Origin of the sequence: Pseudoalteromonas sp. MMG012, assembly GCF_018100875.1 — a bacterium.
GTDB lineage: Bacteria > Pseudomonadota > Gammaproteobacteria > Enterobacterales > Alteromonadaceae > Pseudoalteromonas > Pseudoalteromonas aurantia.
The window spans coordinates 57,672-115,342 of sequence record NZ_JAGJEF010000004.1; the positions used below are offsets into that span (position 1 = coordinate 57,672).

Genomic DNA, 57,671 nt, shown 5'->3' on the forward strand with positions numbered 1-57,671 from the left:
GAGCGTTGCGCGCACTTCAAATGACTGTGAACGAGGATCGGTTGTTGGAATTATACTGGTAATGATAGCCGTACTGGCCTGTGGGTTATCTAAGTTACCTGCTGTAAAAGGCAGTGATTCGCCTTTCTTTATATAGTTAAGGTACTTAACAGGGATGTACATTCTAATTTCTAAATTGGTAATATCTGTTAGTTGAAGTAACTCATCGGCACGATTAATATCTTTTCCAGAACGCATATAGCGGGCGCTGATCACGCCAGAAAATGGCGCAACTAATGTAGCCCGATGTAATTTATCTGCAATGACTTTTAATGCAATGTTCGCAAGTGCAATATCTGACTGAGCTAAATCATGTTTATTTTGAACTAAATCAACTTGGCTAGCAGCTGCACTACTAGACTGAGCGAGCTTTTTGAGGCGGCTGAGTTCTTGTTTATGGAATCGCAAGTTGATTTTCGCTCGGGTCAACATTTCTTGCTGCCTAGCTTGTTCAAACTCCAATGGGAGCGTATCTATTCTGGCGAGCACCTCACCTTTTTGAACAGTTGTTCCAGGTTCAATTACATGTGTAAGTAGACCATCAATACCGGCCGTTAATTTAACATCTTGTTTGCCATGCAAGGTGCCATGAAGTGCAAGTTGACTGGTTAATGGCGCCTGTTTAATACTTTCGACTGCGACAGGAACTGCAGCATAAACGCCATTGCACATCATTCCTGCGGCTAAGAGGACGAACTTACTAAAACATGTCAGTTTTAACACTACTTTTTGGTACATAACGCGTCCCTTTATTGATTCGCAACGAGATTAACAATTGAAGCTTTGTCTTTAATAATGTGTGTTTCTTTTGGTTTCTTTTGCTGGCCAAGTAATAATAAACTGGGCATTAATATCAAGGTGAATAAGGCACTAATAGCCATTCCTCCGACAATAACAGTGGCGAGACCTCGATAAATTTCAGATCCGACACCAGGCACAAGCATCAAAGGCAGCATGCCAAATAAGCTGGTCAATGTACTTAAATAGACCGGTCTGGCTCTGAGTAATACAGCTTGTCGAACTGCGTCTTTACGTACTATGCCTTGCTGCTCTGCAGTACGGGTTTGGTCCACAAGTAAAATGGCATTGTTGACGACTAACCCGAGCAAGATAATAAAGCCTATCATAGTGAGTAGGTCTAGGGACTGGAAAGTAAATAGGTTCAGTATATATAACGCAAGCACACCACCTGCAATTGCAAGAGGCATCACCAAAAGTACCAATAAGCTGTCTTTTGCAGATTTAAACAATGCAGTCATTAGCAAAAAGAGGATGAATAGTGCCAACATAAAGTTGAGAGTCATCTCTTCGATAGCTGAGTTCATCTTTTGTGCATTGCCAGCCAATATGACACTGGTATTTTTTGGAATATTTGCTCTGACTGTTGGCATAACCTTCTCAGCTAAAATACTTTGGGCTTCTTGCAAACTCATATTTTCTGGAGGAGTAACAACAACTGACACGGTACGCTTACCGTTAACTCTTCGCAGTTGACTCGGGCCGACAGTACGCTCTACAACTGCTAATTCACCTAACGTTTGTATTCCTGAGGAAGGAGTTACGATTGGTAGTGCTTTTAGTTCCTCGGGGGTTGACCATGGATTAGCTCTCAAAATAACGTTCATACGCTCATTCCCGTTGAAGTATTCATTAATGAATAGTCCCCCAGTAAATGCCTGCACAGCTTGAGCGACATCATGTCGAGTAAGTCCAGCTTGTGTTATCCTACGATCATTGGGGTGTAGCCTAAGCTCAGGCTCGGCCATATCAAGGCTTGGTTGAGGTTGCGCTGTTGCATCTGGAAATGCCGCTTTTACGGTTTCTAAAGTGACTCTTGCACCCGCTATGAGTTCATCCATATTAGGGCCAGTCAAATCTATATTGATAGCTCGGCCATCACCGCCATTGGAGACACTGATCATTGAGCCTCGAAATAGAAATACTTGGGTATCAGGCAGATCATGAAATATCTCTTTTTTGGCAACTTCCATTAACTCTTCAACACGTTTGGGGTCATCGGAATAGATGAATCCACCGGCATTGGCTCCAAAAATGTAAAAGTTGTAATCCTTTATTTTTGGAAGTTTTTCGCCATCATGGTATGGCTTAATACGTTGCTTGACCCGTTTTGCTAACTCTTCTTCCATAAAGCCGATATTGCCACCAGGCGGTGTATTCAAAGAATAAAAGAAGCCATCGGTTGGTGCGCGTGGCATGAAATCTGTTTGTGGCAATAAAGTGAAAGTAATGAACATTGAACCACCTAGTAATCCAGCCACCCAAGCAATTTGCTTTGTTTTAGTATTAGTTATTGTTGTAATAAAGGCGGTTAAATTGTGCCAATATTTCTTATATGGGTCGGTGGTTGGCGTTTTATCTGGCCAAAAGTGATTCGCAATTGGGATCAGAGTCAATGCACAGACCAATGATGTAATGACCGCAATTGACAGTGTTAGGGCAAGATCTGAGAAAAGCTGGCCTTCGATACCAGCCATAAACATGATGGGTAAAAAAATAGCTACGCTTGTCGCTGTTGAGGCAAATAAAGCACCAGCGACTTGTGTAGCACCAATCAGAGCAGATTTCTTTTGGTGTTTACTTTCACTAGATAGACGTGAGATGTTTTCTTGGACAATAATTGCAGCGTCAAGCACTAACCCCACAGCGAAAGCTAAGCCTGCAAGTGAGATCACATTGAGGCTACGTTCGAAAAGGTGAAGGGTGAAGAAGGCAACCATTAATGACACTGGGATAGTTGCAGCTATTATAAGCGTGGTTTTTATACCCCTAAAAAAGAGCCACAATATCCCGCAAGCAAGCAAAACCCCTAACCCTAGATTACTTTTGACCAGTGCTAAGGCGTTACGTATATGCACTGAAGAATCAAAACTAAGCTCAATAGCTAGGCCTGCTTCTTTTAATACTCCGGTGTTCAATTCACTTATTGCTTGGTTGATTTCATCAAGTACAGCCACTGTGTTTGCGTCATTATTTCTTGAAACAGTAATGTAATAAGCCGGTTTTCCATTTCTTAATGTCATTGAACGTCTGTCTGTAACGGTATCTTCAACAGTCGCAATGTCTTTTAGGTAAATTGCTCGGTCATCTGAATAGCCAACGCGCATCTGGCTAAGCGTATCGACATTGTATTTACCTGTAAACCGTACTGTATATTGTCGTCTCCCAACATCGGCGATGCCGCCTGAGGTATCTGTGGATGTTGAAATAGTGCGTTGAATAGAGGCTAAATCAATCCCTAGAGAAGCGGCTTTATATGGATCAAATGTCACTCGTAGCTCACGAGCGCGTTCACTGGCCATGTTTACATGTGATATGCCTGGAATTCGCGCTAATCTTGGCTCAATAAAATCTTCAATTTGCTTTTGGTATTGCGCCATATCGAGTGTTTCAGAGTCATAATTTAGGGGGACCACGAGTAAACTTGCTGCTGTTGGCCCACCAGAGCCTGGTCCACCACCGCCACCCGCTGTTACAACTGGGTCAATCGCATCTAATGGGAGTGGAGGTACCTGATTGAGACTCGTTAGTACGTCTAGCATTGCTTGTTGCATATTGGCATCGACAGCAAAGGTCAGAGTAATTGTGCCATTACCTTGATTGATTTGTGTATTAACTTCTAATGCTCCTGGGGTGTTCTTCACTGCGTTTTCAATTGGCTCTATGATCATGGACTCAATCTCTTCGGGTGCTGCTTGTCGCCAGCCAGAAAAGATAGAGATTTGAGGTTGCACAATCTCAGGAGTGAGTTGTAGAGGGAGTTTAAAAATACTGATAGTACCGAATAGTATAATTAGTACCAGTATCACTAATACACTCGCTGGGTTTTTTAGCGAACTGCGTGTTAAGTTCATAGCCATTTCCATTTCTCGACGACAGAGGAAGTATTAAACAAAACAAGGCGGCTTGCTAGTGTGAAAATAAGCAAGTAGCAGAGAATACGTTATCCATCGTAATTTATAGTTGCTTTAGCCCACATACGTTACGCTTTGTAACAATTTAATCGTCTTATCTGTTGTGCTTTTATTGTAATTAAAGCATTAAAAGTCATGCAGGTAATCAAATGTAATCTGATGATTATAAAATGTTTGGTAACTCGAAATCTAGTGGTCCTCTTTTTAAAACATAAAGAGGAGTAAGAGAAGGTATTTTCTAGTTCGACATTACCTTGTACCCTTAGACTTAACTGACGTTAAAGTACTAATAAAGGAATAGTTATGTTTATTGCATTAAAGTGGGATCATCAAATAGGCGCACATTTTGTTTCATGGTTAGTTGTTGAGTGTTCATCTGTCACTGAAAAGTTTGGGTTACCTCAAGCTATGCCGCCTAGGAGAGACGTGGCTTATTTTGTTGATGACAAAACCGCTGAGCAAGATGCAAAGGCGTTTGCTATTTATAAGAACAGTGCGAAAGAGGAACGGAAGCAGGATCATCACTATTCTGCTTATTTATCGGCGCACCATGGTTACAGTCATTATGAGTGGGATCATTCGTATTTCTCAGGGTTCATTAGGCATGCAGTACTGTATTGGGAGGATGGTGCACATATACAACCTAGCCCCGTCAGAGATGATGTTGCTTATTTTATATGCCCAAACAACTCAGAATTAGACAGCCGATTTTTTGCTCAATATAAATCAGACTATGAGACAATGTTTTGAATTTACTCAGAAAATTCATGACTATTGTTGCAAAAAATGATTTTTTTCATAAATTTCCACCTAAAATTTAAAAAGCAAACATATTAAATAACAAGTCGTATCGAAATTGAGATTTTCATTTTACAATGCCTTTATTACTCGTAAGTCCTTGATTTTTATTTTTTTAATTTCTCAGGTTGAGTTTTTTGATGGCGGTTTACTTTTATCAATATTTTTATAGCCGCTATTTGTTTTGTTTATTTTGTGTTTTATTATGTTTTTTTTGTTGCGTTATTTTTTATGTTATATTTACTTTGCTCCAAAAAGGGGGCTTGAAATGATAAATATAAAACACAAGAGAAAAAGGAAAACTCAGTGAATATGAAAAAGTTTTTAGTTGTTATTACTATGTTGGCATCTAGTGCAGCTGCGCCAGCTGCTACAGCAAGTGAAGTTGGTTTCTTTGCAAGTCTTCAAACTAGTTTTGCAGGTGTTTTTTATAATGGTGGTGGTAATTGTAATCTGCCATGGTGGGAAATCCCTTGCGAATTAAGATAACTATATTATTTTAATACTTTGAGAGTTATGTCTATATAACTCTCATTAACAATATCATATAGAATATATTTTTATATTAGGAGTATATTTTAATTAAAAATTTTGAGGAAAGCTCCTTTTCTATAATTGCTAATGTAACTGTGAACTACGTTATACCAATTTTTAAAAATTAAAAAATACAGAATAATTATTTAACAGTGGTGCACTTTTAACTTGAGTCTGCGGATGAATTCTGTAGGGCGCAACTTACTTTTATACTAGTCATTATTTAAATGCGGTATTATTAGTGCTGGATATCACTTTATCAAATTTAGCTTGATAGTCTGTTTTTACAATATCAAGAGCAGCAAGTACTTCACAGGCAGGTAAATCATGTTGCTCTAACAACATAATTAAATCGACGGCAAGTTTTATATGTGAGGGGGCTGATTCTAGAGGGCTGCTCATTCTGGCGTTGCTCTTTTTTTGGCGACTTGGCTCATTGCTACATCGATAGCGATATTGACACGCTTTTCCATTTGAATTCGTTCATGCTGAGGTAAATAAAATGCCATGTCAACATCGTAGCGTATATAACGCGCAGGGAGTTGATTTAGAATTGTACAACAAAAGTCAGCCATCACTTCATCGCTATACTGTGTACTCAGACCTCGTTCAATCAGCAGGTCTAGCATAATTTTTTCATAATAATTATGCACGTCGTCATGTAGTTTCATTATGTTTTCCTACTGTAATTGATATAGATAAGTTTATACTAAAATAAGGTGCTTATCGACCTAGACAATAAAAACCTAGGTAACAAAGTGTAGAGCAGAGATGGGGAACTGATTTGATGAATTTAGCGGTTTTGTTGTTTTTCTGCAAACTGGATTTTTTCTTCGGTCGCTGAAATTGCTTTTCGACATCGGCCAAGCCTGCCGTGCAATGTCAAAATCTCTTGGTTCAGTGCGCTTGATTGCGCGCTTGTTGCATTATTTAACTGGACTTTACGCAATTCAATCATTTCTACAAGTCTGCGTTCGAATTCATGGTTTTGAGAGAGCTCTTGATACAAATCATGAGAGCTTTGTACTATTTTTTTTACTGCACTACGGTAAACTTTCTTTTTCTTTGGATAGGAGATTTTATTTTCTTTAGCCCATACCGATGTGGACTTTAATACCTTTAATATCGCTTCAATTTGTGTGGCTACTTTACGCAGTGCAAAAGCATAAACGTGCCTTTTTTCTGCGGGGGGAAGGTGTTCAACCACCGATTTTATTTCATTGACATAGTCGATTAATTGTAGGCTTTTTGTGGTAAATACAGTGCGGTCAAATAAGCTTGGCTGTGATTGAATATAGCGATTCTTTGCAAACCATTTGGCATTATCGAATTGCTGAGCTTGTATCGCTAAATGCTCAATTTGGTTATGTAATTTCTGTAATGCTGTGTTCATGATAAATAGGCTTCAACAATGAGCTTAGCTGCAAGGATTATCACAATGGTATTGAAAAGTGGCTTTATCAGTTTGCTGCCAAACTTAATCGCTGAGTGCGCGCCTATCCATGCGCCAAGCATAAGAAACATTCCCATAGTGACACCGAGTATAAAGTTGACGTGTCCAAGTGCAACAAATGTAATGAGCGAAATAAAATTAGATACGAAGTTCATTGAACGGGCTAAGCCACAATTGAGCAATAAACTCATTTTATAAAGAAGGCTATTAGAAGCCGTCCAAAAAGTACCGGCTCCGGGCCCTGCCAAGCCATCGAAAAAGCCTAAAGATAAACCTTGAAGCCATTGCTTGATTTTTAACACATTACTTTTTACTGGTAGCGTGTGTGCTTCGGTTGGGCTCAATTTACCAAATAAACTATAGCAGGCAACTATGATGATGATAATGGGTAATAACTTATTTAAAAAGTCAGTACTTAATTTATCAACTAGCAGGGTACCAAGTATTGATCCAATGGCAGTTGCAAGCACTGAGGCAGCCCAAAATCGAGGGTTAAATAATTGTTTTTTATAATAGGTTACGCTTGCAGTAATGGAGCCAAAACTGGCCGCTAGTTTATTAGTTCCGAGCGTTAAGTGAGGCGGCAGCCCAGCAGTAAGTAATGCCGGAACGGTCAGCATTCCACCGCCACCAGCAACAGCATCAATAAACCCAGCGGCAAGGGCAACCAGGCATAATAACCCCCATGTCATTGGGTCAAGGGCAAGTTCAAACATGATTAATCAATTTGTCTCTTAAATGGTGGGAGAGTATCTAACATGGCTTTACCATATCGCTTAGAGACTAAACGCCTATCGAGCACTGTGATACGGCCAAAGTCCGATTCTTTTCGAAGCAGTCTACCACAGCTTTGCACTAATTTCTTGGCTGCATCGGGAACCGTAATGGTTAGGAATGGATTCCCGCCATTGCTTTGGACAAATTCGGCTTGAGCCTCCTCAATTGGGGAGGTAGGTACTGCGAATGGGATCTTAGTTATAACTAAATTTTCTAAATATTTACCAGGGAGGTCGAGTCCTTCGGATAAACTTTGGGTGCCAAATAAAATGCTGCCTTTGCCCGTATCAATTCTTTGTCGGTGCGTTTTCAACAAACTGTCTCTTGACTGCTCCCCTTGAACAAGGACTTGCCAATTATTAGCCCGTATAAGTTTCACGACATGGTCCATCTGCCAGTAAGAAGCAAACAATACAAGGTTGGCTTTTGTGTTATCGAGGTATGTAGGGAGTATATCAGCCAAGTAGTCACTAAATGCTTTGTCAGTAGGTTCTTTGGTTGTTGCCGGTAAATGAAGGGTTGCCTGTTTGGGATAATCAAACGGAGATGTCGCACGAATATATTTTACGCCAGGCTCGTTACGCAACCCACTTTCTTTTGCGAAGTGATCAAATGTACCAAGTGCACTGAGTGTTGCGGAGCAAAGTATGGCACCGGCACATTCTTGCCAAAGTTTATCTTTTAAGTAGTATCCAACTTCAATAGGGCAATCACACAGTAAATGGTCATGGTGATGTTTGTATTCTAGCCGTTTAATCCAGCGTGCATGCGGGACACTCTCTCCTTTACTTGCATAACTAAACCAAAGTTTATTTAACTGCTCTAAACGATTTATATAAAGACCGCTCTCAGCGAGTAAAGGGTCGGCTAAGTAAGGTTTAACATCTCCATCACTGACATCTACAGTCAATGCATCGTGCATTTTTGATAGCGAACGAAGTGCATCTAACGTGGCATCACTAATATCTTTGGCTTTACTGGTTAACGACTCGGGGACGACGCCATGCTCAAATCGAAAAGTATCATCGTCATTATAGGTAAAGTCAGCATTATCTAAGATATCTCGGACTGAACGTAAATCTTTATTGGCATCATTTGCGGCATCATTGAGTTTAAAATTTTGTCCTATTGCTTTTTGGGACACGATAACATTGGCCATTTTACCACTGAATTTAAGCAGTTTATCTAGCCAGTCAATTGTGCCTTTAATTGTTGCAGCAGCGGAAGAGAAATCTCGGGTAATGTGTGGTAAGTGGTGGGCTTCATCAATAACGTAAAATGACTCAGCAGGTTCAGGTAAGATCTTTCCACCCCCGAGTTCCAAATCGGCAAGTAATAATGCATGATTAACTATTAACACATTCATTTGCGCCATTTTTTGCCGAGCAAGATGAAATGGACACAGATGGTGAGATTTCATCTGTCGCTGGCAGGCGTGTTTATCGCACGCAATCAAGTTCCACACTTTATCCGGTATGGTGTCAGCCCAACTATCTCTATCTCCTTGCCACTGTTTATTTTGATATGCCTTTTGAAGATCATGCAAACATCGCTGTTCCATGTCCGAAAGTGGGGAAGAGAGCGTCGGCATTATAGACATTTGCACTGTATCTTCACTGAGTGCAGCATTGAGTTTTTGAACACATACATATCGTTGTCGGCCTTTTACAAGATCAAACTTAAACTCGAGGCCCGAGTGTTCTTTGAAAAAAGGCAACTCTTTGTCGATTAATTGTTCTTGCAACGCGACTGTAGCCGTAGAAATGATCAAAGTCTTTTTCTTGGCAAGCGCAAGTGGCAATGCACCTAAGCAATAAGCGAGCGATTTTCCCGTCCCTGTACCAGCTTCAATGACGCAGATTCTTTGCGTTTTATGATATTCACCTGCGAGTGTTTTAGCAACTTCAGCAACTAGGTAGTTTTGACTCGAACGAGGTCGGTAACCGTCTAAGTTGTCGGCTATGTGTTTGTGGGTTTGCCGAATCGTTTTTTTCAAAGCATCTGAAAGCATGTTAATCGCCTAAATTCATATATATGTATATAATTACAGTATCGAGAGCTATTTTAGATGGGGAACTGGTTTGACACAAGCGGTCTACCCAGGATTTATATTATCACGCCAACAGGTTAATCATAAAGGTCAACTTAATCTGTGCTTTTGGCTGAAAACTGAACAAGGAGTGTTTAGAGCCATAGTTGAAGCACAAACTCCGGTGTTTTTTATTCGCCAAAGTGAAGTTGAAAAAGTCACACACATTTTACAAACTCGAAAAATACATACAGATATCCGGGATGTGAAGTTAAAGCATTTTGATGGCGAAGTGGTCTGTGCGTGTTATTTCACGACGGCCAAGAGTCTGTTTGATGCGAAACGCGTGTTAAAAGGCCAGTGTGCATTATATGAGGATGATATCCGGCATCACGACCGCTATTTAATGGAACGATTTATTAAAGGTGGTGTGTGGGTTACCGGCAATTATGTTCAAAAGCTAGGATATGTGCAAATAAATGACGCTCGGTTAAAAGCGCACCCAGACTACACCCCTCAATTGTCAGTGCTGTCGTTGGACATTGAATGTAGCGGTGAAGGAATATTGTTTTCTGTAGGGCTAGCAAGCAATGAAACTCAGTGCGTTATTATGGTTGGAGCGCCTCAAGAGGGCGATGAATACATCATTTGGGTCGCTGATGAGACTGAGTTGTTATATACCTTAATGTCAAAAATAAAAGAGCTAGACCCAGATGTGTTCATTGGCTGGAATGTCATTGAGTTTGATTTCGTGGTGCTTGCAGAAAGAGCACTAGCGCTGGGTATTGATTTGATATTAGGAAGGGATGATGAGGCTATTTATGTGTATCGAGGTAATTATGTTCGAATACTCATTAGCGGAAGAGTGGTCATTGATGGTATTGATACCTTAAAAAATGCAACGTATCACTTTGAAAGCTTCAGTCTCGCTAATGTCTCTAAGCATGTACTCGGAAAAAGTAAGCTATTAGAGCAAGATAATCGACTAGAAGAGATTATTCGTCAATTCAATGAAGATAAGCTGAGCTTAGCTGCCTATAACTTGCAAGATTGCCAATTAGTACTGGCCATTTTTAGTAAATTGAAGTTGTTAGATTTTGCAATTGCTCGTACGAGATTAACTGGGTTGGAATTAGAACGTATGGGGGGTTCTGTGGCGGCATTTACCAATTTGTACTTACCGCTGCTACATCGCAGTGGTTATATCGCGCCAAATTTAGGGGAACACGGACTGAGTTTTGACAGCCCTGGTGGGTATGTTATGGAATCTAGTCCAGGTTTATATCGTAATGTTATTGTACTTGATTATAAGAGCTTATACCCATCTATCATTCGCACATTTTTCATTGACCCTTTAGCACTTATTACTGGGCTAAGAGCGCCTGCGGATGCTATCTCAGGTTTTAATGGCGGTGTCTTTTCACGAGTTCATCATCACCTCCCTGAGCTCGTCGCTCGGCTTCTACATGCTCGCCAGGAAGCTAAGCTAGCCTCAGACCCCATGTTGTCGCAAGCGATAAAAATAATTATGAATAGTTTATATGGCGTATTGGGCTCGACAGGCTGTCGGTTTTATGACCCGAGGCTTTCAAGCTCAATTACTTTGCGAGGACATGAAATTATGATGCAAACAAAGGCTTGGATAGAAGCTGAGGGTTATGAAGTTATTTATGGAGATACAGATTCTACATTTGTCTGTCTTCCAGAAAGTTGGGATGTCAAAAAGTGCAATGATACTGGCTTAATACTGATGAATTTAATTAATGAGCGCTGGAGAGAATATTGTGATGTGACGTTGCAGCTTCAGAGTTATTTAGAAATTGAATTTGAGACGCATTATAGTCCGTTTTTCTTACCCACAATACGTGGAGATAAAAAGGGGTCAAAAAAGCGCTACGTGGGACAGGTATTGGATAAAGATCACCATAAACTGGTGTTTAAGGGCATGGAGTCAGTGAGAAGCGATTGGACTAAAATTGCGAGAAACTATCAGGAGGAATTATTCGAGGCGTTATTTAGTGAACAAGATTTGTTTGAAATAACGGATCAATACATAAATAACATCCGTCAGGGTAAAGTGGATCATTTGTTGTTATATTCGAAACGATTGGGGCGGGAGGTCGAAATGTACACAAAAAATGTTCCTCCACATGTAAAGGCTGCCCGAAATCATATGATGAAAAACCCTTCAATAAAGTATCGAAAAGGCCAAGTGGTGGCCTATACTATTACATTTGATGGGCCTCGTGTAGATGCGGTTCGAAGTGAGATTGATTACGAACATTATATAGAAAAGCAGATTTTTCCAATTTTGACGATGTTACCTAACTATGAAAATGTTTTTTTTAAGTTAACGGGTCAGAAGGGTTTTTCTTTTTAATATCATTGGTTTGTTACGTTAAAGTTGATTTATTGTTTGTTTTTATTTTGGGTAATTGATATTAATTCAATAATTAGTGTTGACGCTTACGTCACTGCTTGTTTAATATTCATGGTGAATGTTGCTTTTGTGCAATTAAATATAGAGGCTTAAGCCCGAAAAATTACAAGCTACTAACAAGTGGTCCTGGGAGATACAAATGTTAAATCAAAAAGTTTCAAAAGCGGTGCGTTTAGCTATCGCATTTGGCGCTGCGTCAACAGCTGCTTTTTCAGCAAATACGTTTGCTGCGGAAGGTGATGAACAAGTTGAACGTATTGAAGTTACCGGTTCAGCAATCAAACGTACAGATTTAGAAGGTGCGTTACCAGTTGATGTTATCAGCGCAGCTGATATTGCAAAAACTGGTGTTACAAGTGTACCTGACCTTATTGCAACGTTACCTTCAATGCAGGGTTTCACTACCGCAGGTGAATCTGTAGGTGGTGGTGGTGGCGGTGTTCAATCTGCTTCACTAAGAAACTTAGGTGCAGAGTATACGCTAGTACTTTTAAATGGCCGCCGTATGCCTTCTGCTGACTCAGGTGGTACTATCAACCTGAATAACATCCCTTTAGCAGCAATAAAGCGTGTTGAAATTCTAAAAGATGGTGCATCAGCACTATACGGTTCAGATGCAATCGCAGGTGTTGTTAACTTTATTCTTAAAGATGACGTTCAAGACACGACTGTAAGTGCACGTTTTGATAAGCCAAAAGACACGTCAAGCTCAAGCATTTCATTAACAACGGGCTTTGGTGATCTAAGCTCAGATGGTTTCAATATCTTGGCGTCAGTAAGCTATGAAGAGCAAGATAACCTTCAATCAATTGACCGTGATTTCGCTAAAACAGGTTTCATCAACTTTGAACATGGTGGCCAGAATTATCTAGCAGCCGCAGGTTCTGTAAATGCAATCCCTGGTAATGCTTATGTAACGTATAACACGCGTGATGCAGATGGTAACTTTGTTTATCAAAAGGATGCTGATACGGGTGAGTTCCTTCTTGATGCAGACGGCAATAAGAAGAACGTAACAGCGACGCATTCTTTCAACCCGTATGCAACTAAAAATGGTGGCGCATGTCATGAAACAAGTGCGCCATCTGGTACTGCTTGTCAGTTTGACTACACAAGTACGTTACAAATTCAGCCAGAGACTGAGCGTACTAGTTTCTTCTTAAGTGGTGTTGCAGAAATTAACGACACAACGGAAGCTTACTCTTCATTGTCATACACTGATTTCTCATTGACATCGCGTATTGCACCATACCCTACAGGTACATTTACACTACCGACAGATTCAAGTGTTGTACAAGCAAATGTAATTCCTCACCTTCCGGCTAATGTATTAGCTGATATGACACGTGTTGCGGCGCGCTGGCGTACACTGCCAGGTGGCAATCGTACAGATGAAAGAAATACGCAAACAAGCCATTTTGTTGCAGGTTTACGTGGTGAGATTAACGAATGGGCATACGATGTCGCTGTAACTGCAGGTGATTCTAAGCAAGAGAACACCCGTATTACAGGTTACCCGTTAACTGAACCTTTCATGGCGCTTGTGACTTCAGGTGCAGTTGATATCTTTGATGCGCCAGAGAACCTATCTGATGAACAGCGTAAAATGGTAGCAGATACAATGTTCAGTGGCCTATGGGATACAACTGATACATCAATGCTAGCGGTTGAAGGTAAGCTATCAGGTGCAATTGCAGACCTAGATGCAGGTACTGTTTATTTAGGTGTTGGTTTTGATTACCGTCAATCAGAGTACTCTCTAACGAATGGTAAAGGACAAAACGACGAGATCGTATTGTTTGAGTCAGCGGGTACTGAATTTGATTTAGACCGTGATGGTTACGGTGCATTTGCTGAGATTATTGTTCCAGTACTTGAGAACTTAGAAGTAACAGGTTCAATACGTTACGACAACATTGGTGGTGTAACTGACTCACTACGTACAGGTAACACAAGCGTAAGTGATGACGTAAATGATACAACGTATAAGATCAGTGCATCTTACCGCCCAACAGATGAGTTGTTAGTGCGCGCATCGTATGGTACAGGTTTCAAAGCACCAACAATGCGTGAAATTGGTGCACCTCGTCTAGAGTTTGGTGTAACAGCAACAGCGTATGACTGTAATGCACTTCTAGGTGCCACAAATCACCCACTTAAGCAGTTCTGTAACCCTGAGAAAATTCAGTATGACGTATACCGTGAAGGTAATGCGAACCTTTCTCCGGAAGAGTCAGAGCAATACTCAGTAGGTTTTGTATGGTCGGGTGATAGTGGTACTAGTTTTGGTGTTGATTACTGGAACATTGAAATGACAAACCAAGTTCGTCGTTTAGAACCAAACCAAATCTGGTTTGATTCTGCAACGTACGCAGATAAGTTTGTAACTAAGATTGATAATGGTACCGGTGATACTGTACTTGCCATCATTCGTTCAGCACAAAACGTTGGTAAAACAAATACATCAGGTATTGATTGGCATTTCGATCTAACAAATGAGTTATCATTCGGTACATTGAAAACATCTTTCCAAGGTACTTACCTAATCGAGAACGAAAGCTTGAAAGTTGGTAGTACCGATGTATGGGATACTAGCCTTGGCCAAGTAGGTCCTGATGAGCAAGTTGCTTTCCGTAATATCATCAGTGTTAATAATACATTGACGCATGGCGATTTTACACACAGCTTGAACATTCGTTCACGCAGCGGTTATAGAGATGCGGCTGTAGGTGTTGCATTCCGAGTTTCAGAAGCAGATGACGTAACAAAAACTGTTGATGGCAACCTTATCCAGAAGCAAGTACCAGTATATACATTGTTTGATTACCGTTTAGGCTATGCCTATGGTGACAATGCAAACTTTACATTTGGTATTAAGAACTTATTTGATAAAGAGCCACCTTTAACATTCAATGGTTCAGCTGGTCACCAAGTAGGTTACGATCCACGTTATGCTGATGCATACGGACGTACTTTCTATGTTCAAGCTGATTACACGTTCTAATCATTCGTTAATTATTTAATTAGCTATTTGTATAAAAGCCTCACGAAAGTGAGGCTTTTTTTATGCCTGTTTACTGAAATTCAATTTTACAACTTATTTTTTTACATGTTTTTTGTCGATAATTTAAATTATTGAAATTTATTTCAAATCCTGAATTTTGCACTTTTAAATTTTTACTTAACTACTTGTTATCTTTTTTTTATCTGTGTGATTTTGTTTAAGTTCCTGTTTTTAGTGCTCACGTTCCTTTTTTAATCTGTTTTCTGTTGTTTTTTAATTTACGTTATTATCCCGATATTTGGGATTGTTGGCTTGTGCATGGAGTAACTCAAAGCTAATTAAGTGTTGACCTACGCTTTTTTCAAGGATTAGTATGTCACGCAGTTGTGAAATCGGTACTTTTGAATTTAAATTGAATCGAAATTTTCAACATACAAATAAAAACTATATAGATCAGCAGCTTACATATTTGCTGATCCCAGGGAGAAATCACACATGTTAAACAACAAAGTTTCAAAAGCCGTTCGCTTAGCGTTCGCATTTGGTGCGGCTTCAACAGCTGCCTTTTCAGCCAATACATTTGCTGCAGACGGTGAGCAAGTTGAACGTATCGAAGTTACTGGTTCAGCAATCAAACGTACCGATTTAGAAGGTGCTTTACCAATTGATGTTATCAGCGCAGCCGATATTGCAAAAACAGGTGTTACAAGTGTACCTGATCTAATGGCAACTTTACCTTCAATGCAGGGCTTTACTACCGCTGGTGAGTCTGTAGGTGGTGGTGGTGGTGGTATTCAAACTGCTTCATTAAGAAACATTGGTTCGGAATATACATTAGTACTTCTAAATGGCCGTCGTATGCCTTCTTCTGATTCAGGTGGTACAATCAACCTGAATAACATTCCTTTAGCGGCTGTAAAACGTGTTGAAATCCTAAAAGATGGCGCTTCTGCACTATATGGTTCTGACGCAATCGCGGGTGTTGTTAACTTCATTCTTAAAGATGACGTTCAAGACACAACAGTAAGCGCGCGTTTTGACAAACCTCAAGATACATCAAGCTCAAGCATTTCATTAACAACAGGCTTTGGTGACCTAAGTTCAGATGGTTTCAATATCTTGGCATCAGTAAGTTATGAAGAGCAAGATAACCTTCAATCTGTTGATCGTGATTATGCTAAAACAGGTTTCATCAATTTTGAGCATGGTGGAGAGCAGTATCTAGCTGCCGCGGGTTCTGTAAATGCGATCCCAGCTAACGCTTACGTAACCTATAACACGCGTAATGAAGCTGGTGATTTTGTTTATCAAACAGATAAAGACACTGGTGAATTTCTTCTTGATGATGACGGTAATAAGAAACATAAAACTGCCACACATTCTTTCAACCCATACGCAAAAAACAATGGCGGCACGTGTCATGAAACAAGTGCGCCATCGGGCACCGCATGTCAGTTTGACTACACAAGTACATTACAGATTCAGCCAGAATCAGAGCGAACGAGCTTTTTCTTAAGCGGTGTTGCAGAAATCAATGACACCACTGAAGCTTACTCTTCATTCACACATACTGATTTCTCTATGACGTCACGTGTTGCACCATATCCAACTGGTACGTTCACGTTGCCAACAGACTCAAGCATTGTACAAGCAAATGTAATTCCTCACCTTCCAGCTGATGTTTTAGCTGATATGACACGTGTAGCTGCTCGCTGGCGTACTCTGCCAGGTGGTAACCGTACAACTGAGTACAATACTAAGACAAGTCACTTTGTTGCTGGTTTACGTGGTGAAATCAACGAATGGGCATACGATGTTGCTGTGACTGCAGGTGATTCTAAGCGTGATGAAACTCGTATTACTGGTTTTCCACTAGAAGATGAGTTTATGGCGTTAGTAACGTCAGGCGCGGTTGATATTTTCGATGCTCCAGAAAACCTTTCTGACGAACAGCGCCAACAGGTTGCAGGTACTATGTTTAGTGGCCTATGGCAAACAACTGATACATCAATGTTAGCATTTGAAAGTAAGCTATCAGGTGCAATTGCAGATATTGATGCAGGTACTGTTTATTTAGGCGTTGGTTTCGATTACCGTCAATCTGAGTATTCTCTTACAAATGGTGCAGGTCAAAATGCAGAAGTGGTACTATTTGAATCAGCAGGCACTGAATTTGATTTAGACCGTGATGGCTACGGTGCATTTGCTGAAATCATTGTTCCAGTATTTGAAAACTTAGAAGTAACAGGTTCACTACGTTACGATAGCATCGGTGGTGTAACTGATTCACTACGCACAGGTAACACGAGTGTAAGTGACGACGTAAATGATACAACGTATAAGATCAGTGCATCTTACCGTCCAACGGATGAGTTGTTAGTGCGTGCTTCATATGGTACAGGCTTTAAAGCACCTACCATGCGCGAAATTGGCGCACCGCGTTTAGAATTTGGTGTAACAGCAACAGCATATGATTGTAATGCACTTTTAGGTGCAACTAATCACCCACTTCAACAGTACTGTAACCCTGAGAAAATTCAGTATGATATGTACCGTGAAGGTAATGCCGAGCTTTCTCCTGAAGAATCAGAGCAATACTCAGTAGGTTTTGTATGGGCTGGTGACTCAGGTACAAGTTTTGCGATTGATTACTGGAATATCGAAATGACAAACCAAGTGCGTCGTTTGGAGCCAAACCAAATCTGGTTTGATTCAGCAACGTATGCAGACAAGTTTGTTACTAAGGTTGACAAAGGCACTGGCGACACTGTAGTTGCAATCGTTCGTTCAGCACAAAACGTCGGTAAATCAAATACATCAGGTATTGATTGGCAATTTGATTTAACAAACGAGTTGTCTTTTGGTACATTGAAAACGTCAGTCCAAGGTACTTATCTAATTGAGAGCGAAAGTTTGAAAGTTGGTACTACTGATGAGTGGGATACTAGCCTTGGTCAGGTTGGTCCTGATGAGCAAGTTGCTTTCCGTAATATCATTAGCATCAACAACACATTGTCACATGGTGACTTTACACACAGCTTGAATATTCGCTCTCGAAGTGGGTATAGAGATGCTGCTGCTGGTGTTGCATTCCGCGTTTCTAAAGCGGATGATGTTTCAGAAGTGGTTGATGGTAACTTAATCCAGAGACAAGTACCGGTGTACACTTTGTTTGATTACCGTTTAGGTTATGCCTACGGTGATGATGCAAACGTTTCATTCGGTATTAAGAACTTGTTTGATAAAGAGCCTCCAATTTCATTCAATGGCGCTGCTGGTCACCAAGTTGGTTATGACCCGCGTTATGCTGATGCATACGGACGTACTTTCTATGTTCAAGCTGATTATACATTCTAATAATTAGTAACTAAATTACTTCTAATTTAGAATAAAAAAACCTCACTTATGTGAGGTTTTTTATTTTATTACAAAGCTATTTTTTATTTTAAATGAAGTAATTAAATAGCTAAAAATTAAATAACATTAACAGTTTTACTGGCCTTCTTATATTTAATGCTAAACCCAGACCATGCCGGTAGCTCCCACCGTTTAGGTAAATCTTTTCTTTTACCATTAAGATAATGCAGCGTTATTCGCTTGGCGTTGAAATGATATTCAACACTCATTGCTAAATCATTCAATTGAATTTCAAGTGGATGCTTCTCTACGAAAGATGACATTTCCCAAGTCTCGATACCTTGATAAGTTATGTCGGTAGGATCAATTAATTCTAAATCTTGTTGTTCATCGACTCCAAGACTCTTTAATTTATTATAAATGTACGAATCTGAATGAGGCGTGTCGTCGATTATATTATTGGCCTGATTATATAGTGAGTGGTACTTTATTGCTTTACTAATTTGCTTTCCAATAGGTGAAAATAAAGTGTCATTTAATATAAGTTCACAACATGCGTCAAGCAGAGCGGGTCCTTGCGGTATTAACTTCTTCTCGCTAATTTTCACACCAGAATAAGAGTATATTGAATTAACCATGATAATATCGTCGATTAACTCTGCATGACTTATAGTATGTTCCCCTAAATTTAATTTATTGATTAATGAAGTTGAAAAGGGCGCATTGAGTGTGGCGAGAGTCATAGCTTGCTTAGTCCCTTTTCCTGCTAATGCGTAAGTATTGAGCACGAGCATTGCGTGACATTGCGCACTGATACGAGAATCTTTTGCTGGTATAACTTCAATAGTACCATTGCCAAATGCACCCCGTCGGTTTTGGCGCTTTATGTAAACTGAGTTCGGTTTAGCATAAGCGATAGCTTCAACTAAATCACTGTGATTGAAACTTGCTGCATATTTTAGTTCAGGTAAGTCAAATGCACTACGAAGCAACTCGCTAAATTGGATGGCTTCACGCAGTGCATCACACTCAATAATAAGGTCGGTTACTTGGCCTCTTACTACCCCAATCGCCAGTTCTAAGTCACACGCATTTGGGAGCTGCAGATTCAATGATTCAATTAACGTTTGTTGCTTTGGAAGTTGGTAAACCTTAGCTGGAACAGTAAGCAGTGCTGCAATATCAATCATGGCTTGTTTAAGTGAGTTATTTGGCATTGAATTGATAAGGTATGCCAGCTCTATATCGATAGGTAGAGGGTATAACCTCTTACCTAAGTCAGTTGCCTTGCCTTGCATATCAATGGCACCTATCGAAGTTAATATTGCTACCGATGCCTGTTTTGATTTAAGTGGCAGTGCTTCGATAAACTCTAATGAACCAATACCATGACTAGAACAAGATGCCGCTAATACGAGTTCAGTTAGGTTTTCTCGCAGTATTTCAGGCGGAGTGGATGAAATCAAAGGTGCGTACTCCCCGTATAATCGTATACACAGGCCTTGCTGCGTGCGTCCCGCACGCCCTAAACGCTGTTTGGCAGAGTCTTTGCTAATTGTATCTAAGGCCAGTACTGTTTTTTCTGCTCGAAGATGAGTACGCCGTTCTAGGCCAGAATCAATAACACAGCTTATATTGGGTATGGTCAACGATGTTTCAGCAACATTTGTGGAAAAAATAATCCGTTGCTCGGTTTGCGCTTTTAACGCAAGTTCTTGTTGTTGCTTAGCGCACCCCCCATACAAGCTGACGACGAGCTTATTCAATCTTTTTGCAGCGGCAGCGGCAGCCTGTATTTCGGCTTTACCAGGTAGAAACACTAGGATATCGCCTTGCGTTTGCTTTAATGCATAGCTACATGCATCAACTGTACGTTCGCTAAGTTGGTCTTTTGAGGGCATTTCGTTGCTATTTGAAGTAAAGAAAACTTCTTCTACTGGATACATGATACCGTCACTGTGTAGCAGCTTTGCATCAAGATAGTCTGTTAATTTTTTTGTGTTGAGTGTAGCTGAAGTGATTATCAGGCGATGTTTTTTATGTTGCTTGAGTAAAGCAAGCATCAAATCTATATCCCAACGACGTTCATGGAATTCGTCTAACATAACGACACTAAATTGACTCAGTTTGTCCTCAAAAAACCACCTGAGAGCAACCCCTGGCGTAACAAATACCACGTCTGATTGTTCATTGAAATGTGTTTCAAATCGAATAGCATAGCCTATTTTAGAGCCAAGTGGTTGGCCACTTTTTAGAGCTAAGTACTCAGCTAGCGAGGTGCAAGCAATTCTCCTCGGTTCAATGACAAGGACCTTACCGATGTTGCTTGCCCAAATCGGTAGACAAGTTGATTTACCAGATCCAGTTGCGGCACTGACAATCACATCACTGTGTGTAATTGTAGAAAGAAAATCGGTTTTTATCTTATCAATTGGGAGAGTGTGCATCGAGTTCCTGGAGACGTGTCGTCATTTAGAGTGACGCAATTTTATCAAATTCATATTGAAAACACTGCATGTCGTACCAATTTAGTTTTAAAAGGTGAATAAGTAATCAATATGATAATCAATAGTGTGTTATTACTGGCATTGGTGGCGTTTGTTCTGGTTTATTGGCGCTGGGGTGAAGTACAAAGCTATGTTTGGAAAAGAAAATATCAACAGCAAAGTTTGTCTGAACAAGATAAAGCAACCTTACTAAAGTATATGTCAATTTATCGCAATATGACCGATAAGGAGCGACATGCTTTGGAGTGTCATATTGTGTGGTTTTTAGGTGAAAAGCGTATCCTTGGTCGCGATGGGCTTAAAATTAATCGCGCAATGGAAGTAATTGTGGCAGCAGATGCATGCTTGTTAGTGCTTAATAAACCATGGCCATTATATCCCAACGTGAAAGAGGTACTTTTATATCCAAGCAGTTATTATGTGCCACAAACCAGCAAAGATAGCGCAGGGCTAGTAAATTATCATACATCTGTGAGGCAAGGCGAATCTTGGCCTGGAGGTACACTTGTTTTAAGTTGGCATGATGTACTTGAAGGCAATAGATTACCGGGAGATGGACATAATTTGGTTTTCCATGAGTTTGCACATCAGCTCGATCAGCAAACGGGGTATACCAATGGCACACCTGAGTTGTCCAAGGGTCAAGATTACAAAGAGTGGGGAAAGGTGTTTCAACGTGCTTATAGTAATTTAAAAAGCCATGTGGCGTATCAGATGCCTCATGTCATACATAGCTATGGTGCCACGAATGAAGCAGAGTTCTTTGCGGTGCTAACTGAAACATTTATCGAAAAGCCCCATGAATTGAGAAATTATGATCCAGAGCTTTATGGGTTACTGCATCAGTATTATCAATTTAACCCAAGCAACTGGGTTTAGTGAGCGTTAATTTCAGTCATTGATGGCATTTTTCTGGAAATTTGCAGGTTATTTTGTTGGTATAGTCACAACAACATAACCAGAGTAAAAAAGTAATGAAGAAGTACTTACTAAGTGCCCTCGCATTGGGTGTATCTATAGCAACAACAGCACAAGAACAAGAAAAATCTGAAAAGTGGCAAGTCGATACACCGCCAGGGCAGTTTATTGATGCCAACATATCGGTTGATCAAGGTACTTGGATGAATATCGATGTGAGCCCGGATGGCAAATCCTTGGTATTTGATTTACTTGGTGATATTTATATTATGTCGATGTCTGGGGGCCAAGCTAAACAATTAACCAGTGATATTGGGTGGCAGATGCAACCACGTTTTAGCCCAGATGGACAGTCTATTGCCTTTACCTCAGACCAAGGAGGGGGAGACAATATTTGGGTGATGAATATCGATGGCTCAGAACAAACTGCGGTAACAAATGAAACTTTTCGGTTGTTAAATAGCCCTACTTGGAGTCCTGATGGGGATTTTATTGCAGCTCGTAAACACTTTACAGGGACTCGCTCATTAGGTGCGGGGGAAGTGTGGCTGTATCACAAAGCTGGTGGCCAAGGTGTACCGTTAACAACACGTGAAAATGACCAAAAGGATTTGGGGGAGCCTGCGTTTTCACCTGACGGAAGATATGTGTATTTTTCACAAGATGCGACTCCAGGTAAAACGTTTCATTACTCAAAAGATTCAGTTGCTGGTATATATAAAATCAAACGCTTAGATCGAGAAAGTGGAGAGATAGAAGTTATTTTATCCGGTATGGGCGGCGCGATTAGGCCTACGCCATCACCAGATGGAAAACATTTGGCGTATGTTAAACGAGATGACTTTCAATCTAGCTTATATCTCTATAATTTAGAATCTGGGAAAGAAACTAAGCTCTATGGCAATTTAGAGCGAGATATGCAAGAAACTTGGGCTATTCATGGTGTTTACCCGACCATAGCGTGGACTCCTGATAATGAGGGGTTAGTTTTTTGGGCTGGTGGCAAACTTCATGAATTGGATGTTGAGAGTAAAAAGTCTCATGAAATTGCTTTCTCTGTAACCACAACCAAAAAAATTCAAAAAGCATTACGCTTTGCACAGAACATCGATCAAACCGAGTTTGACATTAAAATGCTCCGTAACGTGCAGGTTTCACCAAATGGAGAAACGGCTATTTTCGAAGCACTAGGACATATTTATAAGCGTGATTTATCTTCAGGGAAAGTGAAACGACTTACTCGTCAAAATGATCATTTTGAACTGTTTCCACAATTCTCTAGAGATGGTAAAAAAATTGTTTATGTGACTTGGGATGACCAAAAACAAGGTAGTATTCGAGTCGTATCTGCAAGAAATGGCAAAGGGAAAGCTATCACGTCACAAAAAGGGAAATACGTCGAGCCAACGTTTAGCCCTGATGGTAAAACAATCGTCTACCGAAAAGTTTCTGGAAGCAGCTTATTGGCCCGTGAGTGGTCATTAAAAGCGGGTATTTATCGGGTGTCGAGTAAAGGTGGAGATGCTGAGCTTATTTCAGAAGAAGGTTTTCAACCACAGTTTGGAGCGAATAATAATCGTATTTTCTTAATGAATGAAGCGCCCAAACCACAGTTACTGGCAGTAGACCTGGATTCGAAAAAAACCAAAGTACTGTATAATTCCAATCATGCGACTGAGTTTAGAGTATCGCCAAATGGGAAGTATTTGGCATTTGCAGAACGGTTTAAAGTGTTTGTTACACCATTTGTAGAAAGTGGTAAGCCAATTACTATTTCACCATCAGATAAACAGTTTCCAGTTGAGCAGCTGTCACAACGTGCCGGTGAAAACATCAGTTGGAGCACCGCGAGTGACACATTATATTGGAGTTTAGGGCCTGAGCTGTACCACGCAAGCTTGGATGGCATGTTTGACATTAATAAAGCTAAAGATGCCGATTTCAAAGTTAAAAGTGGTGAGTCGATAGGATTTAAGCATGACATGGCTGAACCGAGTGGGTTCACTGCATTAGTCGGGGCTACGATTGTTACCATGGAAGGTGATAAAGTGATCTATAATGGCGTAATACTGACAGACGGTAAGCATATCAAAGCCGTGGGGAGCACTGAACAGGTCAAGATCCCTAAAGAAGCAAACATTGTAGATGTATCAGGTCAAACTATTATACCGGGGATTGTTGATGCACACGCCCATACATCACAAGGCAGTAGTGAAATTATCCCAGAGCAAAACTGGCGCAATTTAGCGGGGTTGTCTTTGGGTGTTACAACAATTCATGATCCTTCGAATGATACAACGGAAGTTTTTGCCGCCAGTGAATTACAAAAAGCGGGTAAAATCATTGGGCCTCGGATTTTTTCAACCGGGACGATATTATATGGCGCGAATGTGGCGGGCTATACTTCACATATTGATTCATATGAAGATGCGAAGTTTCATCTAGAACGCTTGCAAAAGGTCGGCGCGTTTTCTGTGAAATCATACAATCAACCGCGTCGCGAGCAACGTCAACAAGTTGTCGAAGCGGGTCGAGAATTAGGTATGATGGTGGTGCCTGAAGGCGGCTCGTTACTGCAACATAACTTAACCATGGTTGTAGATGGCCATACTGGTGTTGAGCATTCAATTCCTGTGGCGAATATTTATGATGATATTGAGCAGTTATGGGCACAAAGTGATGTGGGTTATACGCCGACGTTAGGTGTCGCATATGGGGGTATTTGGGGGGAAAACTACTGGTATGATAAAACGGACGTATGGAATCACCCTAGATTAAGTAAATTCGTACCTAAGAATCAACTGTTGCCACGCTCTATGCGCCGTATGAAGTCACCAGATCATCATTATAATCACTTTAATAATGCGCGTGTCGCGAAAGAACTGCAAGATCTTGGCATTTTAGTTAATCTTGGCGCACATGGTCAACGAGAAGGGTTAGCTGCTCATTGGGAGATTTGGATGTTTGCACAAGGTGGAATGTCGTCTTTAGAAGCACTACGAGCAGCCACGCTTGACCCAGCTAAATATGTGGGGTTAGATAAACATATCGGCTCGATAGAAGTCGGAAAACTGGCTGATCTAGTGGTGATCAATGGTGATCCTTTAAACAACATACGAGATACAGACAAAGTGTCTTATACTATGATCAATGGCCGTTTATTCGATGCTGCAACAATGCAAGAAGTTGGGAAAAAGCCCAGAGCGAAGCTATATTTTGAGGAATAATTAAGCCGTTTATTTTGGGCCCTGCATTAATGCCGGGCTTTTTGATACAACGGTTTTAAGACTATTTGTTGAATTTATACATTCAGTAAACGTTGTGTAACCTTAGATTTAGGTTGGGCAAATATACTGGCTGTGTTTCCATACTCTACAACCTTACCGCGGCTTAGTACCAGTAATTGGTCGCTCATATGTTTCACTAGACTCAAGTGATGTGTAATTAAGATAAAGCTGAGCCCGGACTCTTTTTGTAACTGTAATAACAAATTGACCGTTTGTGCTCTTACTGATGGATCTAATGATGACAAGGCTTCATCTAGTACAACGACTTTTGGGTCTAAAATTAATGCACGGGCAAGTGCGACACGCTGTAATTGTCCGCCACTGAACATGTGAGGGTAGTATTCATAATGTTCGCTCAGTAGACCGACGCGACTTAAAGTAATTTTGATCTTTTTGTTGCGTTGTAAAGATGTTAAGCCAGTGTTGTATTTCAAGCAATCATCTAACATATCACCGATGGTAATACCGGGGTTCAATGAACGAGTCGGATCCTGAAAGATCATCCTAATATGGCGACACTGGTTTTGTCTTACGCCGTCATCTTCAATGGTTTTACCATCGAGTAATATTTGCCCGCAATCAGCATGATCTGCGCCCGCTAATAGTTTCGCTAAGGTACTTTTTCCAGAGCCCGTCTCGCCAATGATTGCCAAAGTTTCACCTGGCCCAACCGCAAATGAGATTTCTCTTAAAACCTGAATATGTTTGCGCTTGAAAATACCCGCACGGCTTCTAAATGACTTACTGAGCGCTTGTACTTTTAAGACTGGTTGCATTTTTGCTTGTCCTTAAAAAGTGGAAAATGGCAAGCGTATGCGTGACCGTGACTTTTATTTTGTAAAGGTGTCACAACACACTGCTTTTGCGCTTGAGGACAACGCGGTCCCAGTCGGCAGCCAATAGGCAAATGTTGCAACGGTGGGATTGTGCCTTTGAGTGCATAGAAAGGTTCTTTATGCGCTAATCCTTGGGCATAATCGGGTAAGCTTTTTACCAATGCTTGTGTATAAGGGTGTAAAGGTTCATAAAATACTTTCTGAGTTGGTCCTGCTTCGACCATTTGTCCGCAATACAGCACATGCATGGCATGAGACCAATGAGTGATCTCTTCTAATTCATGAGAGATCATTAATATCGACATATTCTTTAACTGATTCAGGCTTTTTAATAACCGAAATATTTGTGCGCGCGTGGTGCTTTCTAATGCCGTGGTTGGCTCATCAGCAATCAGTAGCTTAGGGTTTCTTGCAATGGCCATTGCGATCATTACTTTTTGGCATACGCCCTCTGATAGCTCATGTGGGTAGCTGCTAGCAACTTTAACATGTTCGCGGATCCCCACTTTATGAAGCAGTGCCTTTACTTTTTCCTTCCGTTCAGAGTTTCGGCTGAAAAATCCTTTTTTGAATGTTTTTTCAGGCAAAGACTCGGCAACTTGTTCAAATATTTTAGCTGTAGGGTCTAAGCTGCGGCTTGGTTCTTGGTAAATCATCGCCATATCTTTGCTGACAATTTTCCGGCGTTTTTCTGCACTTAAGCGCATTAAGTCAACACCCTGCCAATGCATGCGATCTGCGGTGACGGTCCAACGAGAATTGAGTACACCAACAATCGCTTTGGCAATGAGGCTTTTCCCTGACCCAGACTCGCCCACTAATGCATGTACTTCACCTTCTTTTAGGCTTAAGTTTACTTTATCAACGGCGCGAATAACGCCATCTTCAGTACGAAGCTCTATGGTTAAGTTTCTTATATCCAGTAGTTGCATTAGTCAGCCTTACGCTCTTTTAATACCTGTCTTAATCCATCACCGACTAAGTTTGTGGATAGTACGGCAATGAATAACAGTACACCAGGTAAACCCACAGTCCATGGTGCCAAATAAATTAGGCCTAAATTTTCAGCCAAAATTGCGCCCCATTCAGTGGTTGGAGGCTGAGCGCCTAACTTTAAAAACCCCAAGGCTGCAATATCTAAAATAGCAGTGGATAGTGCCATAGTAAAAATTACGACAATATGTTCGTAAATATTTGGCAGCACGCCACGGACTAATAGTTGCCACCGAGACGCACCATCTAGTCGAAATGCACTGATGTAATCTTTATTTAATTCATCGACGACGAGGTTTCGGATGGAGTGGACATATTGTGGGAGCAGTGCAAAAATAATTGCCCAAACAGTATTAAGTAAGCCTGGGCCCAAAATAGCGATAATAATTATCGCCAGCAACAGTGATGGAATAGATAATGTAATATCTAATAAATGGTTTAGCACGCTCGAGCGAAATCCGTGGCTTATTCCCGCTAAAGTCCCGAGTAATACTCCAACCAATGTGGTGATGAGGGCTGCGATTATAGACAAACCAAAAGTGAATGTAGCCCCATTCATTAAACGAGATAACACATCTCGGCCTAAATCATCTGTGCCTAAAATAAATCTGACATCCCCTAAGTCATGCCAAGAAGGGGGCAGAAGTAGTGCATCGCTATGTTGTTGATTAATGCCATAAGGCGCGATAAATGGTGCTGTTAACGCAAGTAAGGTAAGAGCAATAAACACCCATAGAGCGACCAATGCAGGGTGGTTGCTTTTAAATTTTCGCCATAATCTGGACAGCGGTGAACGGTTTGATTCTTCGCTAAAAAGGCTAAACTTTGCCATATGCTTGATTCCGTGACAAAGGGTCAAAAAGAGTATGACTAAATTCAGCGAGCATATTTGCTAAAATAACGAACATAGACACAGCTAAAAGGCCGCCTTGAATAGCTGGATAGTCGCGTTGGTATATACTATCAATCAGCCAACGTCCGATCCCAGGCCAAGAAAAAATGACTTCAGTGACCATAGCTAAGGTGATCAATGTACTAAATTGTAGTCCGATTTGTTTGATAACGGGAAGTAGTGCGTTTCTAAGCGCATGATGTAAAATGAGTTGGCGTCGATTGAGCCCTTTTGCACGGGCTGTTTTTATATAGTTTTGTTCTAATACTTGTAACATTGAATCGCGCGTAAAGCGCACGAGTACGGTGGTAGGGTACATTGCTAACACAATGGTGGGCAGAGCGAGGTGCCTTAATGCATCAAAAAAAGCGAGTCCATGATAGGGGAAGCCTTGAATGATAATATCCACCAGAATGAAGTTGCTAACGGGCTGTATTTCATATAATAAGCCGATTCTGCCTGACATGGGAAATAGCCCTAATCCAAGACAAAAAGCCATGATCAACAATAACGCAAGCCAGAATATGGGAATGGAAAAGCCCATCAAAGTGAGAGAGTTTATAACGCGGTCAGGCCATCTTCGATGGTATGCTGAAGCGATTATTCCAGCGGGAATACCGAGTAATACTGCGACACATAAAGCGTAGACACACAGCTCTAACGTTGCTGGAAAAAGTCGCGTAACATGCTCAAATACATTTAACCCTGATGACAGCGATATACCCCAATCTCCCGTTGCAATGCGTGCTAAAAATGCCCCATATTGCACCAACAGGCTTTCATCAATGCGATACTTTTCGACCAGAGCCTGTGCCTGAGTGTAATTGGTATTTACTTGACCACTAAAGTTAGTCAGTACATCGCCTGGAAACAAATAATTAAGAGAAAAGGTAAAAATGGTCAAAGTGACAACCATAAACAGCAGCAAGCTTAGTCTTCGTAATAGATATTCAATTAACATTATTTACGCCTTACTCGACCAAGTGAAATACCACCAAAGGGCCTAAGAGTAACGCCCGTTATGTCATTGCTAGTGGCTTGAAATCGAACGCCATGTGCAATGGGGATCAATGGAAGTTGTTCTATCAGCATTTGTTGCGCTTTATGGTAAAAAGTTTTGCGTAAATTAATATCAGTCGTATCTAAAGCTTGTGTAAGGAGTAAATCAAACTCCGGATGACACCAATTAGCAGGGTTTTTTCCACTAAAAGTAGCGGTGCAACTTAACAGTGGACTAAAGAAGTTATCGGGGTCGGGTGTGTCAGCTGCCCAGCCGAGCAGGACACTGTCATGCTCATGATTGCCAATACGTTCAATAAAGGTATTCCATTCATATTCAACGATCTTTGCCGAAATACCAATATTTTTTAGGTCACTCTGTATTAGCTCAGCCATTTTTCGTGCGTTCGGATTGTAAATTCGTGAGACTGGCATGGCCCAGAGCGTCATATCGAAGCCATTTTCATAACCTGCTTCTTTGAGGTACTTTCTTGCCAATGTGGGATTGTATTGGGGCATATTTTCTTGTGCTTTAAAAGCCCATGAAGAGGGCGGCAAGTGGGAGCGAGCTAAAATACCGTTGCCATAAAAAACTGCTTGCATTATTTTATCGAAATCAACTGAGTGCGCGAGTGCTTTACGCACGAGTAAGTTATCAAACGGAGGTCGCTCAGTATTAAATGCCCAATAGCCAATATTAAGATTGGCCGCTTTATCAACTCGGATGTCTTCTCTGGCATTGAGCACACTTAATTGTGTTGCACTTGGGTGGGCGGTAATATCACACTCTTTGGTCAACATTTTTGCAATGCGGCTGGTACCATTGGTGGTGATATCAAACACAAGTTGTTGCATGGGTACACTGTGTTTCCAATATTTTTCATTACGGTGATAACGCACCAGGTTATCGCGCAAAAAGTTTTTATATTTATATGGACCTGTCCCGATGGGAAAATGGTCGAAAGCGGGTTTATTTTCTTGAGCGATAAGCTGCTGAGCATACTCTTGCGATAAAATAACGGCAAAATCGGTAGCAATATTAGATAGAAAGCTACTTTCCGCGTTAAATAACTCAAATCTTACAGTATGCTCGTCTACTTTGATGACTTGGCGTATTAGTTGATCGGTTCCTACGCTTTGAAAGTAAGGGTATTCAGCGTCTCCGACGAAATGGTACGGGTTATACACATCAAATAGACGGCTAAAAGAAAATACCACGTCATCTGCGGTTAAAGGCCTTGATGGTTGGAAGTAATCAGTACTATGAAATTCAACGCCTTGGCGTAATTTAAAGGTAATGGCTTTACCTTCATCACTGACTACCCAACTGGTGGCTAATTCAGGTTGAAATTCGGCAGTTTCAGGATCAATACTGATCAGGGTGTCGTACAACTGGCTTGCAATCAGGTCAATAGTCGAGCCTGTTGTTGTGACCTGAGGATTAAAAGACACAGGGTTGGCTTCAGCGCAATAAACTAGGCCCTGAGATTTTTCGTTTGTTAACTGTGGGCTCGCATCAACACAGCCAAGTAAATAGATACATATCGCACCTAGTACTATATTCCGCACGCCTTACGCCTCTTGTTTTTGACCTGACTCTAACAGGTTGTATTTTTTCAAATAACCACGTAGTTGATGATACGTTAATCCGAGCATTTGTGCAGTTTTCTTTTGATTAAATTGGCTATGTTCTAGCGCTTGTTGTAATAATTCAATTTCAAACTCATTCGACAGCTCTTTTAGATCACATGGGAATGCTACATTTTGCTTGGGTGCCATATTTGTAAGGGGAGACGTAGTCGGTTCTTTTATTGCAGCGTGCTCGGCAATAGGCGCACTAATAGTAGGAGCTTTCACACGTTGTGTTGGTCTAAAAGGGCTTTCAAACGGGTTGAGGATAATTTCGTGTACTGGCAGTTGTTCGCTGCCATGCCTATATAGGCTACGTTCAACCGTATTTTTGAGCTCTCGGATATTGCCGGGCCAGTCATAGCTCATTAGCGCATCAGTTGCTTTGCGAGTAAAGCCACTAAATAAAGACCAGTTTAAGTCTCTAGCCATATTGATGGCAAACTGCTCGGCCAAGAGCATGATATCTTCTTGGCGTGCGCGTAACGGAGGTAAAGTGATCACGTCAAATGCTAAGCGGTCGAGTAGATCATGCCTAAATTCGCCATTGTCAGCGAGTGAAGGTAAGTCTTCATTGGTTGCACAGACCAAGCGTGTATCGACTTTGACTGTACTTTTGCCGCCGACACGCTCAAATTCGCCGTATTCAATGACACGTAGGAGTTTCTCTTGCACCATTGCGGATGTATTGGCGAGTTCATCAAGAAAAAGAGTGCCACCGTTTGCTCGTTCAAACCGCCCTTCATGACGCTTGTTTGCGCCAGTAAACGCGCCACTTTCGTGGCCGAATAGTTCACTCTCTAATAAATTTTCATTTAACGCCGCGCAATTTAGTTTAACGTAATTTTGCTCCCACCTTTCAGAAAGGAAGTGTAGCCGAGCGGCGATGAGCTCTTTACCTGTGCCTCGCTCACCAATAATTAACACCGGCTTCTCTAGAGGGGCCAGTTGTGACACCTTATCTAACACAGTTAAAAAGCTGTCTGATTGACCGAGTAAATTGTCTTGTTGGCGAAACTGACTCATATTGGCTAACTCTTAGTTATTTTTGCTAAGTGTTAGTGTATTTGATAATTACTGCGAACTAAAGTTTTTTCTGATATGATTTAATTTATTGATATTTATAAGCTTTTATTTTTAAAAAAGTTGGCAAGTTAATTGATACTAGTAATGTAAGCAACTTAAATTTAGAAACTAAAGAGGTAAAGATTATGGGAATTTTCTCACGTTTTGCAGATATCGTTAACTCTAATATCAATGCTATTTTAGATAAAGCTGAAGACCCTGAAAAAATGGTTCGTCTTATTATCCAAGAAATGGAAGATACGTTGGTTGAAGTGCGTTCAACTTCAGCTAAAACGTTAGCAGAGAAGAAAGAGTTAACACGTCGTGTTGGGCAGTTAAATGAAGAAGTTGAACAGTGGCAAAGTAAAGCTGAATTGGCGCTCACTAAGGGTAGAGAAGATTTAGCTCGCTCAGCTTTACTGGAAAAGCAGAAGTCTGCTGATGCGGCTGCAAGTGTTCAAAATGAGTTAGAGCACGTTGAGTCACATATAGAGAAACTGCAACAAGAAGTGGCGACGCTACAAGATAAACTGGCTGATGCTAAAGCACGTCAAAAAGCCATTGTACTTCGTCAACGCTCAGCTGAGTCTCGTTTAGAAGTGAAAAAAGCGCTAGATAGTTCGAAAGTAGAAGATGCTTTAAATCGTTTCGAGCGTTACGAGTCTAAAATTGATGGTCTAGAGTCACAAGTTGAGTCGTATGACTTAGGTAAAAAGAACCTGGCTGACGAGATTGCTGATTTGCAAAAAAACGAACAAGTTGATGATGAGTTAGCTGAACTTAAGAAAAAACTTGCTGGTAAATAATTGAAATAAAACGCATCGACTGACCAAGCTGTCGGTGCGAATAACATAGAACAAATAAGTCGCAGGAGTATCGAGTTATGGATCTTGAAGTATTAGTAGCACCAATTATTATTTTTATGCTGGTAGTGGCGCCATTATGGCTTGTACTTCACTATCGCAGTAAGAAACAGGTGAGTCAGGGGTTAAGCGAACATGAACATCGCCAGTTGCTTGAACTTGCAAGTAAAGCTGAAAAGATGGCAGAGCGTGTGGAAACACTAGAAGCAATCCTTGATCAAGAGGCACCCGAGTGGAGACGTAAGATATGAGCAACATAAAGCGAGAACTTTATAGAGATCCAAAACGAGGAAAGCTGGCAGGCGTTTGTGCGGGGCTCAGTGATTACTTTAACATGGAGTTATGGTTAGTACGCATCTTGTTCATTACTGCAGTGTTGCTATCAGGTGGCCCATTATTTGTTGTTGTATACATTGCGTGTTGGTTCATTTTAGATAAAAAAAGTGATTATGTGACGACCCCTTCAACACATAAAGATGCAGACCCAATTGCAGTCAAATTTAAAGTTTGGCAAAAAGGAGAGCCACCAAGGCAGGCATTATTTGATCTAAAAGAGCGATTAAATCGTTTAGACGGTCGAATTCAATGCATGGAAACATACGTTACCTCTAGCGAATTTACGGTCAGCCGAGAAATTAATAAGTTATAGTTTATCGCACGTGATGTGGCGTTTAATACGCCACGGCTTACTTTGGTTCTGTAACTACGTTGTTCAGGAGTGACACTTAATTTATGAACACCAGACGCTTCAGTAAAGATACTTTTGAGAAACTTAAAAATAAAGCACAAAAAACCCTGCACAGAAGTTTAGATCAACACATTAAGTTAGCTGTTACTGGATTTAGTGGAAGTGGAAAAACGGCATTTATCACGGCATTGATAAAACATTTAACAACCCAAGCAGACAAGCAAAACCTGCCTTTTTTCGATGTTATTAGAGAGCAAAGACTGATTGCCGTTAAGGCGATTCCGCAACGCGCGTTAGATATTCCCACATTTGATTATAACTGCGCAGTGAACTCTTTATTGGCAAACCCACCTAGCTGGCCTTCCTCTACTCAGCGTATTAACACATTGACACTGGCATTGAAGTTTGAAACACGTAACGCGCTTAAGCAGCACCTTTCACCTATAAGTACGGTTTACCTTGAATTAATTGATTACCCTGGAGAATGGTTGGTTGATTTACCGATGTTAAATCAAGATTATCAAACTTGGAGTAAGGAGGTGCTGACATTATTAAAGCAACCTAAATATATTGATTATGCTAAAGAGTTTTTAACGGCTGTGGACACTTTCGATAGTGATGCTGTTGTTGATGAAACGATATTGAAAAAATTGTCTGAGCAATATCAAAGGCTACTTTTAAGTTTGAAACAGCACACAAAGGTTGCTCAGTTACAACCAGGGAGAATGCTCATTCCCGGCGATTTGGCGGGCGCGCCGATACTGTTGTTTTTTCCATGTTATGGGGCAATGACAGTGAATGATGAGACTCAGTATATGCATTTGGAAGCGCGTTTTAATGCATACAAGCAGCAGGTTATTAGCCCTTTTTATAAGCAGCACTTTTGCCAATTCGATAGGCAAATAGTGTTAGTTGACATGTTAAGTGCTTTAGCTGATGGTCCAGATACTTTGCGAGAGCAAGAGCAGGCATTACGTAACATTGTGGATGTTTTTGATTATGGAAAATCAAATATGTTGAAACGACTGTTCTACCCAAAAATTGACAAAGTTTTATTTGCGGCGAATAAGTGTGACCATGTCAGCTATGAGCAGCAACCACAGCTTGCGAAATTGTTGCATAGTATGGTCCATGAGAAAAGTAATGACTTACGCTTTGCGGGTGTAGAAATAGACACAATGGCTGTTTCTGCAGTACAAAGTACGCAGCAAACTCAAGTTGTTGAATCAGGGAAAACCCTTAATTGTATAGTGGGAAAGCCAATAGATGAGCCCCACCAAATTACATTTTTGCCACCTCAACCTCCCACTCACTGTTTGAGCAAAGAGCAGTGGCCTGAGCAAGGTTTTGATTTTCTTTCTTTTGCCCCTTTGCCTGCAAAGTGTGGAAACTTAAGCCATGTTCGTTTAGATCATGTACTGCAATTTTTACTCGGAGATAAGTTACGATGACTGAGCAAAACGAGTTGCGTGCAGGGCGGCGCATTAAAATAGACAAGGTTCAGCAGCCAGAGCAATTGAATGATGACTCACTGCTCGCGGGTAAGCGTATTGTACAAGCCACATTAGTAGAGATCACACAAGTTGATGAAGCCGAATCAGCGTTAGATCAAACACTCAAGCCTAAATCGTCAGGAGTGAGTATTAAGCGATTGCTGTTTATCGGTTTAATGATTTTGATTGTTATTGAAAGTGTTTACAGCATTGTGGACGCAATTCAACGTTCATGGTTTTTGGGCGGTGTGTACATAGTGGTTTTGCTGCTAGCTTTATTCGTTGTATTGCGCTTTACAATTGGAGAGTATCGCGCACTGCGATTACTCTCGAATCGCACTAGTACACAAAGTGATGCTTTGAGGCTTTTAAACAGCACTCAAATTGGAGAAGCGCAACAATGGTTGGCGCCGCTACTGACTTTACATACACCCGATGAAGTCCTTGATTTTAAAGAAAGTATTAAGCCACACCATACTGACAAAGAGGTGTTACAGCTTTATCAAAATACATTACTGAAAAGCCAAGATGAACAAGCTAAAGCGTTAATTAATGCGCATGCGACGACAAGTGCAATGCTGGTAGCGTTAAGTCCAATGGCATTGTTAGACATGTTGGCGGTATTGTGGCGCGGTGTTCATTTAGTTGAAAAACTGAGTCAGCATTACGGTATTCCGTTAGGTTATAGAAGTCGGATCACTTTGTATAGGTTGTTACTTAAGCAAATGGTTTTTGCTGGCGCTGCGGAGCTTGTCTCGGATTTGGCGTCGACAAGTCTTGGAGCTGAGTTATTGACGAAACTGTCAGCTCGCGCAGCACAAGGCTTAAGTGCAGGGGTATTTACAGCTCGGTTAGGGTACAAGGCTATGGAAATATGCCGGCCACTGCCACAACTAGAGCAGAAACCAAGGCTATTAAAGTCGACAATAGAAACAGTATTTACAACGCTGTTAAGTAAGGGAGACAATAAGCCTGCCAGCAAAGAGTGACAACAATTGTATACAAACTGTTGAAGTTAATCTCGCTCAGCTAGCCATCTTCCCATCTGGCGTGCTTGTGAATTTTTATTCACTGATTTATTTATTAGGTAAATATATTCAAGAATAACAACTTAACAGGCAATTTTATGAAGAAGTATCATGACAACACGCAATGTATTCATGGACCAACCCACTTTGACGACCCACATGGTGCATTGACGGCACCTTTGTATCAAACATCAACCTTCAAATTCAAAGATGCAGAACAAGGAGCTGCTCGTTTTGCTGGGGAAGAGGCCGGTTACATTTACACGCGTTTAGGTAACCCAACTACGACAGAGCTAGAGCAAAAAGTAGCAGCACTAGAAGGTATGGAAAGTGCCGCAGCAACGGCGACCGGAATGGGCGCGGTATCGGCATCAGTTTTGAGCTTTTTAGAGCATGGCGATCATCTCATTGCGTCAAATGCGTTATACGGTTGTAGTTTTGCTCTTTTTTCGCATATGTTACCTAAGTTTGGTATTGACGTTACGTTCGTCGACATGACAGATGAAGCGCAGTTACAGGCCGCGATTCAGCCAAATAGTAAGATGTTGTTTGCAGAAACGCCAATTAATCCAAATATGACAGTACTAGATTTAGCGATGATAGGGCAATTTGCTAAGCAGCATAATTTAATCAGCGTTATTGATAATACATTCTTGACCCCATTGTTACAAAAGCCTAAAGACTTCGGTATTGATATTGTCATTCACAGTGCAACAAAATATTTGAATGGGCATGGAGATGTTGTCGCTGGTGTGGTGTGTGGTTCGCAAGAACATATAGAAGTGATTAAGTTGACGGTACTCAAAGATATTGGCGCAACAATCAGTCCACATGACGCATGGCTGATTAACCGTGGTCTGAAAACACTGGCTGTCCGTATGGCACGCCACTGTGAAAGCGCGCAAAAAGTGGCTGAATTTCTTGAGAAGCATAATAAAGTGAGCCAAGTATTTTATCCTGGATTGCCTTCTCATCCTGGGTATAAGTATTTAGGCGAACAAATGAAAGGGGCTGGTGGCGTTATTGCTTTTGAAATAGTAGGTTCTTTAGCGGATGGAGAATCATTTATCAATGCCACAGAGCTTTGCACGTTAGCTGTAAGTTTAGGTGACCCTGAAACATTAATTCAGCACCCAGCATCTATGACGCATTCACCTTACACCCCAGAAGAACGACAAGCAGCGGGTATTTCGGATGGTTTGATCCGTATATCGATTGGTTTGGAGGATGTAGAAGATATTATTGCTGATCTCGAACTCGCTTTTAACGCTTTTTAGTGTAAACATTAGTTTACTCCAGGTGTTTATTTGTAGCTTTAGATTGAGTGCTGTATTTATTTGTGTACATCTGTGTAAATAATTAGATACAAAATGCGCGTATCTAGCAATGGCGTTATACGCCGTTGCTATTAAACTTTTGCTTACTTTTACATAGTATCGTTGTCACAAGTTAAAGCGCGGCCTTAGATGGCTGTGATAGGTAACAATGAAGGTTTCTATGGCTAAATCGAGCAAATATACTTCTAAGCAACCCGATGAGAATGGTGTGATTGCATGGAGTGACGAAGAGAATAAAATTTGGTCTGAACTAGTAGCACGTCAGCTGCAATGCATCGAAGGCAAAGCCTGTAATGAATACATGGACGGACTAAAAAAAATAAACCTACCACATGATCGTATTCCACAATTGTCAGAACTTAACGAAGTGTTAGGTCAAGAGACTGGCTGGCAAGTTGCGCCAGTACCTGCGCTCATTGATTTTGATGAATTCTTCCGTTTGCTTGCAAATAAGCAGTTTCCAGTTGCAACGTTTATACGTTCACGAGAAGAGTTTGATTATTTACAAGAACCAGATGTGTTCCATGAAATTTTTGGTCATTGTGCAATGTTAACTAACCCCGCATTTGCCGAGTTCACACATAAATATGGTCAGCTGGGTTATGCAGCAGAAAAGAAAGATCGTGGGTATTTAGCGCGGTTATATTGGTTTACTGTTGAGTTTGGGCTAATGCAAACAAAAGATGGCCTACGTATATATGGTGGTGGGGTGCTATCAAGCCCAGGTGAAACACAATATGTTTACTCTGGTACGCCAGAAATTCAACCTCTGGATGTGAGTGATGTGTTACGTACGCCGTATCGCATTGATATAATGCAGCCAATCTATTACACGATTAATTCTATCAATGATCTGTTTGATATTTCACAGATGGATATTATGTCATTGGTTGCCAAGGCAAAAGAGTTAGGCTTATTTGAGCCAAAATTTCCACCGAAACAAAAACTAGCAAGTTAAGGATTTTAAATGTCTGATTTAAGTGCACAAAAATGTGAAGCGTGTCGTGCTGATGCGCCTAAAGTGTCAGATGAAGAGTTAGCAGTATTAATAAAACAGATCCCTGATTGGGTACCTGAAGTACGTGATGGGATCATGCAGTTAGAGAGAGTTTTTAAATTTAAAAACTTCAAACTCGCATTAGAATTTACGAATAAGGTTGGCGCAATGGCCGAAGATGAAGGTCATCACCCTGGCTTATTGACTGAGTGGGGCAAAGTGACCGTCACTTGGTGGAGCCATTCTATAAAAGGGTTACACAAAAATGATTTTGTGTGTGCTGCGAAAACAGATGATGTATTTGCCGCACTATAATTTTTGAATAATCCATCTCTTAGGTTATTTTAAAAAGCGCTATGTGAAGTATTCAAATAAAGAAATACTTCATCAAGCGCTTTTTTTTGGCTTATGCCAGACGAGCTGTTGATCAGTCGTCTATTGAGCGTAATAGTGCATTAATCCCGACTTTTTCACGCGTTTGTTGGTCTACTTTCTTAACGATGATTGCTGCATATAAGCTATGGGAACCATCTTTACTCGGTAGAGAACCAGGAACTACAACGGCGCCCGCTGGTACGCGTCCGTAATGCACTTCGCCTGTTTCACGGTCATAAATGCGGGTACTTTGAGAAATGTATACACCCATTGAAATGACCGCACCTTCTTCAACAATCACACCTTCAACGATTTCTGAACGTGCACCAATGAAGCAGTTGTCTTCAATGATCGTCGGATTTGCTTGTAAAGGCTCTAATACCCCGCCGATGCCAACGCCGCCAGATAGATGTACATTTTTACCTATTTGCGCACATGAGCCAACAGTAGCCCATGTATCGACCATAGTGCCTTCATCGACATACGCGCCAATATTGACATATGAAGGCATGAGTACCACATTTTTGCCAACAAAGCTGCCTTGACGAGCTACTGCGTTTGGCACAACACGCATGCCACCTTGGCGAAATTGCTCGGGGGTATAATCGCTGAACTTTAACGGTACTTTGTCGTAGAATTGATTCACACCGTCATTCATAGGCTGGTTGTCACGAATTCTAAATGACAACAATACGGCTTTTTTTAACCACTGGTGAACAACCCACTCACCACTTACTTTTTCAGCAACTCTTGCTGCGCCTGAATCCAATAAGCCTAAAGATTGGATTATTGCGTTGTGCACTTCTTCTGAAACTTGGCTTGGTGAGATCCCGTCTCTTTGCTCCCAAGCTTGCTCAATAATGCTCTTTAAATCAGACATAGTTTCCTCTTTACTCTGTTTCTGCATTTAATTTTTTCATCAAGTCACGATGTAATGCTGCTTTGTGCTCTTCTGCAAGAGCTTGATAGTCTGCGTTTGATATTACAAAGAAATCTTCGGCTCGTTCCCCTACCGTTGTAATTCTTGCCGCGTGAATATGTAATGAATTAGCTTGAAAAACCTCAGCTATTTTTGTCAGTAGGCCAGGTATATCTATGGCCTGAATTTCAATGAGATTACGGTTTACTCGGGCGTGGGGGCGTACAATGACTTTTGGTTTAATATTAAAGTCTTTGAATCGATGAGAACGGTTCTTTTTAGTCCGAATTTTTTTCTTTGGATCTTTTAATATTGCTTCTAAGCCACGGCGTATAGAGTTCGCACGGCTCCCGCTCATAGGGTCACCACTGACTTCTAATATAACAAAATTGTACACGACAGAATTATCTTTGGTCGTCATGACCTGAGCGTGTTGTATTTGTGCTTTCTTAGAGCCAATAACGGTAAGTAATTTTGCAAATAAATTGGCATTGTATGGACTGTAAACAAAAACCTGTGTACCACCATGCATCGCTTTTTCGCCTACCACAACACAAGATGCATTTAGATCGTTGGTTTTTAGTAAATGCTCACTGTGCCAAGAGATTTGCTGTTCACTGAAGGCGGTAAAATAGTTTGCTTTAAATCGAGACCAAATAAGGTCTATTTTTTCTTCCTCATATTCTAAATTAATGAGTCTTTGTTTTGCTTGTTTCTTTTTATCTCGAATTTGATCCCGCATATCCATTGGGTTTTCAAGACCTAGCCTTAGAGCGTGCTGAGAGTGTAAATAAAGCTCACGGAGTAAGGTGTTTTTCCAATCATTCCAGAGGTTATCATTGGTTGCGCGAATATCAGCAACCGTTAAGCAATATAAGTAATCGAGCTGGCGCTCATTCTTTACAATTGAAGCGAACTCAGCAATCACATCAGGGTCATTGATATCTTTGCGTTGTGCCGTTACAGACATTAATAGGTGGTTGGCCACTAACCAAGATACTAATCGCGCATCTGAGTTGGTGAAACCGTGCACTTTACAAAAAGCGAGTGCATCAACAGCGCCAAGTTCAGAGTGGTCTCCACCACGTCCTTTAGCAATGTCATGAAAAATTGCTGCCAAGTAAAGCAATTCAGGCTTGTCCATCCGCGTGATAATTTCGCTGCAAATAGGGAATTCTTTTTTACGGTCTTTTTCAGTGTAAAGGTAGATATTATTGATGAGTTTATGGGTATGTTCATCAACGGTATAGGCATGGAATAAGTCAAACTGCATTTGGCCAAAAATATTACGCCATTGTGGTAAATAGGCTGCAATTAGACCATGCTTATGCATCAAGGTGAATGCTCTTCCCATGCCATTAGGGTGTTTAATTAAACGTAAGAAAGCATCTCGGCATCCCGCATAGTCTTGTAGGTCACCCAGCAATCTGCGGCGTACTTGACGCATTGTTCTTATGGTACTGGGTTCGATACTTGTGATTTCAGGGTGTTCTGCAATATGTTCAAATAATACAAAGAGTTGTTCCCTGCGGAAAAAAACAGAAGGATTTTTTACCCCTATTTTATTCCCGATTCGTTCGAAATTTTCATCAAGGGAGACAGCTGTACGCTCCAATTGATCCGGTAAAATACTCTGTTCAAAATACGACAATAGCATTTGGTTCATTTCACGAACGCGGCTCATGATCCTGAACAACCGCTTCATCATACGCTCAACCGATGCTTTCCCTTCAGAGCCAAAACCAAGAATTTCAGCAGCATGGGGTTGATAATCAAAAAGCAGCCTATTTTCACTTCGACCTGCTGCTAAATGCAGCGCAAAACGAATGTTCCATAAATTTTCTAAGCACTCAAGAAGCTCTTGATATTCTTCGTGTGTTAAATAACCATGATTGATTAACTCTTCAAGAGTTTCTGCGTGAAAGTGCTTTTTAGCAACCCAGAAAATGGTTTGTACATCTCTCAATCCACCCGGATTTTCTTTAATATTTGGCTCTAGGTTGTAAGCCGTACCGTGGCACTTTCTGTGTCGAACTTTTTGCTCATCAACTTTTGCGAGAAAGAAATCAGCAGATTGCCAAATAGGGGTCTCCACAATGTGGCTTCTGAGTCGTTCAAATTCAACATGATTACCACAGATCAGACGGCTTTCGAGTAGACTCGTAGTGAAGTGTACATCTTGCTTTTTTTGGTCAAGCACCTGTTCGTGCGTGCGTACACTGTGACCAATTTCTAGATTTAGATCCCAAAGTAGGGTGACAAACTGTTCAAGTGCAGAGGTCATAGTTGCATTTGGAGTGTCATTTACAAGCAATAAAAAATCAATATCAGAGTAAGGGTGTAATTCCCCTCGACCATAGCCGCCGACGGCAATGAGGGCTAACTCAGGGTAACGAGCTAAGCCAGTATCATTGAATAACTTTATCAGCAGTCTATCAATAAATTCTGCGCGAGAGTTGATCAGGTTACGAACGGGTTGTTTCGAAAATTCATTGCTAAGCCACTTATAAAAGTAAGCAGCACAATCTTTTAAGTCACACAGTTGCTCTGCATTATCGAGCAGTGTTTTTACTTTATTAGGCAATGCCACAACAGGCTCCCTGCATCTTATTCTTGGTGGGTGCTAAGGGTTAAATTGATCTGAATAGTCTATTCAAGCTCAATACCATCGCAAAGGTATTGAGCTTAGCTTACTGACTTGAGCACAAAGGGCAACGCTTGATTGCCATTTTTTGCTTTGTTTTTAGCTTCGAGAGCAAAGCACCGACAGAGCTTTACTCAGCGAAGGTTTTACAGCGAAGCATTTATTATTGTGCTGGATGTTCAATAATTTTGTCGATCGTATCATCGTTGCGGTGAGTTAAGATCTCAACGCCATTGTCAGTGACAAGTAGTGTGTGTTCCCACTGGGCTGAAAGGCTTCGGTCTTTCGTTACAACCGTCCAATTGTCTTTTAGCACTTTACATTGACGCTTACCCGCATTAACCATAGGCTCAATGGTTAAACACATCCCCGCTTTTAATGTTTCACCAGTGCCCGCTTTACCGTAATGCATGACTTGCGGTTCTTCGTGGAACTCGGCGCCAATACCATGACCGCAATATTCGCGAACGATTGAGTAATTAAAGCCTTCCGCGTATTTTTGAATTGCAGCACCTAGGTCACCCAAACGCACGCCAGGTTTTACCATTTTGATCGCGAGATACAAACTCTCTTGTGTGATTTCAGCAAGGCGTTTACCTTGAATATTTGGGGTTCCTACATGAAACATTTTCGATGTGTCGCCATGGTAACCATCTTTGATAACGGTAATATCGATATTGACACTGTCACCGTCTTTCAGCGCTTTGTCATTAGGGATACCATGACAAATTACGTGATTAACAGACGTACAAATTGATTTTGGGAAACCATGATAATTAAGTGGAGCAGGAATGCCTTGTTGCTCGTTAATGATGTAATCATGACAAATTGTATTTAGCTCGTCGGTTGTGACCCCTGGCTTTACAAAAGGCTCTATCATTTCTAGTACTTCTGCTGCTAAACGCCCAGCAATACGCATCTTTTCGATCTCATCAGGGGTTTTAATCACTGCACTCATTCAGACTCCAAGTCGGTTATTTTAAGTTTATTTCAACGCACAATTTTTATACTGATTGTTGAGTTCTGTTATTTTATATGGTATAAAGCGCGCCGTCTTTTTACAAATTTATCTTAGAGATGTTTGTATTTAAGGCAACCACAATTTTATTTTAACACACACACATATCGACACATACACTTGGGTGCATGTCTTAGTAAAATACTGAACATGTTGGTGCTATGGGATATGTGGAGGCTTAACCCTAACTAACTTAGAGGAAATTAAAATGGCAAACGTTTCAATGCGCGATATGCTTCAAGCTGGTGTTCACTTCGGTCACCAAGCACGTTACTGGAACCCAAAGATGAAGCCTTTCATCTTCGGCGCTCGTAACCGTGTACATATCATCAACCTTGAAAAAACTGTACCAATGTTCAACGATGCACTTAAGTTCTTACAGAACGCTGCTTCTAACAAAGGTAAAATTCTTTTCGTAGGTACTAAGCGCGCTGCAAGCGAAGCAGTTAAAGAGTCAGCTCTTCAAAGTGAGCAGTTCTACGTAAATCACCGTTGGTTAGGTGGTATGTTGACTAACTGGAAAACAGTTCGTCAATCAATCAAGCGTCTTAAAGACCTTGAAACTCAAAGCCAAGACGGTACTTTCGAGAAGCTAACTAAAAAAGAAGCGTTAATGCTTACTCGTGAAATGGAAAAGCTTGAAAAGAGCCTTGGCGGTATCAAAGATATGGGCGGTCTTCCAGACGCTATCTTCGTTATCGATGCAGATCACGAGCACATTGCAATTCGCGAAGCTAACAACCTAGGTATTCCAGTAGTATCAGTAGTTGATACTAACTCGAACCCAGATGGTGTTGATTTCATCATCCCAGGTAACGACGATGCAATCCGTGCTATCCAGCTTTACACTGGCGCTGTTGCAACTGCTATCACTGAAGGCCGTGAAAGCAATATCGTTGCTCAAGCAGAGAACGACGATTTCGTTGAAGCTGAGTAATTAGCTGTCATCAAGTCTTCATCAATTCGTGATGAAGACTTGATATTCTTGAAGAGCGGTCATCCCGCTTCCCTAAACATATTCAGATCTGAGGATATACTAATGGCTGTAACTGCTGCCCTAGTTAAAGAATTACGCGAGCGTACTGGCGCTGGCATGATGGATTGTAAAAAAGCGCTAACTGAAACTGCTGGTGACATTGAACTAGCAATTGAAAACATGCGTAAGAGCGGTGCTGCAAAGGCTGCTAAGAAAGCAGGTAACATTGCTGCTGAAGGCACAATCCTTATCAAAGAAGGCGCAGGTTTCGCTGCACTTCTAGAAGTTAACTGTCAAACAGACTTCGTTGCTAAAGATGAGAGCTTCCTTGCGTTCGCTAACTCTGTACTAGACGTTGCTGCAACTTCTAAAGTTGCTGTTGCTGAGCTTCAAGCACAGTTTGAAGAAGCACGAGTTGCATTAGTTGCTAAAATCGGTGAAAACATCAACGTTCGTCGCGTTGAGTACATTGACGGTGCAAGCCTTTCTACATACCGTCACGGTGAGCGTATCGGTGTTGTTGTTGCTGGTGAAGCTGATGCGGAAACGCTTAAGCACGTAGCGATGCACGTTGCTGCATCTAAGCCTGAGTACGTAAACCCTGAAGACGTACCTGCAGACGTAGTTGAAAAAGAAAAAGCGGTTCAAATTGACATCGCAATGAACGAAGGCAAGCCTGCTGAAATCGCTGAGAAAATGGTTGTTGGCCGTATGAAGAAGTTCACTGGTGAGATCTCTCTTACTGGTCAAGCGTTCATCATGGAACCTAAAAAATCTGTTGGCGATATCCTTAAAGAAAAAGGCGCAACAGTATCTAACTTCGTACGTTTAGAAGTTGGCGAAGGTATCGAGAAGAAAGAAGAAGATTTCGCTGCTGAAGTTGCTGCTCAAATCGCAGCTGCAAAAGGCGAGTAATCTCTCTTTTCTCAGCAAAAAAAGCAATGAGGCTATAATGGCGGATTTGCTTTTGCTTCAACGCTGAAAATTCTTTAAAATAACCGCGCATTTATGACTTTCATAAGCGCGGTTATTTTTTATCTCACTTTTACAAATGGCCCGGAAACTATGACTATCAATCGAAAACCTGTTTTTAGACGCGTTCTTCTCAAACTAAGCGGTGAAGCTTTAATGGGAGATGAAGGCTTTGGCATTGATCCAAAAGTATTGGATCGTATGGCACAAGAAATAAAAGAATTAGTAGAGCTCGACGTAGAAGTGGGTTTGGTTATCGGGGGCGGTAACTTCTTACGAGGTGGTTCATTAGCTGAAGCGGGTATGAACCGCGTAGTAGGCGACCACATGGGTATGCTTGCAACCGTGATGAACGGTTTGGCTATGCGTGATGCACTGCACCGTGCGTTTGTAAACTGTCGTTTAATGTCGGCAATTCCACTGAACGGCGTATGTGACGCGTACAACTGGGCTGAAGCAATTAGCTTGTTAAAGTCTGGCCGAGTTGTTATTTTCTCAGCGGGTACGGGTAATCCATTTTTCACAACTGATTCAGCTGCATGTCTACGTGGTATTGAAATTGAAGCCGATACTGTGATTAAAGCGACAAAAGTTGATGGCGTATTTAGCGATGACCCAGTTAAGAACCCAGATGCAACCTTGTATCGTCATTTGACGTACAATGAGATCATTGATCAAGAATTAAAGGTGATGGACTTAGCGGCATTTACGCTAGCACGTGACCATAATATGCCTTTAAGCGTATTTAACATGAATAAACCTGGCGCGTTAAAACGCGTCATTATGGGCGAAGAAGAGGGTACTCTTATCTCTTCAGCACCTTCTGAATAATCAAACAAGACTAGGATTGAATTGTGATTAACGATATTAAAAAAGACGCGCAAGAGCGCATGCAAAAAAGTGTGGCAGCCCTAGCTAGCCAACTTTCTAAAATTCGTACTGGCCGTGCACACCCTGCATTGCTAGACGGCATCATGGTTTCATATTACGGTGCAGATACACCACTAAACCAAGTTGCAAACGTCTCAACAGAAGACTCTCGTACATTGACGATTAGTGTCTTTGATAAGTCTTTGGCTCAGGCTGTTGAAAAAGCAATTATGTCATCTGATTTGGGCTTAAACCCTATGTCTGCAGGCACGATTATTCGCGTACCATTACCTCCGCTAACTGAAGAGCGCCGTAAAGACTTAATCAAAATAGTACGTGGTGAAGTAGAAGGCGGTCGTGTTGCTATCCGTAATATTCGTCGTGATGCCAATGGTGATATTAAATCTTTATTAAAAGATAAAGACATTTCTGAAGATGAAGCACGTCAAGCTGAAGATGAAGTTCAGAAGTTGACAGACAAGTTTGTTAAGGAAATGGATACACAATTGAGCGCAAAAGAAGCTGAGTTGATGGAAATCTAAGCAGTTCGAAATTATTAGTTTTGCAACGCTGTCTGGGGTATACTAGGCGGCGTTTTTTTTTATAGAAATCGGGATTTATGAGTTTAAGCGCTGACACAATTTCGCAGCAATCTTTGCCAAAACACGTCGCTATTATTATGGATGGTAACGGACGATGGGCGCAATCTCGCAATCGCCCACGAACATATGGTCATAAAAAGGGCGTTGATGCGGTTCGTACGGCAGTACAGTTTTGTTCGAAACTTAACATTGAGTCTCTCACTTTATTCGCATTTAGTAGCGAGAACTGGCGTCGGCCAGAAGATGAAGTGAGCACACTGATGGAATTATTTCTATTTGTGTTAACTAAAGAAGTAAAAAAGCTTCATAAAAATAATGTTAAATTGAATGTTATTGGTGAAATTTCTCGTTTTCCGAACTCGTTACAAGAGCGAGTTGCAGTAGCACATGCGTTAACTGAGAATAATACCGGCCTGCAGCTAAATATTGCTGCAAATTATGGTGGTCGTTGGGATATTACCCAGGCGGCACAAAAACTTGCTATTGAGGCTAGTGAAGGAAAAATTCAGCCAAGTGATATCACGGAAGAAGCAATAACTAACCATCTTTCTATGGCACATCAAAGTGAATTAGACTTATTAATACGAACTGGCGGTGATTGTCGTATTAGTAATTTTTTGCTTTGGCAAGCAGCGTATGCTGAACTCTATTTCACAGATACACTTTGGCCTGACTTTAATGAAGAGGCGTTTGCAGAGGCCATTGCATGTTATGTATCTAGAGAGCGACGCTTTGGCTGCACAGGCGATCAAATAAAAGAATTACTCGCAGTGTCAAAAGTAACAAGTTAAAGGTAATTAATTTGCTTAAACAACGTATTATAACTTCAGTGGTTCTTGCGCCGCTGGCTTTGCTTTTGGTTTTTTATACACCATTAGCTTTATTTAGTTTTATCGCAGCAGCTATCGTACTGCTAGGTGCTTGGGAGTGGTCTGCTTTTATGGGGCTCGGGAGAGTGCGTCAGCGTTTGTCAGTTGTTGCATTGATGGGCATCATCATTTCCATATTACATACCCATTGGCCGATAGAGTCCTTATGGCAACAGGGTAAGTTAGTTGCAGATGCAAATTATATTTTTACCCTGGCTTTTGCCTGGTGGCTGGTCGCAACCTTTTTGGTTTTTAAATACCCTTCAATGAGCAGAGCATGGAATGAGGGCATAATTATGCGTGCCATTGCAGGCATATTAACGCTCATTCCGCTTTGGTTAGCACTTAATGTGATGCGCAGTGCAGAGTATGAGCAGTCTCAACAATATGGGTCAACTCTCATAATGGTGGTACTCGGTATCGTATGGAGTGCGGATATCGGTGCATACTTTGCGGGTAAAAATTTCGGTAAGCGCAAATTAATGCCCAAAGTGAGCCCCAATAAAACCATTGAAGGTTTGCTTGGCGGGGTTGTAACTTCTGTGATATTTGTTTTGCTTTTTTGTTATTTTGCAGAAGTTGAATCACACCAATGGCTATTATATTCAGGGCTCACAATCGGTGTAGCGCTATTTTCTGCGATTGGAGACTTGCTCGAGAGCATGTTTAAGCGGGAAGCTGGTTTAAAAGATTCAGGATCTATTTTGCCTGGGCATGGTGGCATACTCGACCGAATAGATAGTTTAACTGCGGCAGCGCCCATCTTCGCTTTATGTTACGCTTGGATTGTTACTCTATGAGTATGAAAAACAATGTTGTAATACTGGGAGCGACAGGCTCGATCGGACTTTCTACAATTGATGTTATTGAAAGAAATAAAGATGAGTATACGATTTTTGCATTAGCCGCAGGTACAAATGTGGCTAAAATGACGTCATTGTGTGTTACACACCATCCTCAGTATGCAGTGATGCACTGTGAAAGAGCGGCTAAGCAGCTTAAAGATGCTTTAAAACATACCTCGGTTAAAGTTTTGAGCGGCACTCAAGCTATGTGTGATGTGGCTGCCCATAACAATGTTAATACGGTTATGTCAGCAATTGTTGGTGCAGCTGGGTTGTTACCGACGCTTGCAGCCGTTGAAGCTGGTAAAAAGGTGTTATTAGCAAATAAAGAGTCGCTAGTGATGTCTGGCCAGTTATTTATGGACAAAGTAGCACAACACGGTGCCACTTTATTACCTATAGATAGTGAGCACAATGCAATTTATCAATGTTTGCCACAGGCGTTTCAACGCAATACTGATTTAGGTATACACCATCAAGGGATCAGTAAAATTTTGCTAACAGGGTCAGGTGGTCCGTTTTTGACGCGAGACTTAGCCACACTCCCGAGTGTGACAGTGAGTGAAGCTGTTGCACACCCAAACTGGTCCATGGGCCAAAAAATCTCAGTAGATTCAGCAACAATGATGAATAAAGGACTTGAGTTTATTGAAGCCAAGTGGCTTTTTAATTGTACAGCTGAAGATATCGAAGTGGTCATTCATCCGCAAAGTATGATCCATTCTATGGTGCAATATAAAGATGGCTCTGTGATCGCTCAGATGGGCCAACCTGATATGAGAACCCCCATAGCTTACGGCTTGGCTTATCCAGAACGGATTGATGCAGGTGTACAGCCTCTTGATTTTTCTAGCATAGCAAACTTTACCTTCACAAAACCAGATTTTGAGCGCTATCCAAATTTGGCATTGGCAATGGATGCGTGTAAGTCTGGGCAGGCCGCAACGACAACGATTAATGCTGCAAATGAAATTGCTGTCGCTGCGTTCTTGGCTCAGCAGATCGGCTTTTGTGATATCTATAGAGTAAATGCCGAGGTGCTTGCTAAATCGACATTAACTTCATTAAATTCGGTACAGGAAATTATGGCTCAGGATGCTCAAGCTAGGTTACTGGCAAAACAATGTATTAGTGAATTGAGATAATTATGTTTGAATTTTTCTGGAACTTAGGCTCATTTATTTTAGCATTGGGTATTTTAGTAACCGTGCATGAGTATGGTCATTTTTGGGTTGCACGCAAAGCCGGTGTGGAGGTTTTGCGCTTTTCAATTGGTTTTGGAAAACCATTATTCAAATGGCATGATAAGTTAGGTACTGAGTATGTTATTGCTTTGATACCGCTTGGCGGTTACGTCAAAATGCTTGATGCACGAGTTGATACTGTACCTGCTGATAAGCAGCATTTGGCTTTCGATAGTAAGCCTGTTTTATCTAAGATAGCCATCGTTTCAGCAGGCCCCATTGCAAACTTCTTATTCGCTATTTTTGCGCTTGCCATGATGTATATGATTGGGGTGCAGAATGTAAAACCGGTTGTTGGCGGGGTTGCAGAACATAGTCGGGCAGCAACGGCAAACTTTCTACCTGGCGACCATATTTTGCAGTTGGGTGATAAGGCAGTCTCTTCATGGCAAGAGGTTACTTTTGGCTTAATGAGTCATTTAGGTGAACAAGAAGTACAAGTTAAAGTACAAGACGCAGAGCAAAAAATTCAGTTACGAACGATTGCACTTAATGGCTGGAAGCTAGATAAACAAGACGAAGCTCCACTACAGTCTATTGGCATTGAGCCTTTTAGACCTGCATTAACATTAACTTTAGGCCATATTCAAACTGGTTCGGCAGCGGATAAAGCAGGTCTTAAAGTGGGTGATACGATTGTATCGATTAATGAAATTGACGTCGTTGATTGGCAGTCCTTAGTGGATAAAATAAAAGTCTCGGCCAAACAACCTTTGCGTTTTTCTATTCGTCGAGCAAGTAATGTGCAATTGCTTACGGTTATTCCTGAAGCGAAGCAGATGAGCGATGGACGCTCTATCGGGTACTTAGGAGTTGTGCCTCAGTTAGAAAAGTGGCCTAACGGATATATTGAAACTAGACAGTACGGTCCTTTGGATAGTATGGTGCTGGGCATAAAAAAGACGTATGAGCTTATCAGTCTGAGTTTTGATATGATTGGCAACTTAATCACAGGTCAAGTATCAGTAAAAAACTTAAGCGGGCCTGTCGGAATTGCCGTTGGCGCTGGAAATAGCGTGAGCTATGGCATTGTTGCCTTTTTGAGCTTTTTAGCTTTGATTAGTGTTAATTTAGGTGTTTTTAACTTATTACCTCTACCAGTCTTGGATGGTGGGCACTTAATGTATTACATAATTGAACTAATCCGTAAAAAACCAGTCTCTGAAAAGACACAAGAGTTAGGGTTTAAGGTTGGTGCCTTGTTATTAATCGCTCTAACATGTTTTGCTTTATTAAATGATGTATCGAGACTGTAGCTCGAATTGGTGTATACAACACCCGTCACAGCGTTATGACGCTAATTGTTGTAAAGGATAAAGATAATAAAATGCCTATAAAAAAACATCTCGCAGTTACCAGTTTACTGGGCGCAAGTTTTGCCGCACTTGGGCAAAATACCTTTATCGTAGAAGACTTAAAGGTTGAAGGGCTACAGCGCGTAGCTTTGGGAGCAGCACTTACGCATATTCCAATTAATGTTGGTGATTCTGTAGATGACTACACGATTTCACGCACCATAAAAGCGCTCTATAAGTCGGGTCACTTTGATGACATCGCTGCATTACGTGATGGTAACCAGGTTATTTTCAAAGTTCGTGAAAGGCCCACGATTGCTTCAATTGAGTTTGATGGAAACAAAGACATCAAAGACGAGCAGTTAAATGAAAGCCTAGAAGGTCAGGATATTCGAGCGGGTGAGCCTTTAGATAAAACAGTATTAGACAATATTGAAAAAGGGCTTATCGAGTTCTTTCATAGTATTGGTAAATACAATGCGAAACTTGAAGTTAACATTGTTGATTTACCTCGAAACCGTGTGCGATTAATGCTTGAATTTGACGAAGGTGACGCAGCCTCTGTTCGACAAATCAATCTGGTAGGTAATGAGTTATTTTCTGATGAAGAGTTGTTAAAGCTTGCCGATTCTCAACAAGATTTACCTTGGTGGAAATTCATGTCGAATGACCGCTATCAAAAGCAAACGATTGAAGGCGATTTAGAAAAAATCCGTAGCTATTATTTAGACCGAGGGTATTTTCGTTTTAATATTGACTCAACACAAGTATCGGTAAGTCCAGAGCGTGAGTCAGTCTATGTTACGGCTAATTTGACTGAGGGTGAAAAGTATTCAGTTAAAAGTTTTGACTTCATCGGTGATTTATTGGGAAGAGAAGAGCTGATTAAAAGTGTGCTCCCATTACGCGCTGGTGAGCTTTATAACGGTTCAATTGTTACCTCATCTGAAGAGTTTATTAAAAGCTATCTAGCACGGTTTGGTTATGCCAATGCTGAAGTTCGTACCATCCCAGAAGTTGATGATGAAAATAAAGAAGTGAAACTCACTTTATCGGTTAACCCCGGTAAACGTGTATATGTTCGCCGTATCATGGTCAATGGTAACCAGGTGACCGCTGATGAAGTGGTACGTCGAGAAATGACACAACTTGAAGGGGCATGGTTGTCCAATCAAAGTCTTGAACGTTCTAAGTTACAAATACAGCGCTTACCTTATATGGAAAGTGTTGAATTTGAAGTCAAACCAATTACAGGAATTGACGACCAAGTTGACGTAGACTTTGATGTAAAAGAGCAGCCAGCAGGTAGTTTTCAGGCTGGTGTTGCATATGGCTCATATGCAGGAATGCAATTTAATGTCGGTGTCAGTGAATCCAACTTTTTAGGTACGGGTAACCAAGTTGCATTTAATGTGAGTACAGCAAAAGGTTCTGACCGATATAGTGTGTCGTATACAAATCCGTATTTTACCCCAGATGGTGTATCTCAAGGCAGTAGTATTTTCTTTAGTAATTACGATGCGAGTAAATTCAGCTTAGTTGAGTACAAGTCACGTAGTTATGGTTTAGGTACGAGCTTTGGTTTCCCTATTGACGCAGTAAATAGAATTAACTTTGGTGGCCGTTGGATTGAAGAGTCATTATCAGATATTGCTGATTATGAGCAAACACGTATTTTACGTTTGAGTTTCCTTGATCCCGAAAACCCTGAAGCTGATTTTGACTTCACTAAGTACGAGCTGAGTTTAGGTTGGTCTCGAGTGACAGTTAACCGTGGTATGTTCCCTACCGATGGTTCTCGTCAAACGTTGAAGTTGACAGCAACAACACCGAATTCAGATCTGAATTATTTTAAATTGAATTATGATTCACGCTTTTATTGGCCAATAAGTAACGATCATCGCTGGGTATTTTCAGTGAGAGCGGCCCTTGGTTACGGTAACGGTTATGGCGAAACGAATGGCTTTGAACAGATTCTACCTTTCCAAGAATTCTTTCGTATAACAGAAATGGAATTGCGTGGATTTGATAGAAATACAATTTTACCGCAAGCGATTCAACGTATTCCAACATCGATCCCTGGTTCGATATTACCAGATGGTTCATCGACGGGCAGTATTGGCGGAAACCCTGAGTTCGATAGACTTCAATTTGGTGGCCGTATCGGTGGTAATGCAAAAGCAATTGCAGGCGCGGAATTGATAGTACCGACACCGTTCTTAGATGAAGATAACACCAACTCAGTAAGAACGAGCTTATTTATTGATGCTGCGAATGTTTGGGATACAGAATTTGATGTAGATAGATACCTACATTTGCCAGAAGATCAATATAAAAAATTGTCTGATTATTCAGATCCAACAAGATTTAGGGTTTCAGCGGGTTTATCTATTCAATGGATTTCACCAATGGGGCCAATGTTGATTAGTTTTGCTCATCCGTTAAGAAAAGAAGAAGACGATGAAACGAAAACAATCAGCTTTAATATCAGTAATACATTCTAAGGAGTAAATTTGTGAACAAACTATTTAAAACGACAGCAATGGCTTTAATGGCCACACTAATGATGGGTACTTCTGCGAGTGCATTAGCACATAAAGTAGGTATTGTTGATATGCAACAAGTCTATAAGCAGATCCCACAGATGGCTAAAATAGAGCAGCAGTTACTCACAGAGTTTGCAGAGCGTCGTCAAGAACTTGAGAAAATTCAAGGTGACATCCGTTTTGAAGCTGAAAAGTTTAAGCGTGAAAGTGCCACGATGAGTGACGAGCAAAAGGCAACACTGCGTGACAAGATTCAAGGCATGCAAAAAGTATTGGCTGAAAAAGGTCGTCCGTTAGAGCAAGAGATTAAAACTCGTCAAAGCCAAGAGCTTGCTAAAGTACAAGACGTTATCATCAAAACGATTCAAAGCGTTGCTAAAAAAGGAAAGTTTGACGAAGTAAGAGTAAAAGATACCACTATCTACTTTAATCCTGATAAAGTAACAGACCTTTCTAGCAAAATTGTTGATGCGGTAAGCAAAAAATAATGACCAAACAGTTTACTTTGGGTCAACTAGCGACGCATTTATGTGCGTCACTAGTCGGTGATAGTGATTATCAGATTGATAAAATCGCGACATTACAAAAAGCCGGCCCAACAAACATCGCTTTTTTAGCGAATAAGAAATACCGTAACCAACTGGCTGACACAAATGCTGGTGCGGTTATTGTGTCTGAAGGTGATGCAGAGTATTTTTCTGGCAATAAGATTGTTGTAAAAAATGCTTATACTGCATACGCTTACTTAGCACAAATGATGGACACTACTCCTGCGTCTGCATCAAATATTCATTCATCAGCCGTTATTCATGGCCGTGTGACTTTAAGCCAAGATGTGAGTATCGGTGCGAATGCAGTGATTGAAGCCGGATCTGTCATAGGCAAGAATGTTCAAATTGGTCCCGGATGTTTTGTCGGCCAAAATACAGTCATTGGTGATAACACTAAATTGTGGGCCAATGTGACGGTTTATCATGATGTTACCATAGGTGATAATTGTTTATTTCAATCTGGCTGTGTAATCGGTAGTGACGGTTTTGGTTACGCGAATGAGGCTGGTAAGTGGATAAAAATTCCTCAAGTCGGCGGTGTGAATATTGGCAATAACGTAGAAGTTGGCGCGAATACCGTTATTGACCGTGGCGCATTAGATGATACGATCATTCATGATAATGTTATTTTGGATAATTTAATTCAAATTGCACACAACGTTGAAATTGGAGAAGGGACAGCTATTGCAGGTGCAACGGTTGTAGCAGGAAGCGTGACAATCGGTAAGCATTGTCAAATCGCGGGTTTGGTTGGGATCAATGGACATATTGATATTTGCGATGGCGCTATCATTACAGGTATGACAATGATTACTAAAGCCATTACTAATTCAGGTGTTTATTCATCTGGAATACCGCACTCAACGAATAAAGAATGGCGTCGAAATATTGCCCATTTTCGTAATTTATCAGAGTTCAAGCAGCGTTTGAAGTCGTTAGAAACACTGACTGAGCACTTAAAAAACATTGATGAATAAAAAGGATGCTACTTTGGCAAACGAATTAAACAGCTTTGATACACAAGAAATTTTAAAGCTATTACCTCATCGTTACCCAATGTTATTGGTTGATAAAGTTATTGACTACAAAGCGGGTGAATATCTACATGCGATAAAAAATGTAACAGTGAACGAGCCTATTTTCACTGGTCATTTTCCTGGTCAACCTATTTTCCCCGGTGTGATGATTTTAGAAGCAATGGCACAAGCCACTGGTTTACTTGGGTTTAAAACGGTGGAAAATCGCAGCGAGAGTGAACTATACTTATTTGCAGCGATCGATAATGCACGTTTTAAGCAACCAGTATTACCTGGTGATACCATGCATTTGCATATCGATTTTGTAAAAGAGCGCCGTAACATTTGGAAGTTTCACGGTGAAGCAAAAGTAGACGGCAAAGTGGTATGCAGTGCCGAGCTAATGTGCGCGAGAAGAGAGTTATAATAGTGATCCATCCTACTGCGATTGTTGAATCGGGTGCGAAATTAGGCAACAACGTAACCATTGGTCCATATAGTTATGTTGGTCATGATGTCGAACTGGGTGATAATTGTATCATCGAGTCGCATGTTGTTATTAAGGGACCTTCAACCATTGGCTCAGGCAATCATATTTTCCAGTTTGCGTCAGTAGGTGAAGCTTGCCAAGACAAAAAGTATAAGGATGAGCCAACACAGCTCATTATTGGAGACAATAATGTGATCCGTGAGTGTGCGACAATCCACCGGGGTACAATTCAAGATCAAGGTATTACGCGAATTGGTAGTAATAACTTATTTATGGCATATACGCATGTTGCGCATGATGCAGTAATAGGCAGTAATGTTATCTTTGCTAATGGCGCTAGTGTGGCAGGGCATGTTCATGTCGGTGACTGGGTTATTCTTGCGGGCAACACTGGGGTTCATCAATTTTGTAAAATTGGAGCCCATGCATTTATCGGTATGTACTCAGGTGTTAACAAAGATGTGCCTCCATTCGTAACCACAACAGGTACTCCGGCAAAACCTGCGGCAATTAATACCGAAGGTATGAAACGTCGAGGTTTTGATAGTGATGAAGTGATGGCGGTGCGTCGAGCATACAAAGCTTTTTACCGCAAAGGTTATACCCTTGAAGAAGCAGTACTGTCACTTGAAGAAGATGCAAAACAGTTTCCAGCGGTACAACAGATGATCGATTTTCTAGATACATCAGATCGCGGTATTATTCGTTAAATCGGCCGTGATAAAACGTTATTGATGAACGCCATACAGATTAATTTGTATGGCGTTTTTATTTATACAAACTCAGATAATAGACATGATAAATAAAAATAAATTAACCATAGGTATTGTAGCGGGCGAATTGTCGGGCGATATATTGGGCGCAGGTCTTATTCATGCTTTAAAGCAACATTATCCTCATGCAGAGTTTGTGGGTATTGCAGGACCTAAAATGCAGCAAGCGGGCTGTAAAACACTGTTTGATATGGAAGAACTGGCAGTCATGGGATTGGTTGAAGTGTTAGGGCGCCTACCTCGGCTGTTAAAAATACGCAAACAGCTTGTTCAGCATTTTATTGACAATCCGCCTGATGTTTATATTGGTATTGATGCACCGGACTTCAATTTACGAGTCGAAAAGCCACTTAAAAAAGCGGGTATAAAAACAGTACAATATGTCAGCCCTTCCGTATGGGCATGGCGCCAAAAGCGCATTTTTACGATAGCAGAAGCAACTAATTTGGTTTTATCATTACTGCCATTTGAAAAGGCATTTTACGACAAACATGATGTACCGTGTACGTTCGTAGGACATACACTTGCTGACGAAATTCCACTTAAAGTGAATGCCAGCGCAGCCAGAGCTAAGTTAGGCCTCGCTGAAGATGACTTAGTGTTAGCCCTTCTACCAGGCAGCAGAGGTTCTGAGGTTGGCTTATTAAGCAGCACGTATTTGGAAACAGCCAAACTACTTAAAGATAAACTGCCAGAGTTAAAAGTAGTGGTACCGCTTGTCAACGCGAAAAGAAAAGCACAATTTGAATCTGTGTTAGCAGAGGTTGCGCCAAACTTACGACCCTTGTTATTAGAAGGGCAATCAAGCGAAGCAATGTCGGCTGCAAATGCTGTGTTATTGGCGTCAGGCACGGCAACACTTGAAGCCATGCTATATAAAAAACCAATGGTAGTAGGGTACAAGTTTAAACCATCAAGTTATTGGATATTTAAGCACTTTTTTACATTTAATATAAAGTACTTCTCTTTGCCAAATTTATTGGCTGATGCACCATTGGTACCAGAGTTTTTACAGCAAGAATGTAATGCAGACGCGTTAGTTGATGCATTGTTACCAATGCTCAGAGGTGAGAGTGAAGCGCTCGTTGCACGCTTCTATGAGATACATGAGAATATTAGGCTAGATGCAAGTAAACAGGCTGCAAAAGCCGTAGCGGAGTTAATAGATGCAAGTTGAACGTCCAGATGTACAATTTATTGCCGGCGTAGATGAAGTTGGTCGAGGCCCCCTGGTTGGCGATGTTGTGACCGCTGCTGTGATCTTAGATCCGAATAAACCGATTGATGGCTTAGCTGACTCAAAGAAGTTATCAGAGAAAAAACGTATTGCATTGGCGGAAGAAATTAAAGAAAAAGCGCTGTGCTATTATGTTGCGCGTGCGTCAGTGGCAGAGATTGATGAGCTTAATATTTTACATGCCACCATGCTTGCGATGAGTCGTGCTGTTGAAGGGTTGGCGATTCAGCCAGATTTTGTTTTTATTGATGGTAACCGTTTACCAAAATTAACAATGGCTGCTCAGAGCGTGGTAAAAGGAGATAGTTTAGTGGCGGAAATCAGCGCTGCATCTATTTTGGCAAAGGTCACCCGCGACAATGAAATGTTGGAGTTAGACGCTGAATTCCCTGAATTTGGCTTTGCCGCACATAAGGGGTATCCGACAAAGGCACATTTTGCAGCGCTTGAAGCGCATGGCATAACACCGCATCATAGAACAACCTTTAAGCCTGTTCAGCGTATTATTGCAGGTAAGGAATAACGATGGCAGTA

Annotated in this window: 48 protein-coding genes (2 of these 48 cut by a window edge); 31 read left to right on the forward strand and 17 right to left on the reverse strand. The window is 41.1% G+C overall.

Features of this window, described 5'->3' with window-relative positions; genetic code table 11:
* Positions 1 to 777, reverse strand: partial view of an efflux RND transporter periplasmic adaptor subunit gene (locus tag J8L97_RS02360; protein ID WP_211047727.1) — the 5' portion only. The gene continues 318 nt to the left of window position 1, outside the view; 777 of the gene's 1,095 nt are visible here — the first part of the coding sequence; its start codon is at positions 775 to 777; the stop codon falls past the left edge of the window.
* An 11-nt stretch (positions 778 to 788) separates the two neighbouring features.
* A complete protein-coding gene (locus J8L97_RS02365; protein WP_211047728.1) occupies positions 789 to 3,911 on the reverse strand; it encodes an efflux RND transporter permease subunit in 3,123 nt (1,040 codons plus the stop codon).
* Positions 3,912 to 4,274: 363 nt separating this feature from the next.
* Between J8L97_RS02365 and J8L97_RS02370 the strand changes: the two genes are divergently transcribed.
* Entirely contained in the window at positions 4,275 to 4,721 is a 447-nt protein-coding gene (locus tag J8L97_RS02370; RefSeq protein ID WP_211047729.1) for a hypothetical protein, read from the forward strand.
* A 354-nt stretch (positions 4,722 to 5,075) separates the two neighbouring features.
* Entirely contained in the window at positions 5,076 to 5,258 is a 183-nt protein-coding gene (locus J8L97_RS02375) for a hypothetical protein (RefSeq protein ID WP_211047730.1), read from the forward strand.
* 264 nt (positions 5,259 to 5,522) lie between these two features.
* On the opposite strand, the gene J8L97_RS02380 is transcribed toward J8L97_RS02375, so the two are convergent.
* From J8L97_RS02380 to dinG, 5 genes are all read right to left on the reverse strand, one after another.
* A complete protein-coding gene (locus J8L97_RS02380) occupies positions 5,523 to 5,705 on the reverse strand; it encodes a YbaM family protein (RefSeq protein WP_211047731.1) in 183 nt (60 codons plus the stop codon).
* Complete coding sequence (locus J8L97_RS02385) at positions 5,702 to 5,974, reverse strand: late competence development ComFB family protein (protein WP_210995500.1); 273 nt, start codon at positions 5,972 to 5,974, stop codon at positions 5,702 to 5,704. Before J8L97_RS02385 ends, J8L97_RS02380 begins: the two co-directional genes overlap by 4 nt.
* 122 nt (positions 5,975 to 6,096) lie before the next feature.
* Positions 6,097 to 6,699, reverse strand: coding sequence for a primosomal replication protein (locus J8L97_RS02390; protein ID WP_211047759.1), 603 nt, complete (start codon positions 6,697 to 6,699; stop codon positions 6,097 to 6,099).
* Positions 6,693 to 7,472: a TSUP family transporter gene (locus J8L97_RS02395; RefSeq protein WP_192508294.1), complete on the reverse strand. Its 780-nt coding sequence runs from the start codon at positions 7,470 to 7,472 to the stop codon at positions 6,693 to 6,695. The genes J8L97_RS02390 and J8L97_RS02395 overlap by 7 nt, the downstream gene beginning before the upstream one ends.
* A 2-nt stretch (positions 7,473 to 7,474) precedes the next feature.
* Positions 7,475 to 9,544, reverse strand: coding sequence for an ATP-dependent DNA helicase DinG (dinG, locus tag J8L97_RS02400; RefSeq protein ID WP_211047732.1), 2,070 nt, complete (start codon positions 9,542 to 9,544; stop codon positions 7,475 to 7,477).
* 70 nt (positions 9,545 to 9,614) lie between these two features.
* On the opposite strand from dinG, the gene J8L97_RS02405 reads away from it, so the two are divergent.
* From J8L97_RS02405 to J8L97_RS02415, 3 genes are all read left to right on the forward strand, one after another.
* Positions 9,615 to 11,942 (forward strand): DNA polymerase II, encoded by a 2,328-nt coding sequence (locus tag J8L97_RS02405; RefSeq protein ID WP_211047733.1) that lies wholly within the window; start codon positions 9,615 to 9,617, stop codon positions 11,940 to 11,942.
* A 199-nt stretch (positions 11,943 to 12,141) separates the two neighbouring features.
* Entirely contained in the window at positions 12,142 to 15,006 is a 2,865-nt protein-coding gene (locus J8L97_RS02410) for a TonB-dependent receptor (RefSeq protein WP_211047734.1), read from the forward strand.
* 495 nt (positions 15,007 to 15,501) lie between these two features.
* Complete coding sequence (locus J8L97_RS02415; RefSeq protein ID WP_211047735.1) at positions 15,502 to 18,363, forward strand: TonB-dependent receptor; 2,862 nt, start codon at positions 15,502 to 15,504, stop codon at positions 18,361 to 18,363.
* A gap of 116 nt (positions 18,364 to 18,479) precedes the next feature.
* On the opposite strand, the gene J8L97_RS02420 is transcribed toward J8L97_RS02415, so the two are convergent.
* Positions 18,480 to 20,810 (reverse strand): DEAD/DEAH box helicase, encoded by a 2,331-nt coding sequence (locus J8L97_RS02420; protein WP_211047736.1) that lies wholly within the window; start codon positions 20,808 to 20,810, stop codon positions 18,480 to 18,482.
* A 114-nt stretch (positions 20,811 to 20,924) separates the two neighbouring features.
* Here J8L97_RS02420 and J8L97_RS02425 point away from each other — a divergent pair, with 114 nt between their 5' ends.
* Entirely contained in the window at positions 20,925 to 21,749 is an 825-nt protein-coding gene (locus tag J8L97_RS02425; RefSeq protein ID WP_211047760.1) for a M90 family metallopeptidase, read from the forward strand.
* A gap of 95 nt (positions 21,750 to 21,844) precedes the next feature.
* Positions 21,845 to 25,015 carry an amidohydrolase family protein gene (locus tag J8L97_RS02430; RefSeq protein WP_211047737.1) on the forward strand — a complete coding sequence of 1,057 codons (3,171 nt, stop codon included), beginning with the start codon at positions 21,845 to 21,847 and terminating at the stop codon, positions 25,013 to 25,015.
* Between the two features lie 74 nt (positions 25,016 to 25,089).
* On the opposite strand, the gene J8L97_RS02435 is transcribed toward J8L97_RS02430, so the two are convergent.
* Genes J8L97_RS02435 through pspF form a run of 6 tightly spaced genes read right to left on the reverse strand, consistent with a single transcriptional unit; the run spans position 25,090 to position 31,450 of the window.
* Entirely contained in the window at positions 25,090 to 25,851 is a 762-nt protein-coding gene (locus J8L97_RS02435) for an ATP-binding cassette domain-containing protein (protein WP_192508286.1), read from the reverse strand.
* Positions 25,836 to 26,843, reverse strand: a complete 1,008-nt coding sequence (locus J8L97_RS02440) for an oligopeptide/dipeptide ABC transporter ATP-binding protein (RefSeq protein ID WP_192508285.1) — start codon at positions 26,841 to 26,843, stop codon at positions 25,836 to 25,838. Before J8L97_RS02440 ends, J8L97_RS02435 begins: the two co-directional genes overlap by 16 nt.
* A complete protein-coding gene (locus tag J8L97_RS02445) occupies positions 26,843 to 27,736 on the reverse strand; it encodes an ABC transporter permease subunit (RefSeq protein WP_192508284.1) in 894 nt (297 codons plus the stop codon). Before J8L97_RS02445 ends, J8L97_RS02440 begins: the two co-directional genes overlap by 1 nt.
* Positions 27,723 to 28,757, reverse strand: coding sequence for an ABC transporter permease (locus J8L97_RS02450; protein ID WP_211047738.1), 1,035 nt, complete (start codon positions 28,755 to 28,757; stop codon positions 27,723 to 27,725). Before J8L97_RS02450 ends, J8L97_RS02445 begins: the two co-directional genes overlap by 14 nt.
* Complete coding sequence (locus J8L97_RS02455) at positions 28,757 to 30,364, reverse strand: ABC transporter substrate-binding protein (protein WP_211047739.1); 1,608 nt, start codon at positions 30,362 to 30,364, stop codon at positions 28,757 to 28,759. Before J8L97_RS02455 ends, J8L97_RS02450 begins: the two co-directional genes overlap by 1 nt.
* 3 nt (positions 30,365 to 30,367) lie before the next feature.
* Positions 30,368 to 31,450 carry a phage shock protein operon transcriptional activator gene (gene pspF / locus J8L97_RS02460; RefSeq protein WP_211047740.1) on the reverse strand — a complete coding sequence of 361 codons (1,083 nt, stop codon included), beginning with the start codon at positions 31,448 to 31,450 and terminating at the stop codon, positions 30,368 to 30,370.
* 185 nt (positions 31,451 to 31,635) lie between these two features.
* On the opposite strand from pspF, the gene pspA reads away from it, so the two are divergent.
* The 8 genes from pspA to J8L97_RS02500 all read left to right on the forward strand — a co-directional run bounded on the left by pspA (position 31,636) and on the right by J8L97_RS02500 (position 38,210).
* Entirely contained in the window at positions 31,636 to 32,295 is a 660-nt protein-coding gene (gene pspA / locus J8L97_RS02465) for a phage shock protein PspA (RefSeq protein WP_210995512.1), read from the forward strand.
* A 77-nt stretch (positions 32,296 to 32,372) separates the two neighbouring features.
* The gene (gene pspB, locus J8L97_RS02470) at positions 32,373 to 32,603 is read left to right on the forward strand and encodes an envelope stress response membrane protein PspB (RefSeq protein WP_192508279.1); all 231 of its coding nucleotides are present in this window, start codon (positions 32,373 to 32,375) and stop codon (positions 32,601 to 32,603) included.
* The gene (pspC, locus tag J8L97_RS02475; protein WP_211047741.1) at positions 32,600 to 33,001 is read left to right on the forward strand and encodes an envelope stress response membrane protein PspC; all 402 of its coding nucleotides are present in this window, start codon (positions 32,600 to 32,602) and stop codon (positions 32,999 to 33,001) included. The genes pspB and pspC overlap by 4 nt, the downstream gene beginning before the upstream one ends.
* Positions 33,002 to 33,084: 83 nt before the next feature.
* A complete protein-coding gene (locus tag J8L97_RS02480) occupies positions 33,085 to 34,491 on the forward strand; it encodes a YcjX family protein (RefSeq protein ID WP_211047742.1) in 1,407 nt (468 codons plus the stop codon).
* On the forward strand, positions 34,488 to 35,522 hold the full coding sequence (locus J8L97_RS02485; RefSeq protein ID WP_211047743.1) for a TIGR01620 family protein: 1,035 nt from the start codon (positions 34,488 to 34,490) through the stop codon (positions 35,520 to 35,522). Before J8L97_RS02480 ends, J8L97_RS02485 begins: the two co-directional genes overlap by 4 nt.
* Before the next feature lie 137 nt (positions 35,523 to 35,659).
* Positions 35,660 to 36,838: a methionine gamma-lyase gene (gene megL, locus J8L97_RS02490; protein ID WP_211047744.1), complete on the forward strand. Its 1,179-nt coding sequence runs from the start codon at positions 35,660 to 35,662 to the stop codon at positions 36,836 to 36,838.
* 220 nt (positions 36,839 to 37,058) lie between these two features.
* Positions 37,059 to 37,856: a phenylalanine 4-monooxygenase gene (phhA, locus tag J8L97_RS02495; RefSeq protein WP_211047745.1), complete on the forward strand. Its 798-nt coding sequence runs from the start codon at positions 37,059 to 37,061 to the stop codon at positions 37,854 to 37,856.
* 9 nt (positions 37,857 to 37,865) lie between these two features.
* Positions 37,866 to 38,210 carry a 4a-hydroxytetrahydrobiopterin dehydratase gene (locus tag J8L97_RS02500; RefSeq protein WP_010361619.1) on the forward strand — a complete coding sequence of 115 codons (345 nt, stop codon included), beginning with the start codon at positions 37,866 to 37,868 and terminating at the stop codon, positions 38,208 to 38,210.
* Positions 38,211 to 38,322: 112 nt separating this feature from the next.
* Here J8L97_RS02500 and dapD read toward each other — a convergent pair whose 3' ends face one another.
* From dapD to map, 3 genes are all read right to left on the reverse strand, one after another.
* Positions 38,323 to 39,150, reverse strand: a complete 828-nt coding sequence (gene dapD / locus J8L97_RS02505) for a 2,3,4,5-tetrahydropyridine-2,6-dicarboxylate N-succinyltransferase (protein ID WP_211047746.1) — start codon at positions 39,148 to 39,150, stop codon at positions 38,323 to 38,325.
* 10 nt (positions 39,151 to 39,160) lie between these two features.
* Positions 39,161 to 41,779: a [protein-PII] uridylyltransferase gene (gene glnD, locus J8L97_RS02510; RefSeq protein ID WP_211047747.1), complete on the reverse strand. Its 2,619-nt coding sequence runs from the start codon at positions 41,777 to 41,779 to the stop codon at positions 39,161 to 39,163.
* 217 nt (positions 41,780 to 41,996) lie between these two features.
* Positions 41,997 to 42,791, reverse strand: coding sequence for a type I methionyl aminopeptidase (gene map, locus J8L97_RS02515; protein WP_192508270.1), 795 nt, complete (start codon positions 42,789 to 42,791; stop codon positions 41,997 to 41,999).
* 268 nt (positions 42,792 to 43,059) lie between these two features.
* Between map and rpsB the strand changes: the two genes are divergently transcribed.
* From rpsB to dnaE, 16 genes are all read left to right on the forward strand, one after another.
* Positions 43,060 to 43,788: a 30S ribosomal protein S2 gene (gene rpsB / locus J8L97_RS02520; protein ID WP_010361623.1), complete on the forward strand. Its 729-nt coding sequence runs from the start codon at positions 43,060 to 43,062 to the stop codon at positions 43,786 to 43,788.
* A 102-nt stretch (positions 43,789 to 43,890) separates the two neighbouring features.
* The gene (tsf, locus tag J8L97_RS02525; protein ID WP_010361624.1) at positions 43,891 to 44,742 is read left to right on the forward strand and encodes a translation elongation factor Ts; all 852 of its coding nucleotides are present in this window, start codon (positions 43,891 to 43,893) and stop codon (positions 44,740 to 44,742) included.
* A 150-nt stretch (positions 44,743 to 44,892) separates the two neighbouring features.
* Positions 44,893 to 45,630: a UMP kinase gene (pyrH, locus tag J8L97_RS02530; protein WP_119862042.1), complete on the forward strand. Its 738-nt coding sequence runs from the start codon at positions 44,893 to 44,895 to the stop codon at positions 45,628 to 45,630.
* Positions 45,631 to 45,653: 23 nt separating this feature from the next.
* Entirely contained in the window at positions 45,654 to 46,211 is a 558-nt protein-coding gene (frr, locus tag J8L97_RS02535; RefSeq protein WP_010361626.1) for a ribosome recycling factor, read from the forward strand.
* A 77-nt stretch (positions 46,212 to 46,288) separates the two neighbouring features.
* Positions 46,289 to 47,062: an isoprenyl transferase gene (locus J8L97_RS02540; RefSeq protein WP_192508269.1), complete on the forward strand. Its 774-nt coding sequence runs from the start codon at positions 46,289 to 46,291 to the stop codon at positions 47,060 to 47,062.
* An 11-nt stretch (positions 47,063 to 47,073) separates the two neighbouring features.
* Positions 47,074 to 47,940: a phosphatidate cytidylyltransferase gene (locus J8L97_RS02545; RefSeq protein ID WP_192508268.1), complete on the forward strand. Its 867-nt coding sequence runs from the start codon at positions 47,074 to 47,076 to the stop codon at positions 47,938 to 47,940.
* Positions 47,937 to 49,130, forward strand: a complete 1,194-nt coding sequence (gene ispC, locus J8L97_RS02550; protein WP_210995520.1) for a 1-deoxy-D-xylulose-5-phosphate reductoisomerase — start codon at positions 47,937 to 47,939, stop codon at positions 49,128 to 49,130. Before J8L97_RS02545 ends, ispC begins: the two co-directional genes overlap by 4 nt.
* A 2-nt stretch (positions 49,131 to 49,132) precedes the next feature.
* Entirely contained in the window at positions 49,133 to 50,485 is a 1,353-nt protein-coding gene (gene rseP, locus J8L97_RS02555; RefSeq protein ID WP_211047748.1) for a sigma E protease regulator RseP, read from the forward strand.
* Between the two features lie 71 nt (positions 50,486 to 50,556).
* Positions 50,557 to 53,028 (forward strand): outer membrane protein assembly factor BamA, encoded by a 2,472-nt coding sequence (gene bamA / locus J8L97_RS02560; RefSeq protein ID WP_211047749.1) that lies wholly within the window; start codon positions 50,557 to 50,559, stop codon positions 53,026 to 53,028.
* A gap of 11 nt (positions 53,029 to 53,039) precedes the next feature.
* Complete coding sequence (locus tag J8L97_RS02565; RefSeq protein ID WP_210995523.1) at positions 53,040 to 53,558, forward strand: OmpH family outer membrane protein; 519 nt, start codon at positions 53,040 to 53,042, stop codon at positions 53,556 to 53,558.
* Positions 53,558 to 54,598: a UDP-3-O-(3-hydroxymyristoyl)glucosamine N-acyltransferase gene (gene lpxD / locus J8L97_RS02570; RefSeq protein WP_211047750.1), complete on the forward strand. Its 1,041-nt coding sequence runs from the start codon at positions 53,558 to 53,560 to the stop codon at positions 54,596 to 54,598. The genes J8L97_RS02565 and lpxD overlap by 1 nt, the downstream gene beginning before the upstream one ends.
* A 13-nt stretch (positions 54,599 to 54,611) precedes the next feature.
* Positions 54,612 to 55,064, forward strand: a complete 453-nt coding sequence (gene fabZ / locus J8L97_RS02575; RefSeq protein ID WP_192508262.1) for a 3-hydroxyacyl-ACP dehydratase FabZ — start codon at positions 54,612 to 54,614, stop codon at positions 55,062 to 55,064.
* A 2-nt stretch (positions 55,065 to 55,066) separates the two neighbouring features.
* Entirely contained in the window at positions 55,067 to 55,837 is a 771-nt protein-coding gene (gene lpxA / locus J8L97_RS02580) for an acyl-ACP--UDP-N-acetylglucosamine O-acyltransferase (RefSeq protein ID WP_210995525.1), read from the forward strand.
* Positions 55,838 to 55,922: 85 nt separating this feature from the next.
* Positions 55,923 to 57,077: a lipid-A-disaccharide synthase gene (gene lpxB, locus J8L97_RS02585; protein WP_210995589.1), complete on the forward strand. Its 1,155-nt coding sequence runs from the start codon at positions 55,923 to 55,925 to the stop codon at positions 57,075 to 57,077.
* Positions 57,067 to 57,660, forward strand: a complete 594-nt coding sequence (gene rnhB, locus J8L97_RS02590; protein ID WP_192508260.1) for a ribonuclease HII — start codon at positions 57,067 to 57,069, stop codon at positions 57,658 to 57,660. Before lpxB ends, rnhB begins: the two co-directional genes overlap by 11 nt.
* A gap of 2 nt (positions 57,661 to 57,662) precedes the next feature.
* A protein-coding gene (gene dnaE / locus J8L97_RS02595; protein ID WP_211047751.1) for a DNA polymerase III subunit alpha crosses the window boundary here: on the forward strand, positions 57,663 to 57,671 show its start. The gene runs 3,480 nt beyond the window's last position; the window shows 9 of its 3,489 coding nt (coding positions 1–9); it begins with the start codon at positions 57,663 to 57,665; the stop codon falls past the right edge of the window.

Bases quoted from the DNA above. Each gene is read 5' to 3' on its own strand.
- J8L97_RS02365 (WP_211047728.1), bottom strand. From the start codon at position 3,911: ATGAACTTAACACGCAGTTCGCTAAAAAACCCAGCGAGTGTATTAGTG.
- J8L97_RS02370 (WP_211047729.1), top strand. From the start codon at position 4,275: ATGTTTATTGCATTAAAGTGGGATCATCAAATAGGCGCACATTTTGTT.
- J8L97_RS02380 (WP_211047731.1), bottom strand. From the start codon at position 5,705: ATGAGCAGCCCTCTAGAATCAGCCCCCTCACATATAAAACTTGCCGTC.
- J8L97_RS02385 (WP_210995500.1), bottom strand. From the start codon at position 5,974: ATGAAACTACATGACGACGTGCATAATTATTATGAAAAAATTATGCTA.
- J8L97_RS02395 (WP_192508294.1), bottom strand. From the start codon at position 7,472: ATGTTTGAACTTGCCCTTGACCCAATGACATGGGGGTTATTATGCCTG.
- dinG (WP_211047732.1), bottom strand. From the start codon at position 9,544: ATGCTTTCAGATGCTTTGAAAAAAACGATTCGGCAAACCCACAAACAC.
- J8L97_RS02410 (WP_211047734.1), top strand. From the start codon at position 12,142: ATGTTAAATCAAAAAGTTTCAAAAGCGGTGCGTTTAGCTATCGCATTT.
- J8L97_RS02415 (WP_211047735.1), top strand. From the start codon at position 15,502: ATGTTAAACAACAAAGTTTCAAAAGCCGTTCGCTTAGCGTTCGCATTT.
- J8L97_RS02420 (WP_211047736.1), bottom strand. From the start codon at position 20,810: ATGCACACTCTCCCAATTGATAAGATAAAAACCGATTTTCTTTCTACA.
- J8L97_RS02430 (WP_211047737.1), top strand. From the start codon at position 21,845: ATGAAGAAGTACTTACTAAGTGCCCTCGCATTGGGTGTATCTATAGCA.
- J8L97_RS02435 (WP_192508286.1), bottom strand. From the start codon at position 25,851: ATGCAACCAGTCTTAAAAGTACAAGCGCTCAGTAAGTCATTTAGAAGC.
- J8L97_RS02440 (WP_192508285.1), bottom strand. From the start codon at position 26,843: ATGCAACTACTGGATATAAGAAACTTAACCATAGAGCTTCGTACTGAA.
- J8L97_RS02445 (WP_192508284.1), bottom strand. From the start codon at position 27,736: ATGGCAAAGTTTAGCCTTTTTAGCGAAGAATCAAACCGTTCACCGCTG.
- J8L97_RS02450 (WP_211047738.1), bottom strand. From the start codon at position 28,757: ATGTTAATTGAATATCTATTACGAAGACTAAGCTTGCTGCTGTTTATG.
- pspF (WP_211047740.1), bottom strand. From the start codon at position 31,450: ATGAGTCAGTTTCGCCAACAAGACAATTTACTCGGTCAATCAGACAGC.
- pspA (WP_210995512.1), top strand. From the start codon at position 31,636: ATGGGAATTTTCTCACGTTTTGCAGATATCGTTAACTCTAATATCAAT.
- pspB (WP_192508279.1), top strand. From the start codon at position 32,373: ATGGATCTTGAAGTATTAGTAGCACCAATTATTATTTTTATGCTGGTA.
- pspC (WP_211047741.1), top strand. From the start codon at position 32,600: ATGAGCAACATAAAGCGAGAACTTTATAGAGATCCAAAACGAGGAAAG.
- J8L97_RS02480 (WP_211047742.1), top strand. From the start codon at position 33,085: ATGAACACCAGACGCTTCAGTAAAGATACTTTTGAGAAACTTAAAAAT.
- J8L97_RS02485 (WP_211047743.1), top strand. From the start codon at position 34,488: ATGACTGAGCAAAACGAGTTGCGTGCAGGGCGGCGCATTAAAATAGAC.
- megL (WP_211047744.1), top strand. From the start codon at position 35,660: ATGAAGAAGTATCATGACAACACGCAATGTATTCATGGACCAACCCAC.
- phhA (WP_211047745.1), top strand. From the start codon at position 37,059: ATGGCTAAATCGAGCAAATATACTTCTAAGCAACCCGATGAGAATGGT.
- J8L97_RS02500 (WP_010361619.1), top strand. From the start codon at position 37,866: ATGTCTGATTTAAGTGCACAAAAATGTGAAGCGTGTCGTGCTGATGCG.
- dapD (WP_211047746.1), bottom strand. From the start codon at position 39,150: ATGTCTGATTTAAAGAGCATTATTGAGCAAGCTTGGGAGCAAAGAGAC.
- map (WP_192508270.1), bottom strand. From the start codon at position 42,791: ATGAGTGCAGTGATTAAAACCCCTGATGAGATCGAAAAGATGCGTATT.
- rpsB (WP_010361623.1), top strand. From the start codon at position 43,060: ATGGCAAACGTTTCAATGCGCGATATGCTTCAAGCTGGTGTTCACTTC.
- tsf (WP_010361624.1), top strand. From the start codon at position 43,891: ATGGCTGTAACTGCTGCCCTAGTTAAAGAATTACGCGAGCGTACTGGC.
- pyrH (WP_119862042.1), top strand. From the start codon at position 44,893: ATGACTATCAATCGAAAACCTGTTTTTAGACGCGTTCTTCTCAAACTA.
- J8L97_RS02540 (WP_192508269.1), top strand. From the start codon at position 46,289: ATGAGTTTAAGCGCTGACACAATTTCGCAGCAATCTTTGCCAAAACAC.
- ispC (WP_210995520.1), top strand. From the start codon at position 47,937: ATGAGTATGAAAAACAATGTTGTAATACTGGGAGCGACAGGCTCGATC.
- rseP (WP_211047748.1), top strand. From the start codon at position 49,133: ATGTTTGAATTTTTCTGGAACTTAGGCTCATTTATTTTAGCATTGGGT.
- bamA (WP_211047749.1), top strand. From the start codon at position 50,557: ATGCCTATAAAAAAACATCTCGCAGTTACCAGTTTACTGGGCGCAAGT.
- lpxD (WP_211047750.1), top strand. From the start codon at position 53,558: ATGACCAAACAGTTTACTTTGGGTCAACTAGCGACGCATTTATGTGCG.
- lpxB (WP_210995589.1), top strand. From the start codon at position 55,923: ATGATAAATAAAAATAAATTAACCATAGGTATTGTAGCGGGCGAATTG.
- rnhB (WP_192508260.1), top strand. From the start codon at position 57,067: ATGCAAGTTGAACGTCCAGATGTACAATTTATTGCCGGCGTAGATGAA.